The 56890-nt window shown below is 72.9% G+C and carries 51 protein-coding genes and 1 pseudogene (1 of these 52 cut by a window edge); 20 read left to right on the forward strand and 32 right to left on the reverse strand.

All coding sequences use genetic code 11. From position 1 onward, the window contains the following. Positions 1–267, reverse strand: a pseudogene (locus tag IE177_RS33410) (hypothetical protein); the annotation flags it as partial. A 658-nt stretch (positions 268–925) separates the two neighbouring features. After that, complete coding sequence (gene glnA / locus IE177_RS33415) at positions 926–2335, reverse strand: type I glutamate--ammonia ligase (RefSeq protein ID WP_190019236.1); 1410 nt, start codon at positions 2333–2335, stop codon at positions 926–928. A gap of 210 nt (positions 2336–2545) precedes the next feature. On the opposite strand from glnA, the gene IE177_RS33420 reads away from it, so the two are divergent. After that, positions 2546–3013, forward strand: a complete 468-nt coding sequence (locus tag IE177_RS33420; protein WP_190019237.1) for an RDD family protein — start codon at positions 2546–2548, stop codon at positions 3011–3013. Positions 3014–3177: 164 nt separating this feature from the next. On the opposite strand, the gene IE177_RS33425 is transcribed toward IE177_RS33420, so the two are convergent. Next, complete coding sequence (locus IE177_RS33425; protein WP_190019238.1) at positions 3178–4824, reverse strand: FAD-dependent oxidoreductase; 1647 nt, start codon at positions 4822–4824, stop codon at positions 3178–3180. A gap of 201 nt (positions 4825–5025) precedes the next feature. Here IE177_RS33425 and IE177_RS33430 point away from each other — a divergent pair, with 201 nt between their 5' ends. Genes IE177_RS33430 through IE177_RS33460 form a run of 7 tightly spaced genes read left to right on the forward strand, consistent with a single transcriptional unit; the run spans position 5026 to position 10206 of the window. After that, entirely contained in the window at positions 5026–6111 is a 1086-nt protein-coding gene (locus tag IE177_RS33430) for a SchA/CurD-like domain-containing protein (RefSeq protein ID WP_190019239.1), read from the forward strand. Positions 6112–6146: 35 nt separating this feature from the next. Further along, positions 6147–6578 (forward strand): cupin domain-containing protein, encoded by a 432-nt coding sequence (locus IE177_RS33435; RefSeq protein WP_229816380.1) that lies wholly within the window; start codon positions 6147–6149, stop codon positions 6576–6578. Then, positions 6575–7834: a beta-ketoacyl-[acyl-carrier-protein] synthase family protein gene (locus IE177_RS33440; protein WP_190019240.1), complete on the forward strand. Its 1260-nt coding sequence runs from the start codon at positions 6575–6577 to the stop codon at positions 7832–7834. The genes IE177_RS33435 and IE177_RS33440 overlap by 4 nt, the downstream gene beginning before the upstream one ends. Positions 7835–7841: 7 nt before the next feature. Next, positions 7842–9086, forward strand: a complete 1245-nt coding sequence (locus IE177_RS33445) for a ketosynthase chain-length factor (protein ID WP_190019241.1) — start codon at positions 7842–7844, stop codon at positions 9084–9086. A gap of 28 nt (positions 9087–9114) precedes the next feature. Then, positions 9115–9369: an acyl carrier protein gene (locus IE177_RS33450; RefSeq protein ID WP_190019242.1), complete on the forward strand. Its 255-nt coding sequence runs from the start codon at positions 9115–9117 to the stop codon at positions 9367–9369. A 1-nt stretch (position 9370) separates the two neighbouring features. Next, entirely contained in the window at positions 9371–9850 is a 480-nt protein-coding gene (locus IE177_RS33455) for an SRPBCC family protein (RefSeq protein WP_190019243.1), read from the forward strand. A gap of 23 nt (positions 9851–9873) precedes the next feature. Beyond that, the gene (locus IE177_RS33460; RefSeq protein ID WP_190019244.1) at positions 9874–10206 is read left to right on the forward strand and encodes a TcmI family type II polyketide cyclase; all 333 of its coding nucleotides are present in this window, start codon (positions 9874–9876) and stop codon (positions 10204–10206) included. A 74-nt stretch (positions 10207–10280) separates the two neighbouring features. On the opposite strand, the gene IE177_RS33465 is transcribed toward IE177_RS33460, so the two are convergent. The 6 genes from IE177_RS33465 to lipB form a co-directional block, all read right to left on the reverse strand. Beyond that, positions 10281–11276, reverse strand: a complete 996-nt coding sequence (locus tag IE177_RS33465) for a methyltransferase (protein ID WP_190019283.1) — start codon at positions 11274–11276, stop codon at positions 10281–10283. Positions 11277–11389: 113 nt separating this feature from the next. Next, a complete protein-coding gene (locus IE177_RS33470; protein WP_190019245.1) occupies positions 11390–12481 on the reverse strand; it encodes a right-handed parallel beta-helix repeat-containing protein in 1092 nt (363 codons plus the stop codon). 97 nt (positions 12482–12578) lie between these two features. Then, complete coding sequence (locus tag IE177_RS33475) at positions 12579–13268, reverse strand: DUF4191 domain-containing protein (protein ID WP_190019246.1); 690 nt, start codon at positions 13266–13268, stop codon at positions 12579–12581. A gap of 60 nt (positions 13269–13328) precedes the next feature. Further along, positions 13329–13550 (reverse strand): SCO2195 family GlnR-regulated protein, encoded by a 222-nt coding sequence (locus IE177_RS33480; RefSeq protein WP_190019247.1) that lies wholly within the window; start codon positions 13548–13550, stop codon positions 13329–13331. Between the two features lie 227 nt (positions 13551–13777). Further along, positions 13778–14743 carry a lipoyl synthase gene (lipA, locus tag IE177_RS33485; protein WP_190019248.1) on the reverse strand — a complete coding sequence of 322 codons (966 nt, stop codon included), beginning with the start codon at positions 14741–14743 and terminating at the stop codon, positions 13778–13780. 108 nt (positions 14744–14851) lie between these two features. Beyond that, positions 14852–15649 carry a lipoyl(octanoyl) transferase LipB gene (lipB, locus tag IE177_RS33490; protein WP_190019249.1) on the reverse strand — a complete coding sequence of 266 codons (798 nt, stop codon included), beginning with the start codon at positions 15647–15649 and terminating at the stop codon, positions 14852–14854. 238 nt (positions 15650–15887) lie between these two features. On the opposite strand from lipB, the gene IE177_RS33495 reads away from it, so the two are divergent. Continuing rightward, positions 15888–17345: an NsdA family TPR-like regulatory protein gene (locus IE177_RS33495; protein ID WP_190019250.1), complete on the forward strand. Its 1458-nt coding sequence runs from the start codon at positions 15888–15890 to the stop codon at positions 17343–17345. A 34-nt stretch (positions 17346–17379) separates the two neighbouring features. Here the strand turns inward: IE177_RS33495 and IE177_RS33500 are convergent, their stop codons facing one another. Further along, positions 17380–18744: an NAD(P)/FAD-dependent oxidoreductase gene (locus IE177_RS33500; RefSeq protein WP_190019251.1), complete on the reverse strand. Its 1365-nt coding sequence runs from the start codon at positions 18742–18744 to the stop codon at positions 17380–17382. A 182-nt stretch (positions 18745–18926) separates the two neighbouring features. After that, positions 18927–19820 carry a TIGR01777 family oxidoreductase gene (locus tag IE177_RS33505; protein WP_190019252.1) on the reverse strand — a complete coding sequence of 298 codons (894 nt, stop codon included), beginning with the start codon at positions 19818–19820 and terminating at the stop codon, positions 18927–18929. A 72-nt stretch (positions 19821–19892) separates the two neighbouring features. Between IE177_RS33505 and IE177_RS33510 the strand changes: the two genes are divergently transcribed. Then, the gene (locus tag IE177_RS33510; RefSeq protein ID WP_190019253.1) at positions 19893–20381 is read left to right on the forward strand and encodes a GNAT family N-acetyltransferase; all 489 of its coding nucleotides are present in this window, start codon (positions 19893–19895) and stop codon (positions 20379–20381) included. A gap of 57 nt (positions 20382–20438) precedes the next feature. On the opposite strand, the gene IE177_RS33515 is transcribed toward IE177_RS33510, so the two are convergent. From IE177_RS33515 to IE177_RS33560, 10 genes are all read right to left on the reverse strand, one after another. Continuing rightward, positions 20439–21623, reverse strand: a complete 1185-nt coding sequence (locus tag IE177_RS33515) for a MarP family serine protease (protein ID WP_190019254.1) — start codon at positions 21621–21623, stop codon at positions 20439–20441. Positions 21624–22072: 449 nt separating this feature from the next. Next, positions 22073–22591 carry a DUF4240 domain-containing protein gene (locus IE177_RS33520; RefSeq protein WP_190019284.1) on the reverse strand — a complete coding sequence of 173 codons (519 nt, stop codon included), beginning with the start codon at positions 22589–22591 and terminating at the stop codon, positions 22073–22075. Between the two features lie 54 nt (positions 22592–22645). Beyond that, a complete protein-coding gene (locus IE177_RS33525) occupies positions 22646–23635 on the reverse strand; it encodes a helix-turn-helix transcriptional regulator (protein ID WP_190019255.1) in 990 nt (329 codons plus the stop codon). 97 nt (positions 23636–23732) lie between these two features. Further along, on the reverse strand, positions 23733–26435 hold the full coding sequence (gene aceE, locus IE177_RS33530; protein WP_190019256.1) for a pyruvate dehydrogenase (acetyl-transferring), homodimeric type: 2703 nt from the start codon (positions 26433–26435) through the stop codon (positions 23733–23735). 271 nt (positions 26436–26706) lie between these two features. Then, positions 26707–27330 carry a GntR family transcriptional regulator gene (locus IE177_RS33535; protein ID WP_190019257.1) on the reverse strand — a complete coding sequence of 208 codons (624 nt, stop codon included), beginning with the start codon at positions 27328–27330 and terminating at the stop codon, positions 26707–26709. Between the two features lie 181 nt (positions 27331–27511). Then, positions 27512–29302, reverse strand: coding sequence for a 2-oxoglutarate dehydrogenase, E2 component, dihydrolipoamide succinyltransferase (sucB, locus tag IE177_RS33540; protein WP_190019258.1), 1791 nt, complete (start codon positions 29300–29302; stop codon positions 27512–27514). Between the two features lie 62 nt (positions 29303–29364). Continuing rightward, on the reverse strand, positions 29365–30753 hold the full coding sequence (gene lpdA / locus IE177_RS33545) for a dihydrolipoyl dehydrogenase (protein WP_190019259.1): 1389 nt from the start codon (positions 30751–30753) through the stop codon (positions 29365–29367). Positions 30754–31036: 283 nt separating this feature from the next. Continuing rightward, positions 31037–32602 (reverse strand): leucyl aminopeptidase, encoded by a 1566-nt coding sequence (locus IE177_RS33550; protein WP_190019260.1) that lies wholly within the window; start codon positions 32600–32602, stop codon positions 31037–31039. A gap of 310 nt (positions 32603–32912) precedes the next feature. Next, positions 32913–33521, reverse strand: coding sequence for an RDD family protein (locus tag IE177_RS33555; protein ID WP_229816381.1), 609 nt, complete (start codon positions 33519–33521; stop codon positions 32913–32915). A 240-nt stretch (positions 33522–33761) separates the two neighbouring features. Next, entirely contained in the window at positions 33762–34547 is a 786-nt protein-coding gene (locus IE177_RS33560) for an adenosylcobinamide-GDP ribazoletransferase (protein WP_190019262.1), read from the reverse strand. 60 nt (positions 34548–34607) lie between these two features. On the opposite strand from IE177_RS33560, the gene IE177_RS33565 reads away from it, so the two are divergent. Next, positions 34608–35372 (forward strand): hypothetical protein, encoded by a 765-nt coding sequence (locus IE177_RS33565; protein ID WP_190019263.1) that lies wholly within the window; start codon positions 34608–34610, stop codon positions 35370–35372. Positions 35373–35518: 146 nt separating this feature from the next. Here IE177_RS33565 and IE177_RS33570 read toward each other — a convergent pair whose 3' ends face one another. The 3 genes from IE177_RS33570 to cobT are packed head-to-tail and all read right to left on the reverse strand — an operon-like array spanning position 35519 to position 39301. Continuing rightward, complete coding sequence (locus IE177_RS33570; RefSeq protein WP_229816382.1) at positions 35519–36277, reverse strand: hypothetical protein; 759 nt, start codon at positions 36275–36277, stop codon at positions 35519–35521. Between the two features lie 22 nt (positions 36278–36299). Next, positions 36300–38096 carry a phosphatidylglycerol lysyltransferase domain-containing protein gene (locus IE177_RS33575; protein WP_229816383.1) on the reverse strand — a complete coding sequence of 599 codons (1797 nt, stop codon included), beginning with the start codon at positions 38094–38096 and terminating at the stop codon, positions 36300–36302. 38 nt (positions 38097–38134) lie between these two features. After that, positions 38135–39301 (reverse strand): nicotinate-nucleotide--dimethylbenzimidazole phosphoribosyltransferase, encoded by a 1167-nt coding sequence (gene cobT, locus IE177_RS33580; RefSeq protein ID WP_190019264.1) that lies wholly within the window; start codon positions 39299–39301, stop codon positions 38135–38137. Between the two features lie 132 nt (positions 39302–39433). Here cobT and IE177_RS33585 point away from each other — a divergent pair, with 132 nt between their 5' ends. Then, positions 39434–40501 (forward strand): class I SAM-dependent methyltransferase, encoded by a 1068-nt coding sequence (locus IE177_RS33585; protein WP_190019265.1) that lies wholly within the window; start codon positions 39434–39436, stop codon positions 40499–40501. A gap of 43 nt (positions 40502–40544) precedes the next feature. Here IE177_RS33585 and IE177_RS33590 read toward each other — a convergent pair whose 3' ends face one another. Further along, positions 40545–41747, reverse strand: coding sequence for a bifunctional adenosylcobinamide kinase/adenosylcobinamide-phosphate guanylyltransferase (locus tag IE177_RS33590; RefSeq protein ID WP_190019266.1), 1203 nt, complete (start codon positions 41745–41747; stop codon positions 40545–40547). Positions 41748–41828: 81 nt separating this feature from the next. On the opposite strand from IE177_RS33590, the gene IE177_RS33595 reads away from it, so the two are divergent. Further along, the gene (locus tag IE177_RS33595) at positions 41829–42038 is read left to right on the forward strand and encodes a hypothetical protein (RefSeq protein ID WP_190019267.1); all 210 of its coding nucleotides are present in this window, start codon (positions 41829–41831) and stop codon (positions 42036–42038) included. Between the two features lie 40 nt (positions 42039–42078). Here IE177_RS33595 and IE177_RS33600 read toward each other — a convergent pair whose 3' ends face one another. The 3 genes from IE177_RS33600 to IE177_RS33610 all read right to left on the reverse strand — a co-directional run bounded on the left by IE177_RS33600 (position 42079) and on the right by IE177_RS33610 (position 44680). Beyond that, positions 42079–43173, reverse strand: a complete 1095-nt coding sequence (locus IE177_RS33600) for a S1C family serine protease (RefSeq protein WP_190019268.1) — start codon at positions 43171–43173, stop codon at positions 42079–42081. A 56-nt stretch (positions 43174–43229) separates the two neighbouring features. Then, entirely contained in the window at positions 43230–43967 is a 738-nt protein-coding gene (locus IE177_RS33605) for a class I SAM-dependent methyltransferase (RefSeq protein WP_190019286.1), read from the reverse strand. Between the two features lie 83 nt (positions 43968–44050). Next, complete coding sequence (locus IE177_RS33610) at positions 44051–44680, reverse strand: DUF3043 domain-containing protein (protein WP_190019269.1); 630 nt, start codon at positions 44678–44680, stop codon at positions 44051–44053. A 272-nt stretch (positions 44681–44952) separates the two neighbouring features. On the opposite strand from IE177_RS33610, the gene IE177_RS33615 reads away from it, so the two are divergent. The 5 genes from IE177_RS33615 to IE177_RS33635 all read left to right on the forward strand — a co-directional run bounded on the left by IE177_RS33615 (position 44953) and on the right by IE177_RS33635 (position 51254). Further along, positions 44953–45738, forward strand: a complete 786-nt coding sequence (locus IE177_RS33615; RefSeq protein ID WP_229816384.1) for a PspA/IM30 family protein — start codon at positions 44953–44955, stop codon at positions 45736–45738. 34 nt (positions 45739–45772) lie between these two features. Continuing rightward, positions 45773–46051: a PspA-associated protein PspAA gene (gene pspAA, locus IE177_RS33620; protein WP_190019271.1), complete on the forward strand. Its 279-nt coding sequence runs from the start codon at positions 45773–45775 to the stop codon at positions 46049–46051. Between the two features lie 63 nt (positions 46052–46114). Further along, positions 46115–47359, forward strand: a complete 1245-nt coding sequence (locus IE177_RS33625; RefSeq protein WP_190019272.1) for a sensor histidine kinase — start codon at positions 46115–46117, stop codon at positions 47357–47359. Further along, positions 47356–48036, forward strand: coding sequence for a response regulator (locus IE177_RS33630; RefSeq protein ID WP_190019273.1), 681 nt, complete (start codon positions 47356–47358; stop codon positions 48034–48036). The genes IE177_RS33625 and IE177_RS33630 overlap by 4 nt, the downstream gene beginning before the upstream one ends. 107 nt (positions 48037–48143) lie before the next feature. Further along, positions 48144–51254 carry an efflux RND transporter permease subunit gene (locus tag IE177_RS33635; RefSeq protein ID WP_190019274.1) on the forward strand — a complete coding sequence of 1037 codons (3111 nt, stop codon included), beginning with the start codon at positions 48144–48146 and terminating at the stop codon, positions 51252–51254. Between the two features lie 75 nt (positions 51255–51329). Here IE177_RS33635 and nadA read toward each other — a convergent pair whose 3' ends face one another. Further along, the gene (gene nadA, locus IE177_RS33640; protein ID WP_190019275.1) at positions 51330–52514 is read right to left on the reverse strand and encodes a quinolinate synthase NadA; all 1185 of its coding nucleotides are present in this window, start codon (positions 52512–52514) and stop codon (positions 51330–51332) included. A gap of 263 nt (positions 52515–52777) precedes the next feature. Here nadA and IE177_RS33645 point away from each other — a divergent pair, with 263 nt between their 5' ends. Beyond that, entirely contained in the window at positions 52778–53134 is a 357-nt protein-coding gene (locus tag IE177_RS33645; protein WP_076089244.1) for an iron-sulfur cluster assembly accessory protein, read from the forward strand. Positions 53135–53227: 93 nt separating this feature from the next. On the opposite strand, the gene IE177_RS33650 is transcribed toward IE177_RS33645, so the two are convergent. Both IE177_RS33650 and IE177_RS33655 read right to left on the reverse strand, forming a co-directional pair. Beyond that, a complete protein-coding gene (locus IE177_RS33650) occupies positions 53228–54772 on the reverse strand; it encodes a hypothetical protein (RefSeq protein ID WP_190019276.1) in 1545 nt (514 codons plus the stop codon). Between the two features lie 101 nt (positions 54773–54873). Beyond that, complete coding sequence (locus IE177_RS33655) at positions 54874–55083, reverse strand: hypothetical protein (RefSeq protein WP_190019277.1); 210 nt, start codon at positions 55081–55083, stop codon at positions 54874–54876. Positions 55084–55267: 184 nt separating this feature from the next. Here IE177_RS33655 and IE177_RS33660 point away from each other — a divergent pair, with 184 nt between their 5' ends. Continuing rightward, positions 55268–56242 (forward strand): carbohydrate kinase family protein, encoded by a 975-nt coding sequence (locus tag IE177_RS33660; protein ID WP_190019278.1) that lies wholly within the window; start codon positions 55268–55270, stop codon positions 56240–56242. A gap of 15 nt (positions 56243–56257) precedes the next feature. On the opposite strand, the gene IE177_RS33665 is transcribed toward IE177_RS33660, so the two are convergent. Further along, positions 56258–56890, reverse strand: partial view of a cysteine desulfurase/sulfurtransferase TusA family protein gene (locus IE177_RS33665; protein ID WP_190019279.1) — the 3' portion only. It continues 744 nt past the right edge of the window; only the last 633 of its 1377 coding nucleotides appear in the window; its start codon lies off the right edge, out of view; it ends in the stop codon at positions 56258–56260.

The raw sequence follows: 56890 nt of genomic DNA on the forward strand, positions 1-56890 counted from the left end.
CGGCGCCCGCTCCGGCTCCGGCACCTGCGCCGCCGCCGGCACCCGCTCCGGCTCCGGCACCTGCGCCGCCGCCGGCACCCGCTCCGGCTCCGGCTCCGGCGCCCGCTCCGGCTCCGGCACCTGCGCCGCCGCCGGCTCCTGCACCGGCTCCGGCTCCGGCGCCCGCTCCTGCTCCGGCACCTGCGCCGCCGCCGGCTCCCGCTCCGGCTCCGGCTCCTGCTCCTGCTCCGGCACCTGCGCCGCCGCCGGTTCTGGCGCCTGTGCCACGGTGCTTCTTCGGCTGGTTGTGACGCTGGCCCTGGTTCTGGCCCTGGCCTTGACCCTGGGCGTGTTGCACGGCGGGGTTCGGCGGGGGCGGGGGTGCTTCTTGGGCCGCCAGCGCGGTACCTGGCATCAGGGCAGTGCCCCCTGCCAGAGCGGCTGAGGTGGCCAACATGGCCAGCCGCCTCTTCAGAGAAGAAAGGTTGGTGAAAGTCATAGGAATCCCTCGGACGGTAAGCCGTGCCGATGAGGACCCTGATGACCACACGGCACGGATCATCCCCGATATGCACAAGGGGGGCTGATTCCACTGAGATCCGGTGGATGTAACCCATGCTCCCCCAAGGGGCTGGGCTTGACAAACGGAACCAAGGTATTTGCGGCGCTCAACTGACGTTCTGTTGTGTGACTATGCCTGTCCGCTTACGAGTCGTCCGGGCGGCGTCCCCTTCCCCTCTGACGCAGGCTCAACATGTCACGTGCGATCCGTGGTTGCCCGGCCTCGCGCGACCGTCGGTTCCAACGGCCCGTACATCATGCTCGATTGCGGTGACGTGTGCGGCGGCAAGCAGAAGCCGGAGGCCGGCTCTCCCGTGCTGGGAAAGCCGGCCTCCGGCCACAGGCGGCCCGGGCGAGCGGTCACCCGCTGGCGCCCGGGGCGATATCACACGTCGAAGTACAGCTCGAACTCGTGCGGGTGCGGGCGCAGCTGGAGCGGGGCGATCTCGTTGGTGCGCTTGAAGTCGATCCACGTCTCGATCAGGTCGGACGTGAAGACGTCGCCCTGGAGGAGGAACTCGTGGTCGGCCTCGAGCGCGTCGAGCACGGCGCCGAGCGAGGTCGGGACCTGGGCGACGTTCGCGTGCTCCTCGGGAGCCAGCTCGTACAGGTCCTTGTCGATCGGCTCGGCCGGCTCGATCTTGTTCTTGATGCCGTCCAGGCCCGCCAGCAGCAGGGCGGAGAAGGCCAGGTACGGGTTGCCGGAGGAGTCCGGGGCGCGGAACTCGACGCGCTTGGCCTTCGGGTTGGAGCCGGTGATCGGGATACGCATGGCCGCGGAGCGGTTGCGCTGCGAGTACACCAGGTTGATCGGCGCCTCGAAGCCCGGCACCAGGCGGTGGTACGAGTTCACCGTCGGGTTGGTGAAGGCCAGCAGCGACGGGGCGTGCTTCAGGATGCCGCCGATGTAGTAGCGGGCGGTGTCCGACAGGCCCGCGTAACCGGCCTCGTCGTAGAACAGCGGGTCGCCGTTGCTCCACAGCGACTGGTGCACGTGCATGCCCGAGCCGTTGTCGCCGAAGATCGGCTTCGGCATGAAGGTGGCGGTCTTGCCGTTGCGCCAGGCCACGTTCTTCACGATGTACTTGAAGAGCTGCAGGTCGTCGGCGGCGGCGAGCAGGGTGTTGAACTTGTAGTTGATCTCCGCCTGGCCGGCGGTGCCCACCTCGTGGTGCTGCCGCTCGACCTTGAGGCCCTGCTTGTCCAGCTCCAGGGACATCTCGGCGCGCAGGTCGGCGAAGTGGTCGACCGGCGGGACCGGGAAGTAGCCGCCCTTGTAGCGGACCTTGTACCCGCGGTTGTTCTCCAGGGCGCCGGTGTTCCAGGCACCCGCCTCGGAGTCGATGTGGTAGAAGGACTCGTTCGCGCCGGTCGAGAAGCGGACCGAGTCGAAGACGTAGAACTCGGCCTCGGGGCCGAAGTAGGCGGTGTCGGCGATACCGGTCGACGCCAGGTACGCCTCGGCCTTCTTCGCCACGTTGCGCGGGTCACGGGAGTACTGCTCGCCGGTGATCGGGTCGTGGATGAAGAAGTTGATGTTGAGCGTCTTGTCCCGGCGGAACGGGTCGATGCGCGCGGTGGACAGGTCGGGGCGCAGGGCCATGTCCGACTCGTGGATGGCCTGGAAACCGCGGATCGACGACCCGTCGAAGGCCTGCTCGTCGTCGGGGTCGAACGCCTCCGCGGGCAACGTGAAGTGCTGCATGACGCCCGGCAGGTCGCAGAAGCGGACGTCGACGAACTTGACGTCCTCGTCCGCGATGTACTTCTTGGCCTCGTCGGCGTTCTGGAACATCCAGCTCCTCCTACTCCCGACCGTCCGCGCCGGGGTGGTAGATCGTTCGTGCGGCCAGTGCGGTGGCACACGCTGGTCTCGACCCTAGGGACGGGTGATTTCTCTGGCGTGACCCGTTTGTTTCGCAGAAGTTAACCGGCCACGTTTCCACCGTAGCCCCGACACACCCCTGCGCGTAGTGCCCGAAACCGGGCGCAGTACCGTGGTCGGGTGGACAACAGGCAGGCAATCGGATCGTGGCTCTCCGGCCCCCGCGCGGCCATGGAAGAGGCCGGTGCCGACTTCGGATACCGCGGCGAGCAGCTCGGTCTCCCCGAGGAGGGGCCGAACTCGATCGCACGGCCCGGGCGGCGGCTCGGCGCACTCGCCGTGGACTGGGCGCTGTGCGTCCTGATCGCATACAGCCTGATCACTCATGGCTACAGCCCCGCTACCAGCAACTGGGCACTCGGCGTCTTCTTCGCCCTGAGCGTCCTGACCGTCGGCACGGTCGGCTCCACCCCGGGCAAGCGCCTCTTCGGGGTACGGGTCGTCGCCCTGGAGACCGGCACGGTCAGCCCGGGGCGCGCGCTGCTGCGCACGGTCCTGCTGTGCCTCGCGATCCCGGCCCTGGTCTGGGACCGCGACGGCCGCGGCCTGCACGACCGGCTCGCGAAGACGATCGAGGTCCGCATCTGAGGAGGCGTCCGCGTCTGGCGGCGTCCGTATCCGCGGTGACCCGCCTCTGAGGTGACGTCCGCGTGACTCACCCGATGTGACGTCCGCGTCCGGCACGCTGCGGCGCAGGCCCCCGCACCGCCCGGTGCGGGGGCCTGCGCCGTCCCGTGCGAGGGGTGCGGCGCTCAGCGCGTGTGCAGCAGCGCCCCGAGGACCTCCCGCAGCTCGGCCTCCGGGTCCGGTACGGCACCGGGCGCCCGCCAGGCCACGAACCCGTCCGGCCGCACCAGCACCGCCCCGTCGGCCGTGGTGCCGTGCGCCGCCGCCCAGTCGTCGCCGTCCTGCTCACAGGTCAGCTCGGCCTCCGCCCCCGCACCGACGCGGTAGGCCTCCAGCGGTACGCCGTCCGTGCCGGCGATGCGGCGGGCGGCGGTGTGCCAGGCGGTGCCCGCGGCCGAGCCGGCGTCGCAGAGCAGCACCGGGGAACGCTCGTAGAGGTCGATCGTGGAGAGCCGTTCGCCCGCGCGGCGCAGCCACAGGTGGGGTGCCCTGGTGCCCGGCTCCCCGGTCAGGTGCACCCCGTCGGGCACGACCGGCCGTTCCGGGTCGGCGCCGAGGACGGCGCCCTCCGGGTAGCGGTAGCCGAGGACGACGTTGAGGATGCCGCCGCGCTTGCCGGCGCCGACGCCGGGTGCGGGGGCGAAGCCGGGGTGGCTGTGCTCCACCGAGCGGGCCGAGGCGCGGGCGCTGGTGGCCAGGGCGACGGGCCGGCGCTCGGTGTCGTAGGTGCCGAGCAGGCCGGGTCCGGCCCAGCCGCCGAGGACGGCGGCCAGCTTCCAGGCCAGGTTGTGGGCGTCCTGGATGCCGGTGTTCGAGCCGAAGGCGCCGGTCGGGGACATCTCGTGCGCCGAGTCGCCGGCGAGGAAGACCCGGTCGGCCGCGTACCGCTCGGCGACGCGTTCGGCGGCGCGCCAGGACGCCTTTCCGGTGATCTCCACGTCCAGGTCGGGGACGCCGACGGCGTGCCGGATGTGCCGCCGCAGCCGTTCCTCGGTGAACTCCTCCAGGGTCTCGCCGTGCTCCGGGTGCCAGGGGGCGTGGAAGACCCAGTTCTCCCGGTTGTCGACGGGCAGCAGGGCGCCGTCGGCCCCGGGGTCGGTGAGGTAGCAGCAGATGAAGCGCCGGTCGCCGACGACGTCGGCGAGCAGCTTGGAGCGGAAGGTGACGCTCACGTTGGCGAAGAGGTCGCCGGGGCCGCTCTGCCCGATGCCGAGCCGGCCGCGGACGGGGCTGCGCGGGCCGTCGGCCGCGACCAGGTAGTCGGCGCGGACCGTGTAGAGCCGGTCGCTGTCGCGGTCGCGGACGTACGCCGTCACTCCTTCGGGGTCCTGTGCGAAGGACTCCAGCTCGTGGAAGTACCGCAGGTCGCCGCCGAGTGCCCGGGCCCCCTTCAGCAGCACCGGTTCCAGGTCGTTCTGGCTGCACAGGCACCACGCGGTGGGGCTGAACCGGGCGAGCCCGCCGCCGGGGTCGATCTCCTTGAACAGCCACTCCCCGGCGTCCCCGGCCAGGGTCGGGGTCTGCAGGATGCCGTGGTTGTCCGCGAGGAGCGAGGCCGCCGTCTTGATGTCGGGCTCGACGCCGGCCACCCGGAACAGCTCCATCGTCCGCACGTTGTTGCCGCGGCCGCGCGGGTGGATCGAGGTCCCGGAGTGCCGCTCTACGAGCATGTGGCGCACGCCGAGACGGCCCAGGAAGAGGGAGAGGGACAGGCCCACCAGAGAGCCGCCCACGACGAGGACGGGGACCTGGTGATCGGCTTTCTGCTGCATCAAGGACTCCTGAGGCAGGGCTGGGGATGAGGGGGTGCTGGAAAGTGCATGCCCTCTGGGAGGGGTTCCGCGTGCTCAATCACCCGCGTGGTTCACGCGAGTCGCGCGCGTCCGGGGACCGGCACAGGATCAAGAAGCGCTGACGTCGCGTCATCGGCGGCCGGCGTCCGCCTCTGCCCCCGTGAAGGAGATGTGCGCAGCATGACCACCACGACCGAAAAGGTTTCCCAGCAGCCGGCGCGGCAGGTGTCGACGAAGGTCTCCCAGTCCGTGTTCGACGGATCCCGCCTGCGGGTCGTCCTCCTGGTGGACGTACACGACGGCGCCCAGCAGCAGTTCCTGGAGGCCTACGAGCAACTGTGCAACCAGGTCGCCTCGGTGCCCGGACACGTCAGCGACCAGTTGTGCCAGTCCATCGAGAACCCCTCCCAGTGGCTCATCACCAGCGAGTGGGAGAGCGCGCCGCCGTTCCTCGCCTGGGTGAACAGCGAGGAGCACGTGCGGATGGTGGAGCCGCTGCACAGCTGCGTGCGGGACACCCGCTCGCTGCGGTTCCACGTCGTCCGCGAGACCGGCGGCGATGCCGCCGCGGCCACCGCGGCACAGCGCCGGCTCCAGGCGTCCCCGAGGATCGGCGACGGCGTCATCCGGCACGCGCTCACCTTCACGGTGAAGCCGGGCAGCGAGCCGCAGGTCGCGAAGATCCTCGCGGACTACGCCTCGCCCGAGGCCCGCGTCGACGACAGCACCCGGCTGATGCGCACCTCCCTGTTCATGCACGGCAACCGGGTCGTACGGGCCATCGAGGTGCGCGGCGACCTGCTCGCGGCGCTGCGCCACGTCGCCCGGCAGCCGGAGGTGCGGGCCGTCGAGGAGGCCCTCAACCCGTACCTGGAGCAGGAGCGGGACCTGAACGACCAGGAGTCCGCACGCGTGTTCTTCACCCGGGCGGCGCTCCCGGCCGTCCACCACGTCAGCGCGGCGGAGCGGCCCGAGGGCGAGCGGCACGCGCTGTACTACCCGGCCCGGCCGGGCCTGGGGATGCAGCTGGCGGAGCTGCTCGCCCGGCAGGACGAGGAGGCGGCCGAGAAGCCGGGCAGCCCGGTCCTGCGCAGCACGATCTTCCAGCGCGACGACGTCGTCGTACGGCTGGTCGACGTGCGCCCCGGCCCGGACGCCGACGCGGCCCTGCCGAAGTCGGGGCTCGCGGCCCCGGTGCGGGCCCTGCTGGACGGCGGCGCCGTCCGCATGGAGCTCATCACCGACCGCCGGTCACCGGCCGCCTGACCCGACCGGACGCAGCACACCCACGGAGGAACGTCGTGATCAAACCCCTTCCGAAGATCGTGGACCTCAGCGAGGTCGAGCCCAACACCCGGCGCGGCGGTGATCTGCGCGCCATGCTCACCCCGGCCACGGTGGGCTCCACCAGCGGCTTCATGGGCGTGGCCATCGTGCGGCCGGGTGACCGCATCGCCGAGCACTACCACCCGTACTCCGAGGAGTTCGTCTACGTCGTGTGCGGGCAGCTGGAGGTGGACCTGGACGGCGAGCCGCACCCGCTGCGGCCCGAGCAGGGGCTGATGATTCCCATCAACATGCGGCACCGCTTCCGCAACGTGGGGAACGTGGAGGCGCGGATCGTCTTCCACCTGGGCCCGCTGGCCCCGCGCCCCAACCTCGGCCACGTCGACACGGAGGAGACGGTCGCCGTCGCCGCCGAGCCGGCCCGGCGGGACCAGGTCCCGTCATGACCCGGCGCGTGGCGGTCACCGGCATAGGCGTGGTGGCCCCGGGCGGCATCGGCGTGCCGGCGTTCTGGGATCTGCTCGCCGAGGGCCGTACCGCGACGCGGGGCATCACGTTCTTCGACCCGTCCGGGCTGCGGTCCCGGATCGCCGCCGAGTGCGACTTCGACCCCGCCGCGCACGGCCTGGACGCCGAGGAGATCGAGCGGGCGGACCGGTACATACAGTTCGCGCTGGTCGCCGGCGCGGAGGCGGTACGGGACTCGGGTCTCGACCTCGGCCGGGAGGATCCCTGGCGGGTCGGGGTCTCCCTGGGCACCGCCGTCGGCGGCACCACCCGGCTGGAGCACGACTACGTGCTCGTCAGCCACCGCGGGCAGCGCTGGGACGTCGACCACGGCGAGGCCGAGCCGCAGCTGCACCGGGCGTTCTCGCCGAGCACCGTGGCCTCCGCGGTGGCGGAACGGTTCGGCGCCCAGGGTCCCGTCCAGACCGTCTCCACCGGCTGCACCTCCGGCCTGGACGCCGTCGGGTACGCCTTCCACACCGTCCAGGAGGGCCGGGCCGACATCTGCATCGCGGGGGCGTCGGACTCCCCGATCTCCCCGATCACCATGGCCTGCTTCGACGCGATCAAGGCCACGTCGCCGAACAACGACGACCCCGCGCACGCCTCCCGGCCCTTCGACAACAACCGTGACGGCTTCGTCATGGGCGAGGGCGGCGCGGTGCTCGTGCTGGAGGAACTGGAGCACGCCCGGGCCCGCGGCGCCCACGTGTACTGCGAGTTCGGCGGCTACGCCACCTTCGGCAACGCCTACCACATGACGGGCCTGACCAAGGAGGGCCTGGAGATGGCCCGCGCCATATCGACGGCCCTGGACCAGTCCCGGCTCGACCCGACGGCGATCGACTACGTCAACGCGCACGGCTCCGGCACCCGGCAGAACGACCGCCACGAGACGGCCGCCGTGAAGCGGGCTCTGGGCCACCACGCCTACGACACCCCGATGAGCTCCATCAAGTCCATGGTGGGGCACTCCCTCGGGGCGATCGGCGCCATCGAACTGGTCGCCTGCGTGCTGGCCCTGACCAGGCAGGTCGTACCGCCGACCGCGAACTACGAGATCCCCGACCCCGAATGCGACCTGGACTACGTCCCGCGTGTCGCCCGCGAACGGAAGCTGGACAGCGTGCTCTCCGTGGGCAGCGGATTCGGCGGATTCCAGTCCGCGGTGATCCTGACCCGGCCGAGGGAGTGAGGACACGATGAGCGAACCGAAGGACCGGCGCGCGGCCGTCACCGGCATCGGGGTGGTCGCGCCCAACGGCACCAGCACCGACACCTTCTGGAAGGCCACCCAGGAGGGCGTCAGCGTCCTCGACCGGGTCACCCGCGAGGGCTGCGAGCACCTTCCGCTGAAGGTGGCCGGTGAGGTCCGCGCCTTCGACCCGGCCGCGACGATCGAGGAGCGCTTCCTCGTCCAGACCGACCGGTTCACGCACTACGCCATGGCCGCGGCCGACCTGGCGCTGGACGACGCCCGGCTCCGGCAGGCCGACACCCCCGACGCGCCGTACTCCATCGGCGTGGTCACCGCCGCCGGCTCCGGCGGCGGCGAGTTCGGCCAGCGCGAACTGCAGCGACTGTGGGGCAAGGGCAGCCGGTTCGTCGGGCCGTACCAGTCCATCGCCTGGTTCTACGCAGCGAGCACGGGCCAGGTGTCCATCCGCCGCGGCTTCAAGGGCCCCTGCTCGGTCGTCGCCTCCGACGAGGCCGGCGGCCTGGACGCCCTCGCGCACGCGGCACGGGCGGTCAGGCGCGGCACCGACGTGATCGTGGCGGGCTCCACCGAGGCGCCGCTCGCGCCGTACTCGGTGGTCTGCCAGCTCGGTTACGAGGAGCTGAGCCGGGAGGCGGATCCGTCCCGGGCGTACCGCCCGTTCACGGACGCGGCCTGCGGGTTCGTGCCGGCCGAGGGCGGCGCGATGCTCGTGGTGGAGGCGGCGGGCACCGCCCGGGAACGCGGCGCCGAGGTACGGGCCGTCGTCGCCGGGCACGGGGCCACCTTCACCGGGGCCTCCCGCTGGGAGCGGTCCCGGGAGGGCCTGGCCCAGGCCATCCGGCGGGCCCTGCGGGAGGCCGACTGCGCGCCCGAGGAGGTCGACGTCGTCTTCGCCGACGCCCTCGGGGTGCCGGAGGCGGACCGGGCCGAGGCGCTGGCGCTCGCCGACGCCCTCGGCCGGCACGGCACCCGGGTCCCGGTCACGGCACCGAAGACCGGGACCGGCCGGGGGTACTGCGCGGCCCCCGTGCTGGACACCGCGGCGGCCGTGCTCGCGATGGAGCACGGCCTGATCCCGCCGACGCCGAACGTCTTCGACGTCTGCCACGACCTCGACCTCGTCACCGGCCGCGCCCGGGTCGCCGAAGTGCGGACGGCACTGGTGCTCAGCCGCGGGCTCATGGGGTCGAACTCGGCGCTGGTGCTGCGGCACGGCGCCGCGCAGTGAGCAGTGAGCACAGCAAAGGAGGAAGCACATGCCCCAGATCACCGTGGAAGAACTCGCCGCGCTGATGAAGAAGGCCGCCGGGGTCACCGTCAGCCCGCAGCAGCTCCAGGACAAGCCGGACACCGGCTTCGACGTCCTCGGCGTCGACTCGCTGGGCCTGCTCGGGATCGTCGGCGAGCTGGAGAACGCGCACGGCACCCCGATGCCGGTCGACGCGGAGCGCTGCAAGACGCCCCAGCAGTTCCTCAACCTCGTCAACACCACCCTGATGGCAGGAGCCTGAGATGGCAGGACACACCCGCAACGAGATCACCATCGCCGCCCCGCTGGATCTGGTCTGGGACATGACCAACGACCTGGAACGCTGGCCCCAGCTGTTCAGCGAGTACGCGTCGGTGGAGGTGCTCAAGAAGGAGGGCGCCAGGACGACGTTCCGGCTGACCATGCACCCGGACGACAACGGCACCGTCTGGAGCTGGGTCTCCGAGCGCGAGCCGGACCGCGAGAGCCTGACCGTCAGGGCGCGCCGGGTCGAGACCGGGCCGTTCGCCCACATGGACATCCACTGGAGCTACGAGGAGGTCCCCGCCGGCACCCGGATGGTCTGGACGCAGGACTTCGCGATGAAGCCGGACGCCCCGGTCGACGACGACTGGATGACCGACAACATCAACAGGAACTCCAAGGTCCAGATGGCCCTGATCCGGGACAAGATCGAGAAGGCGGCCGCCGGTCACCGGCCCGCCCCGGCGCTGGCCGACTGAGCCGGACGACAGGAGAAGAGACCGTGCACCAGGCCCTGATCGTCGCCCGCATGGCCCCGGGTTCCGCCCCCGACATCGCGAAGGTGTTCGCGGAGTCCGACCGGGGAGAGCTGCCGCACCTCGTGGGCGTCGTGCGGCGCAGCCTCTTCCAGTTCGGCGATGTGTACATGCACCTCATCGAGTCCGAGCGCGAGCCGGGACCGGCCATCGCCAAGATCACCTCGCACCCCGAGTTCAGGGGGGTCAGCGAGCGCCTCTCGGCGTACGTCAGCGCGTACGACCCGGAGACCTGGCGGTCCCCGAAGGACGCGATGGCGCAGCGCTTCTACGTCTGGGAGCGCGACGCCCACGCCTGATCCGCCGTCCGGCCACCGGTGCCGGGTCCGCGTCCGACGCGGGCCCGGCACCGGTGTTCTCCGGGGGTGTCCTCTCACACGGGGACGATGCAGTCGAACGCGTGCAGGTAGGGGTTGACGGGCCGGATGTCGCCGACGGCCAGCCCGGCGGCCTTCAGCCGTCCGGTCATGCTGTCGGTGGTGTGCTTGGCCCCGCCGACGTTCAGGAGCAGCAGCAGGTCCATGGCGGTGCTGAACCGCATCGACGGGGTGTCGTCCACGAGGTTCTCGATGACCACGACCCGGGCGCCGGGGCCGCCCGCCTCGACGACGTTGCGCAGCAGTCGGGCCGTGGACTCGTCGTCCCACTCCAGGATGTTCTTGATGACGTAGACGTCGGCCTCGACCGGCACGGACTCGCGGACGTCGCCGGGCACGATGCGGACCCGCCCGGCGAGGTCGCCGCCCGTGCGCAGCCGCGGCACGGCGTTCTCCACGACCCGCGGCAGATCGAGCAGGAAGCCGCGCATCGCCGGGTACTTGTCGAGCAGGCTCGCGACCACGTGCCCCTGGCCGCCGCCGATGTCCGCGACGGACGAGGCACCGGACAGGTCCAGCAGGGCGGCGACGTCGCGGGCCGACTGCTCGCTGGAGGTCGTCATCGCCCGGTTGAAGACGTCCGCCGACTCGGGGGCGTCCTCGTTCAGGTAGACGAAGAACTCCTTGCCGTAGAGGTCCTCGACGACGTTGCGGCCGGTGCGCACCGCCTCGTCCAGCTTCGGCCAGGCGTCCCAGGTCCACGGCTCGGTGCACCACAGGGAGATGTAGCGCAGGCTGTTCGGGTCGTCCTCGCGCAGCAGCCGGGACATCTCCGTGTGGACGAACGTCCCGTCGGCCCGCTCGGCGAAGACGCCGTAGCAGGACAGGGCGCGCAGCAGCCGGCGCAGCGGCCCCGGCTCGGTCTTCACCGCGGCCGCTAGGTCCCGCGCGCTCATGGGGGTGTCGCCGAGCGCGTCGGCGACACCCAGCCGGGCGGCCGCGCGGACGGCGGCGGCGCAGGCCGCGCCGAACACGAGCTCCCGCAGCCGCATGGACGGCGGAGGGGAGGGGGGTGCGTCCTGCGCGAGCGGAGCGGAGATCCCGGTGGATGGTGCGGTCATGTGCCGCCTTCCTTCCTTGCGTGGGTCGGGTTACGGCCGTCCGGTCAGCACAGGCCCGAGGGCTTGGAGGCCCGGCAGGAGTTGCCGCCGAAGGCGTTGCCGCTCTTGGCGGCCTCCTGGTCCACCAGGTCCGCCGGGGAGTTGTCCCGCAGGTGGTTGCCGGTGATCCGGTTCCGCTCGCTGGTGACGCCCACGAAGCTCTTGAACAGGACGATGCCGCCGGACAGCGGGGACCTGCCGGAGTGGCCGGTCACCACGTTCCCCGTCACCAAAGCCTTCTCGGTGCCGGTCAGGACGATGCCGGAGCCCTGCAGATAGGGCAGCCGGGCGGTCTTCGGGCAGTACTTGTTGTTCCGCTCGACGTCGTTGCGGCTGACGGTCAGGGCGCCCGCCTTCGGCTTGTTCTCGTCGCCCACGACGAACACGCCGGCGCAGTTGCCGGTGACGAGGTTGCGGGTCACGGTGAGGTTGCGCAGCCGGCGTACGGTGATGCCGATCCGGTTGCCCTCCAGGCGGTTGCGCACCACCAGCGTGCCCTTGGTGTCCCGGGCGCCTTCCTCGGCCTTCACGTTGTTGGCGAGGAACAGGCCTGCGTCGCCGTTGCGCCGGGCGATGTTGTCCCGGAAGAGGCCGCGGGTGGAGTGCTCCTGGGCGATGCCCCACTGCCCGTTGTCGTCGGCCGTCACCCGCTGCACGGTCAGCCGGTCGGTCCCCATGGACCACACGCCCATCCTGGAGAAGCCGGTCACCTTCAGGTCGGCGACGGTGACGCGCTCCAGGGCGGTGTTCTTGGCGCCGATCACGCAGACGCCGTTGCCGCCCTCCTCACAGCTGACGGTGGCCTTGGCGGCGGGCGGCGCGGACTTGGTCTTCTTCTTCTTGACCGGTTTGATCACCGTGCGGTCGCCCTCGCCGCGCAGGGTCAGTCCGGGCGTCTTCACCGTGACGCTCTCGCGGTAGGTGCCGGCCAGCACGAACACCGTGTCGCCGGGCCGGGCGGCGTTCACGGCCTTCTGGATCGACTCACCGGGATGCACGACGTGGATCCGGTGGGCGGCCGACGCCGGAGCGGTGCCGGCGAGCGCGCCGACGAGGACCGTCGTGCATGCGAGGTACGTAATATGGCGTTTTGTCACATTCCGAAGGCTAAGAGCCCATGAGCCGACAACCGGCCGGATGCTCCGTTCGGCGGCGTGTCATCCGGGCCGGCCCTCGTACCCCGGGAAGTGCGGCTCAGCGGCCCTTCGGCATCCGCATGCCCTTGGGCATGGGGCCCTTCGGCACCGGCATGTTGCTCATCAGGTCGCCCAGAGCGCGCAGCCGGTCGTTGGTGGCGGTCACCTGGGGGCCGGTCAGCACGCGCGGGAACTTGAGCATGGTCGTGCGCAGCTTCTTCAGCTCGACCTGGCCCTCGCCGGTGCCGACGATGAGGTCGTGGACCGGGACGTCCGCGACGATGCGGTTCATCTTCTTCTTCTCGGCGGCCAGCAGGCTCTTCACCCGGTTCGGGTTGCCCTCGGCGACCAGCACGATGCCGGCCTTGCCGACCGCCCGGTGCACGACGTCCTGGCTGCGGTTCATCGCCACCGCCGGAGTCGTCGTCCAGCCCCGGCCGATGTTGTCCAGCACGGCCGCCGCGGCGCCCGGCTGTCCCTCCATCTGGCCGAAGGCGGCCCGCTCGGCCCGGCGGCCGAACACGATCGCCGTCGCCAGCAGGGCGATCAGCAGGCCGAAGACGCCCAGGTAGATCGGGTGGTCGATCAAGAAGCCGATCGCGAGGAAGACACCGAGGGTGCCGATGCCGACGGCCGCGAGTACAAGACCGATCTTCTTGTCGGCCTTGCGGGTCATCTTGTACGTGAGGGCGATCTGCTTCAGTCGCCCTGCGTTCGCGGCGTCCGCCGCGGTTTCCTGCCTCGCCATGCCACGAAGTCTACGTGCCTCCGGAGGCGAGGACGACGCCAGTGCCGGGTGTGCGGGGCCTCAGGGGCGGGTGGCGGCCTGGTCCAGGACGCGCTGCGCCTCGACCCGGTCCTTGGCCCGGCGGCGGTCCTCCAGTACGGAGGTCCAGGCGTTGCGGCGGGCGGTGCGCTGACCGCCGCTCATGAGCAGGGATTCGACGGCGCGCAACGCGCCGGTGATGGACGGGATGGCGGTGGCGCGGGTGCCGTTCGGCATTACTTCGTTGACGGGCGCGGCCTGCATGGTCGAGGTCCCCCCTCGGTCCGGGTGTACAGGGCGTGATACCAGAGTCACTGATTGGTGTTACCAGGGCGTGACCGGCCGGTCAAACGCCCGTGAAGCCGTGCTGTGGAGTGCGGGAACGCCGACGCGGCCCCGAGGGGCGCCCTCATCAGGGAGGACGGTCGGGACCGCGTCGTCTCGGCCATTACTGGCCGGTAGTTTCTTGTGCGCGAATTCACACGCTCGGCTCACACCGCCTGGGTGGCGATGAAGTCCCCCCGCTTCTCGACGGCCATCCGGTACAGCCGCCCGGCGCGGTACGAGGAGCGGACCAGCGGGCCGGACATGACCCCGGAGAAGCCGATCCGCTCGGCCTCCTCCTTCAGCTCCACGAACTCCTGCGGCTTCACCCAGCGCTCCACCGGGTGGTGCCGGACGGAGGGGCGCAGGTACTGGGTGATGGTGATCAGCTCGCAGCCCGCGTCGTGCAGCTGCCGGAGCGCGTCGACGACCTCCTCGCGGGTCTCGCCCATGCCGAGGATCAGGTTGGACTTGGTGACCAGGCCGAAGTCGCGGGCCTCGGTGATGACCTTCAGGGAGCGCTCGTAGCGGAAGCCGGGACGGATGCGCTTGAAGATGCGCGGGACCGTCTCCACGTTGTGCGCGAAGACCTCCGGGCGGGAGGAGAAGACCTCGGCGAGCTGCTCGGGGACCGCGTTGAAGTCGGGGGCCAGCAGTTCGACCTTGGTGCGGCCGCCCTCGCGGTCCGCCGTCTGCGCGTGGATCTGGCGCACGGTCTCCGCGTACAGCCAGGCGCCGCCGTCCTCCAGGTCGTCGCGGGCGACGCCGGTGATGGTGGCGTAGTTCAGGTCCATGGTGACCACGGACTCGCCCACGCGGCGCGGCTCGTCCCGGTCCAGGGCCTGAGGCCTGCCGGTGTCGATCTGGCAGAAGTCGCAGCGCCGGGTGCACTGGTCGCCGCCGATGAGGAAGGTCGCCTCGCGGTCCTCCCAGCACTCGTAGATGTTCGGGCAGCCCGCTTCCTGGCAGACCGTGTGCAGGCCCTCGCTCTTCACGAGGTTCTGCATCTTCGTGTACTCGGGACCCATTTTCGCCCGGGTCTTGATCCACTCGGGCTTGCGCTCGATGGGGGTCTGGCTGTTGCGGACCTCCAGGCGCAGCATCTTGCGTCCGTCGGGTGAGACTGCGGACACGACCGGCTCCCTGTAGCTTCGATTCCTCGGCGTACACCAGAGTACGCCCGTATTACCTGAGCCCTACCGGTGAGGCCGACCTCACGGCCGCAGGGCGCATTCCCCCGATCAGGCGGACGCCGTCTCGACGGCGCGCGGCCTGAGGTCCGCGTTCTCCAGGATCTCCCGCAGGTGCTTCTCCACCACCGGCAGGACCTCCTCCACCGTGACGTCCCGGCCCAGCTCGCCCGCCAGCGAGGCGACCCCGGCGTCCCGGATGCCGCACGGGATGATCCGGTCGAACCACTTGTTGTCGGGGTTCACGTTCAGCGAGAACCCGTGCATCGTGACGCCCTTGGCGACCCGGATGCCGATGGCGGCGAGCTTGCGGTCCTCGCGGCGCTGGCCGGCGTTGGAGGGGGCGTACTCCGGGCCGTTCAGCCGGGGGTCGAACTCCTCGTCGTGCAGGCGCGGGTCGAGGTCGAGCGAGAGCCCGCCGAGGGCCGGCCGCCGCTCGACCGGATCGCCGAGCACCCACACCCCGCTGCGTCCCTCGACCCGGGTGGTCTCCACGCCGAACTCGGCGCAGGTGCGGATCAGGGCCTCTTCCAGGCGCCGTACGTGGGCGACCACGTCCACCGGACGCGGGAGCTTCTGGATCGGGTAGCCCACCAGCTGGCCGGGGCCGTGCCAGGTGATCTTGCCGCCGCGGTCCACGTCGATGACCGGGGTGCCGTCCAGCGGGCGCTCGCTCTCCTCGGTGCGCCGGCCGGCCGTGTACACCGGGGGGTGCTCCAGGAGCAGGACGGTGTCCGGGACCTCGTCGGCGAACCGGGCGGCGTGCACCCGGCGCTGTTCGTCCCAGGCCTCCTGGTACTCGACGGCATCCGCACCGAACCCCATGCGGACGAACCGCAGTCCACTCACGGCAAGCGCCTCCCTCAGCGACCGGTGTCAGGCACGTAACGCGCCCACGCCACTGTACGTCCGATCGGCGTACGTCAGCCCTGCGGGCAATCCTCACACGATCGGATGAATGTACGGGCAAAGCCGCGTTCGCCTGCTCACTCTCCGCTACATTCGCGCCGTTCGTAAGGCCAAAAGGGCTGCTCGCACGCAATCCCGGCACTTCAGAAGGCCCGGTAGGCAGGAGACCGCACCGCAGATGACGGACCGACCCGCGCAGCGCACCCCCAACCGCCGGCTCGCCGCGCTCATCGCGGAGGCCGGGTTCTCCAACGCGGGTCTGGCCCGTCGCGTCGACCAGCTCGGCCTGGAACACGGGCTGGACCTCAGATACGACAAGACCTCCGTCACCCGCTGGCTGCGCGGGCAGCAGCCCCGGGGGACGACCCCCGCCCTGATCGCGGAGGTGTTCACCCGCCGGCTCGGGCGGCGGCTCACGGCCCAGGACCTCGGCCTGGACGCCTGTGCGCCGGTCTACGCGGGCCTGGAGTTCGCGGCGACCCCCGCGGAGGCCGTCGACATCGTCAGCGGGCTGTGGCGCAAGGACTCCGGCAGCCACGCCGAGCTACGCAAGATCGCCTTCACCCCGGCCGGGCTCGTCGTGCCCAGCCGGGACTGGCTGATCGGCAAGGCCGACGACAAGGTGGCCCGGGACGCGGTGCCCCGGGTGCCCGCGCAGGGCCGGCCCGGCGCGGCCAGGCCCCAGCCCCTCGCCCCGCCCCGGACCCGGGGACACACCGAGCGCCCCGCCGGCCAGCGGGTCACCGGCGGCGACATCAACGCGCTGCGCTCGGTCGGCGAGCTGTTCCGCACCCTCGACGACCGGTTCGGCGGCGGCCACGCCCGGCAGGCGCTGGTGCGCTACCTGGAGCACGAGTGCGAGCCGATGCTCCGCGGCAGCTACGACGAGCAGACCGGGCGCCGGCTGTTCGCCGCCGCCGCCGACCTGACCCGGCTCGCCGGCTGGACGTCGTACGACATCGCCGCGCACGGACTCGCCCAGCGCTACTTCGTCCAGGCCCTGCGGCTCGCCCAGGCGGCCGGCGACCGCGCCTACGGCTCGTACGTGCTGGTCACCATGAGCCGCCAGGCCGTCTACCTGGGCCACGGCAGGGAGGCGGTGCAGCTCGCCCGGGTCGCCCAGCAGGGGGCCGGCACCGGCGCCTCGCCGGTCGTCCAGGCGCTGCTGCACGCCTGTGAGGCGCGGGCGCAGGGCGTCCTGGGCGAGGTGCGGGCGTGCACCGCCGCGCTGGCCCGGGCCGAGCGCGCCCTGGAGGCGGCCCGGCCCGGTGACGAGGTGCCGTACTGGGCCCGGTTCTTCGACGAGGCGCAGCTCGCCGACGAGCTGGGGCACTGCCACCGTGACCTGCAGCAGTTCCGGGCCGCCGCGCAGCACGCCGAGCGCTCCCTCCAGCTGCGGGCGCCGTCCTACGCCCGCAGCAGGCTGTTCTGCCGGGTGGTCCTCGCCACCGCCCGGCTCGGCCTCGGCGAACTCGACCAGGCCTGCGCACTGGCCGCCGAGGCGGCGGGCCAGGCCGCGGAGATGCGCAGCGCCCGCGCGGTCGAGTACGTGAAGGACTTCGAGCGGCGCCTGGAGCCCTACCGGGACGCGGCACCGGTGAGGGGGTACCGGGAGAAGGTGGCGGCCCTGGGGTGAACACGCCGCCGCCGTCGCCCGGCAGGTCCGCCGGCTACGCCGCCCTCGGTACCGCCGGCGCCGGCTCGGCGCGGTTCAGGGAACCGGCCGCGCCCAGGTCCGCGAGGATCGCCGCCGCCGCCCGGTGGGCCGAGTGCAGGGCGCCCTGCACCGTGCTGGTGTCCCGGTGGTCCCCGCACACGTACAGGCCGGCCAGCAGCCGTACCGGCCGGCGCAGGTCGTGCGGCGGGCGCATCGCCGGCACGGCCTCGGGGGCGTGGTGCACGGCCAGCGTCTCCCAGCGGCGCGTCGAGGTGCCGTAGAGCCGGGAGAGCTGGATGCGGACGGCGGTGTCGACCCCCTCGGGCGGGGTGCCGAGCACGGTCGAGGAGATCAGCGCCCGGCCGCCCGGCGCCCGGCTCGGGTCCACGTTGCTGACCACCGCCGTGTGCGCCACCGGACCGCCGCGGTCGGCGTCCAGCAGCAGCGAGGTGCCGGTCCGCAGCACCGCCGCCGGATCGTCGGTGGTGTGGTGGAGCACGGTGACCGGGTGGAAGTCCGGCACCCTGAGTCCCGGCAGCAGCTCGGCCGCCGCCCGCGCGTCGGTCGCCAGCAGCACCGCGCGGCAGCGGATCTCCCCGTGCTCGGCGGTGGCCACCGAGGTCGTGGACACCGAGGTGACCCGCACCCCGGTGTGCACGGTGCCCGGCGGCAGGGTCCGGGCCAGCAGTTCCGGCAGCATCTCCGCCCCGCCCTCCGGCACGCACAGCCGTCCGCTCGCGAACGTGCGCAGGGCCAGATCGGCACACCGGCTGGAGGTGGTCAGCTCCGGGTCGGACAGCAGCGTGGCGAGCAGCGGCCGCAGGAAGCCCTCGACGGTGCGGACCGGCACCCCGCGCTGGGCCAGGGCCTGGGCGGCGGGCATCTCCGGGCGGGCCAGGATGCGCTCGACGGGGGTCGAGGCGATCCGGCCCAGCGCGGCGCCGAGGCGGGCCTGGTCGACCGCGCCGCCCACCGGCGTGCCGGACCGGCCGGGCGCGGCCGCCGCACCGCGGGGGGCGCTCGCCAGGGCGCGCACCACGTGTAGTGCGCCCCTTGTGCCCCCTCCGGCCGCCGGTGCGCCCGCGCGCTGGGTGCGCCCGTCACGGTGCAGCAGCACGCCGGGTGCGAACGGACGCAGGGTCAGGGTGTCCAGGCCGGGTGTCAGGCGCAGTTCGGAAAAGGCCGTGGACAGCAGCTGTGCCGTGCGGTCGAGCCGGAAGCCGTCGACCTTCTCGGTGGACATGCGGCCGCCCACGCAGTGGGCGGCCTCCAGGACGGCGGTCGCGATTCCTGCGCTGGTCAGCCGATGGGCCGCCGAGAGTCCGGCGATCCCGGCTCCCACGATGACGACGTCCACCTGGTACGCGGGCTCAAGCACGAGGCCCCTCCTGTGGTTGCGCGGCCGGTGGAGACGTGATGCCCCCGACCGGCCCCGGGGATACCCGAGTTCGGGTCGAGGTTAGGGCCGTGATCGGTCAGGAACAGTCGCGCATCAACAGGGCACGGTCGCATGGAGGTCGCATTCGGTCACAACAGGTCGCAGGAGGTTGCCGGTGTCCGTCACGCCGCGCGGATCGCCTCGTCGATGCCGGCGAACGCGAACCGGAACCCCGACTCCGACAGCCGCCTGGGCACCACCCGCTGGCTGCCCAGCACATCCCCGGCCAGCTCTCCCAGCGCCGCCCGCAGCACCGGCGCGGGCACCGGGAGCAGCGCGGGCCGGTGCAGCACCCGCGCCATCGCCTCGGTGATCTCACGGTTGGTCAGCGGCTGGGGCGCCGTCAGGTTGACGGGCCCGGACAGCGCTTCGTCGTCGATGAGGTGCCGGATCGCCGCGACCTCGTCGTGCAGCGCGATGTACGACCAGTACTGCCGGCCGTCGCCCAGGCGTCCCCCGAGCCCCGCCCGGAACAGCGGGAACAGCCGCCCCCAGGCCCCGCCGCCCCGCGCCACCACCAGCCCGGTGCGCGGGAACACCGTCCGCACGCCCGCCTCCCGCGCGGGTGCCGCCGCATCCTCCCACTCCACGCACAGCCGGGGCAGGAAGCCGTCGCCCGGCGGGGCGCTCTCGTCCACCACCCGGTCGCCGGTGTCGCCGTAGAAGCCGATCGCGCTGCCGTTCACGAACACCCGCGGCGGCCGCGGCAGCGCGGCCACCGCCTCCGCCAGCGTGGCCGTGCCCAGCACCCGGCTGTCCCGGATCAGCCGCTTGTACTCCGGTGTCCAGCGCCGGTCGCCGATCCCGGCCCCGGCCAGGTTGACCACCGCGTCACAGCCGACCAGCCCGGCCGCGTCCACGGAGCCCCGCTCGGGGTCCCAGCGGACCTCGTCCCGCCCCCGGGGTGCCCGGCGCACCAGCCGGACCACCTCGTGCCCGTCCGCGGTCAGGGACCGCACCAGGGCGCTGCCGATGAGACCGGACGCGCCGGCCACCACGATGCGTGAACGTTCCATGCCCCCAGCATGACCGCACAGCCCCCGATAAACCGGTGGGACGCCCGCGACGCCGGCCGTAGGGTGACCGACATGCCGGATCCGCAGATACGCAGCGCCCGCCCCGACGACGACGGCGAGCTGTCCGCCCTCGACCGGGCCACCTGGTCCCCCGTGCACGCGGTGACTCCCGAGCCGGAGCCGCCGTACCCGCCCTTCTTCGACGAGAGGCACAGTCCCGACGGCTACCTGGTGGCGGAGTCCGACGAGGGCCTCCTCGGCTACGTCAACATCGCCCACCCGACCCCGCTCGCCTCCAACGCGCACGTCCTGGCGATCCAGGGCCTCGCCGTCTCGGAGCAGGCACGCGGGCGCGGCGTCGGGCGCGCGCTGATCCGGGCCGCTGTGGAGGAGGCCCGCAGGCGGGGCGCGCGGCGTCTCACCCTGCGCGTGCTCGGGCACAACAAGCCGGCCCGCGCGCTCTACGAGTCCGAGGGCTTCACCGTCGAGGGCGTGCTGCCCGGGGAGTTCCACGTGGGCGGCGAGTACGTCGACGACGTCTTCATGGGCAGGAGCCTCTGAGGATCCCGCACCCGGGCGCGGTGCGTGGAGGCCGGTAACCGGTCCAGGTCAGAGGCCCTAGGAGTCGACCAGCTCGCCCGTGTCCACCGGGGCCGTCGCCGCGGCCGCGCGCCGGGCGTCGCCCGCGACCTCGGACGCCGTCAGCACGTAACCCGTCTCGGTGTCCGAGGTGGAGCGGGCGAACACCATCCCGAACACCCTGCCGTCCGTGGTCAGCAGCGGGCCGCCGGAGTTGCCCGGCCGGACCGTGGACCGGACCGAGTAGATCTCGCGGGTGACCGCGCGGGTGTTGTAGATGTTCTGGCCGGTCGCCCGTATCCGGTTCGCGACCGTCGCCGCCTGCAGGTTCAGGCTCCCGTCCTGCGGGTAGCCCGCCACCACCGCCGGGTTCCCGCGCACGGCGCTCGTGTCGAAGCGCAGCACCGGGGCGCGCAGCCCCGGCACGTACAGCACCGCCACGTCCCGGTCGGGGTCGAAGAGCACCACCCGGGCCGCGTACGACTGTCCGACCCCGCCGACGCGCACGCTCGGCCGGTCGATGCCCGCGACCACGTGGGCGTTGGTCATGACGTGCCGGGCGGCGTAGACGAAGCCGCTGCCCTCGCGGCCCTCGACCCCCGAGGCGCCCTCGATCTTCACGGTGCTGGCCTTGGCGGCGCTCGCCGCGGCCGGGGTGACGCTGTCGCCGGTCGGCCGGGCCACCCGCGCCGTGGACTCGTTCTCGAACGGGTTGAAGACCTGCGGGAACCCCGCCTCGGTCAGCGCGGACGTGGCCCGGGAGAACCACGCGGGTGTGGTCTGCGGCATCGCCTGCTGCACCGCGCCCAGCAGCGCCGAGTTCCGTATCGCCGACGTCAGCGGCTGCGACGGCGCCGCACCCAGCACGCTCGCCGCCACCCAGGCCACGATCAGCACCGCGACCGAGTTGGCCGCCGCGCCCCCTATCCCGTCGGCCACCCGCAGCGGCCCCCGGTCCAGCTCCCCGCGCAGCCGCAGCGCCAGCCGGCTCGCCAGCTCGTGCCCCGCCACCGCCGGCACCAGCACCGTGAGCACCGCCAGCACCGTCGCCTGCGCCGACCCGCGCTCCACCAGGTCCGTCACCCACGGCAGCACCCACACGCCGACGACCGCGCCGCCCACGAACCCGGCCAGCGAGACGCATCCGGCCACCAGCCCGCGCCGGTAACCGGACACCGCGTAGAGAAGGACCACCAGCACAAGCACCAGGTCGAGCAGGTCCACGGAGCCGCCTTTCTCTCGGACCCCTCAGTACGGACGGGGCGGGCCCGCTGATCACCCGGGCGTCACCCGGCCGGCCACCCGACGGCACATCGGCCACGTATGCGTATACCCCCAGCAACGTCCTGGACCGGGACGATGGTTCCACCGGGTGGCGATGCGCCCATCCCGGACGCCCACAGGAGAGCCACAGCCGGTCCGCAGCCCGCTGCGAGCCCCGCCTCCTACGGTCGGGCACGACACGGGGCACGGGCCGACCGGGAGGCGGGGACCATGAGCGGCAGCCGTACGACGTCCAGGGGCGGGGCACGCGGGAGCACAGGGGCCGGGGACACGGCCTTCGGCCCCTGGGCGGTGGTCCGCGCGGTCGCGACCGTCGTCCTCGGCCCGCCCGCGGCCGGCGCGTCCGCCCTCCACCAGGCCAATGCCGCACCGCCGCACCGGCGCCGGCGTCATTCCCTGAACCGCTCCCACAGCCGGGGATAGCGGCCCGCGAGCGCGGCCTCGTTCTCCAGGTCCAGGGGCGTGCCCTCCGGTTCGGCGGGCGCCGGGGAGATGCCCAGGTCGGGTGCGACGGTGCCGGTGAGCTGCTCGTACGCCTCGTCCGCCGCGTAGCCCAGCTCCTCGCCGTCGCCGTCGACCTCCTCGTCGAAGTCGCCGAGCAGCCCGGCCAGCGAGTCCGGGTCGTGCAGGGCGCCCTCGAACACCTCCCGGCCCTGGCCGATCAGCCAGCACCGGAAGAAGTCGAACGCGTCGTCGCTGCACCCGTCCAGCAGCACCCAGGCGGCACCCCACAGATCCCAGCGGTAGGCGCGGTTGTAGCGGGCCTCGAAGTGACGGGCGAAGTCCAGGACCAGCTCCGGGTCCAGCCGGAGCAGCCGCTCCACGAGCGCGTCGGCCTGCTCCTCCGGGTCACCCCCGGCGACCGCGCGGCTGGCGTCGATCAGCTCCCAGAACTCCGTCTCGTCCATCACGCCACCAGCATCGGGCCTCGGCCGGTGGGCCGCACGCGGAGTACCCGCGGATCATCCCCCGTCACCCGCGCGCCGGTACAGCGCCGCCGTCCGGGCCGCGTCCGCGGCGAACCGTTCCCGCAGAGCCGCCGGCGCCAGCACCTCCGCCTGAGGCCCGAGCGCCGTGAGCTGACCGTGCGCGACCTCCTCCGACTCCACCGGCAGCGTCACCGTCACCCACCCCTCGGCGTCCGGTTCGCCCGCACCGTCCAGCGCCTCCCGCGCGGCGAGCGGGTCGACGGCGTACGGCAGTGCGCGCACACCGTCCGGGGACAGCCGTACGAGCACCTCGGCGCGCAGGATCGACCGCGCGAACCGCTCGGCCTGGTCCGCCCAGTGGCCGGGCAGGTCGAAGTCCGGGTCGCGGTCGAAGCGCTCGTCCAGGGCGTCCAGGCCGGTGAACCGGTCGATCCGGTAGGTCCGGAAGGAACCACCGCCGGCGACCCGCGCGCACAGGTACCAGACACCCGCCTTCAGCACGAGCCCGTACGGCTCCAGCGTGCGCCGCACCTCGTCCTGCCCGCGCCGGTAGCGGGCGGTGACGCGCCTGTCCTCCCACACCGCCCCGGCGACCGCGGGAAGCAGCGCGGGCGTCTCCGGCTCCCGGAACCAGGCGGGCGCGTCCAGATGGAACCGCCGGGCGGCGCTGTCCGGGGCGTCGCGCAGGGAGGGCAGCAGCGCGGCCGACACCTTCAGCCGCGCCGCCGAGGCGGCGTCCTCCAGCCCCATCTCCCGCAGCGCCCCCGGCACCCCGCTCAGGAACAGCGCCTCGGCCTCCCCGCGGGCCAGTCCCGTCAGGCGCGTCCGGTACCCGCCGACCAGCCGGTACCCCCCGGCCCGCCCCCGGTCGGCGTACACCGGCACGCCCGCCTCCGACAGCGCCTGCGCGTCCCGCGTCACCGTCCGCTCGGACACCTCCAGCTCCCGCGCGAGCTCGGCGGCGGTCATGGCGGGCCGGGACTGCAGGAGGAGCACCATCTTGATGAGGCGGGCGGCACGCATGGGTTCATCATGCCGGGGGCCACCGACGGCGAACGACGGGGAAGGACAAGGAGGGGTACGGCGCGGTCGCCGTACCCCTCCCCGGGCAACCGGTGCCTTACAGCCCGTACCTCTCCCGGGCCTCCTTCACCGCCGTCGCCTGGACCTCGCCGCGCCTGGCGAGCTGGGCCAGGGCGGCGACGACGATCGACGGGGCGTCGACGCCGAAGTGGCGGCGGGCGGCCTCGCGGGTGTCGGAGAGGCCGAAGCCGTCCGCGCCCAGCGACGACCAGTCCTGCTCGACCCACTGCGCGATCTGGTCCGGCACCTGGCGCATGTAGTCGGAGACGGCCAGCACCGGACCCTCGGCGCCCTGCAGGGCCTGGCGGACGTACGGCACGCGCTCCTCGCCGCGCAGCAGCGCCGCGTCGGCCTCCAGGGCGTCCCGGCGCAGCTCGCCCCAGGAGGTCGCGGACCACACGTCGGCGGCCACGCCCCACTCCTCCGCCAGCAGCTTCTGTGCCTCGAGGGCCCAGTGGATCGCCGTGCCGGAGCCCAGCAGCTGGATGCGCGGGGCGTCGGCCGGGGCGCTCACGCCCGCCGACTCCGCCGTGTTGAACCGGTACAGGCCCTTGACGATGCCCTCGTCGACGCCCGCGGCCCGGGGCTTCGCCGGCTGCGGCAGCGGCTCGTTGTAGACGGTGAGGTAGTAGAAGACGTCCTGGTCCTCGCCCGGCCTGGCCTCGCCGTACATCCGGCGCAGACCCTCGCGGACGATCACCGCGACCTCGTAGGCGAAGGCGGGGTCGTAGGTCAGGGCGGCCGGGTTGGTGGCCGCGATCACGGGGGAGTGCCCGTCGGCGTGCTGCAGGCCCTCGCCCGTCAGCGTCGTACGCCCCGCGGTCGCGCCGACGAGGAAGCCGCGGCCGAGCTGGTCGCCGAGCTGCCACATCTGGTCGGCCGTGCGCTGCCAGCCGAACATCGAGTAGAAGATGTAGAACGGGATCATCGCCTCGCCGTGCGTCGCGTACGCGGTGGACGCGGCGATGAAGTCGGCCATCGAACCGGCCTCGGTGATCCCCTCGTTGAGGATCTGGCCGTTCTTGGCCTCCTTGTAGTACATCAGCTGGTCGCGGTCGACCGGCTCGTACGTCTGGCCCTTGGGGGAGTAGATGCCCAGGGACGGGAACAGCGACTCCATGCCGAAGGTGCGCGCCTCGTCCGGGACGATCGGCACCCAGCGCCTGCCGGTCTCCTTGTCGCGGACCAGGTCCTTGACCAGGCGGACGAAGGCCATGGTGGTGGCCACGTTCTGCGAGCCCGAACCCTTGTCGAAGGCGGCGAACGCCTTCTCGGCGGGGGCGGGCAGCGGCGCGACCGGGTGCACGCGGCGGGCCGGGGCCGGGCCGCCGAGGGCCGCGCGGCGCTCCTGGAGGTAGCGGACCTCGGGGGAGTCCGCGCCCGGGTGGCCGTACGGCACCACGCCGTCGGTGAAGTCGCTGTCCTTGATCGGCAGGTCGAGCAGGTCGCGCATCGCCTTGAACTCGTCCACCGACAGCTTCTTCATCTGGTGGTTGGCGTTCTTCGACGCGAAGCCGCTGCCGAGGGTGTGGCCCTTGACCGTCTGGGCCAGGATCACGGTCGGCGCGCCCTTGTGCTCGACGGCCGCCTTGTACGCGGCGTAGACCTTGCGGGCCTCGTGGCCGCCGCGCGAGAGGTGGAAGCACTCGAGGATCTTGTCGTCGCCGATCAGCTTGGCCATCTCGGCCAGCGCCGGGTCGGCGCCGAAGAAGTCCTGGCGGATGTAGGCGGCGTCGCGGGTCTGGTACGTCTGGACCTGCGCGTCCGGCACCTGGCGCAGCCGGCGGACCAGGGCGCCCGTGGTGTCCAGGGCGAACAGCTCGTCCCAGGCCGAGCCCCACAGGGTCTTGACGACGTTCCAGCCGGCGCCGCGGAACTGGGCCTCCAGCTCCTGCACGATCTTGAAGTTGGCGCGGACCGGGCCGTCGAGGCGCTGCAGGTTGCAGTTGATGACGAAGGTGAGGTTGTCCAGCTCCTCACGGGCGGCGAGCGCGAGGGCCGCGGTCGACTCCGGCTCGTCCATCTCGCCGTCGCCCAGGAAGGCCCAGACGTGGGAGGCGGAGACGTCCTTGACGCCGCGGTTGGTGAGGTAGCGGTTGAAGCGGGCCTGGTAGATGGCCGACAGCGGGCCGAGGCCCATCGACACCGTCGGGAACTCCCACAGCCAGGGCAGCCGGCGCGGGTGCGGGTAGGAGGGCAGGCCGTTGCCGGCGGCCTCCTGGCGGAAGTTGTCGAGGTGCGACTCGTTCAGCCGGCCGTCGAGGAAGGCGCGGGCGTAGATGCCGGGGGAGGCGTGGCCCTGGATGTAGAGCTGGTCGCCGGAGCCGTCCTGCTCCTTGCCGCGGAAGAAGTGGTTGAAGCCGGTCTCGTAGAGCCAGGCGGCGGAGGCGAAGGTGGCGATGTGCCCGCCGACGCCGTACTTCGAACCGCGGGTCACCATCGCGGCCGCGTTCCAGCGGTTCCACGCGGTGATCCGGGCCTCCATCGCCTCGTCGCCGGGGACGCCCGGCTCGGCGGCGGTGGGGATGGTGTTGACGTAGTCCGTCTCGAGGAGCTTCGGCAGCGCGACGCCGCCCGCCTCGGCACGCTCCAGCGTGCGCCGCATCAGGTACGCGGCGCGGTGCGGCCCGGCCTCCCTGGCCACGGCGTCCAGGGAGGCCTGCCATTCGGCGGTCTCCTCCGGGTCGCGGTCCGGGAGCTGGTCGAGCGCGCTCGGCTGGATGGCGTTGGGGTCGGTCATGTCGCCGCCTTCCTCAGTCGAAGGGGGTTCCCTCATCGTGAAGGGTTCGGGGGTGCCCTTGGTCTTTGGCAGGACAGGGCAGCGGACCTCGGTGGAGGTCCGCCCGAGACTCTAACTCCGTGATCGATGATCGATCAAAGGGTGGAAGGGGAAAACTTCTCGATATCGAGAAAGTCGGCACGCGGTGCCTTTGAGGGGGGCACCGAGTGTCGTGATCTGCGGGAGTTCTCGCAGGTGGGACGGCGCATGAGCGGGGGTGCGCTCGACTGCGTCAGGGGCGCGGGGCGCAGCCCAGGACGTGCGCCTTCACCAGCTCGGCGATCCGCGGATCGCGGCGCTTGAACGCCTGCACGAGTTCCTCGTGCTCCTCCGCGTACGACTGCTGCACCGTGCCCAGCCAGCGGATGGACAGCGCCGTGAACACCTCGATGCCCAGGCCCTCCCAGGTGTGCAGCAGCACCGAGTTGTCCGCCGCCCGGACCAGTTCGCGGTGGAAGCCGACCGTGTGGCGTACCTGGGCGGTGCCGTCGGCCGCGCGGTCCGCCTCGTACAGGGCGAGGACGTGCGGTTCCAGTGCCGAGCAGTCACCGGCGAGGCGGTCGGCCGCCAGCTCCGCCGCGATGGCCTCCAGACCGGCGCGTACGGGGTAGCTCTCCTCCAGGTCGGCCGCGGTCAGATTCCGCACCCGCACGCCCTTGTTGGGGGCCGACTCGATCAGGCGCAGGGACTCCAGCTCGCGCAGGGCCTCGCGGACCGGCGTCTGGCTGACCTCCAGCTCGGTGGCGATCCGGCGCTCCACGATCCGCTCGCCCGGCTGCCAGCGCCCGCTGACGATCCCCTCCACGATGTGCTCGCGGATCTGCTCGCGCAGCGAGTGGACGACGGGCGCGGTCATGGGGGCTCCTCCCAGGGGCTGACGTTTAGACAATACGGCGGGTTCGCTCCGCGGGTAGGGCGCGTGGGGGTGCTTCTGCGCAGGTGAGACGAGCCTTACACGGCGGGCGCCCCGACAAACGCGAACACCCCGCCCGGAAAGCTCCGGACGGGGTGCCCTGCGGCCGTGGGGCTCGCGTGGCCTACAGGCCCAGCTCGACCTCGAACTCGCCGGCCTCCAGGATGGCCTTGACCGCCGTCAGGTAACGGGCCGCGTCGGCGCCGTCCACCAGGCGGTGGTCGTAGGAGAGGGTCAGGTAGGTCATGTCGCGGACGCCGATGACCGTGCCCTCCTCGGTCTCGATGACGGCCGGACGCTTGACCGTGGCACCGATGCCGAGGATCGCGACCTGGCCCGGCGGCACGATGATCGTGTCGAACAGCGCGCCGCGCGAACCGGTGTTGGAGATGGTGAAGGTCGCGCCGGACAGCTCGTCCGGGGTGATCTTGTTGGCGCGGACCTTGCCGGCCAGCTCCGCCGTGGCCTTGGCGATGCCCGCGATGTTGAGGTCGCCGGCGTGCTTGATGACCGGGGTCATCAGGCCCTTCTCGGAGTCCACCGCGATTCCGACGTTCTCGGAGTCGAAGTAGGTGATCGTGCCCTCGGCCTCGTTGATCCTGGCGTTGATGACCGGGTGGGCCTTCAGCGCCTGGGCCGCCGCCTTGACGAAGAACGGCATCGGAGAGAGCTTGACGCCCTCGCGCGCGGCGAACGAGTCCTTCGCCTGGGCGCGCAGCCGCATCAGGCGGGTGACGTCGACCTCGACGACCGACGACAGCTGGGCCTGCTCGTGCAGCGCCTTGACCATGTTGTCGCCGATGACCTTGCGGATGCGCGGCATCTTGACGGTCTGGCCGCGCAGCGGGGAGGCCTCCAGCGCCGGGGCCTTCTTGGCGGCGGCCGGGGCGGCGGCGGGGGCCGGGGCAGCGGCCTTCGCGGCCTCGGCGGCGGCGAGGACGTCCTGCTTGCGGATGCGGCCGCCGACGCCGGTGCCCTTGACGGTGGCCAGGTCGACGCCGTTCTCGGCGGCGAGCTTGCGCACCAGCGGGGTGACGTACGCGCCCTCGTCCGTCGCCTGGGTGGCGGTCGGGGAGGTCGGGGCGGTGGCCGGGGTGACCGGGGCCGGGGCGGGCGCCGGAGCGGCCGGCACCGGCTCGGGGGCCGGCGTCGTCACCTGCTGCGGAGCCGGGGCCGTCGGCGCCTGCGGGGCGGCCGGAGCGGGCGCGGCCGGAGCGGCCGGGGCCGCGGGAGCCGGGGCGGCCGGAGCCGGGGCGGCGGCGGGGGCCGGGGCGGCCGGAGCCGGAGCGGCGGCCGGGGCGGCACCCGGGGCGCCGATGACGGCGAGCTTCGCGCCGACCTCGGCGGTCTCGTCCTCGTTCACCACGATCTCCAGCAGCACGCCGGAGGCGGGCGCCGGGATCTCGGTGTCGACCTTGTCCGTGGAGACCTCGAGCAGCGGCTCGTCGGCCTCGACGGAGTCGCCCACCGACTTCAGCCAGCGGGTGACGGTGCCCTCGGTGACGGACTCGCCGAGCGCGGGCAGGACCACGTCGGTGCCCTCGGCACCGCCGGCCGGGGCGGCGGGGGCCTCGGGAGCCGGGGCCTCGGCCACCGGGGCCGCGGGAGCCTCGGCGGGAGCCGGGGCGGCGGGAGCCTCGGCGGCGGCCGGGGCCGGGGCGGCGGCGGGCGCGCCCGTGCCGTCGTCGATGACGGCCAGCTCGGCGCCGACCTCGACGGTCTCGTCCTCGGCGACCTTGATGGAGGACAGGACGCCGGCGGCGGGCGAGGGGATCTCGGTGTCGACCTTGTCGGTCGACACCTCGAGCAGCGGCTCGTCGGCCTCGACGCGTTCACCCTCGGCCTTCAGCCAGCGGGTGACGGTGCCCTCGGTGACGCTCTCACCGAGCGCCGGAAGGGTTACGGAAACCGGCATGGTTTCGGTTGCTCCTAACGAATTGCGGAAAGTCTGTGTCGTCGCGCCCGTTGACCGGAGGCTCAGTCGTGGGAGTGCAGCGGCTTGCCGGCGAGTGCCAGGTGCGCCTCGCCCATCGCCTCGTTCTGCGTCGGGTGGGCGTGGATGAGCTGGGCGACCTCGGCCGGCAGCGCCTCCCAGTTGTAGATCAGCTGAGCCTCGCCGACCTGCTCACCCATACGGTCGCCGACCATGTGGACGCCGACCACGGCACCGTCCTTCACCTGGACGAGCTTGATCTCGCCCGCGGTGTTGAGGATCTTGCTCTTTCCGTTGCCCGCCAGGTTGTACTTCAGGGCGACGACCTTGTCCGCGCCGTAGATCTCCTTGGCCTTGGCCTCGGTGATGCCGACGGAGGCGACCTCCGGGTGGCAGTACGTCACCCGCGGGACACCGTCGTAGTCGATCGGGACGGTCTTCAGACCGGCCAGACGCTCCGCCACCAGGATGCCCTCGGCGAAGCCGACGTGCGCGAGCTGGAGCGTCGGGACGAGGTCACCGACGGCGGAGATGGTCGGGACGTTGGTCCGCATGTACTCGTCGACCAGGACGTAGCCACGGTCCATGGCGACACCCTGCTCCTCGTAGCCCAGGCCCTGGGAGACCGGGCCGCGGCCGACGGCGACGAGGAGGACCTCGGCCTCGAACTCCTTGCCGTCGGCGAGGGTGACCTTGACGCCGTCCTGGGTGTACTCGGCCTTCTGGAAGAAGGTCCCGAGGTTGAACTTGATGCCGCGCTTGCGGAACGCGCGCTCGAGCAGCTTCGAGCTGTTCTCGTCCTCGACGGGGACGAGGTGCTTCAGGCCCTCGATGACGGTGACGTCCGAGCCGAAGGACTTCCACGCCGAGGCGAACTCGACGCCGATGACACCGCCGCCCAGGATGATCGCGGACTTCGGCACGCGGTCCAGGACGAGGGCGTGGTCGGAGGAGATGATGCGGTTGCCGTCGATCTCCAGGCCCGGCAGCGACTTCGGCACGGAGCCGGTCGCCAGCAGCACGTGGCGGCCCTGGATGCGCCGGCCGTCGACGTCGACGGAGGTCGGGGAGGACAGACGGCCCTCACCCTCGATGTAGGTCACCTTGCGGGACGCGATCAGGCCCTGCAGACCCTTGTACAGGCCGGCGATGACGCCGTCCTTGTACTTGTGGACGGCCGGGACGTCGATGCCCTCGAAGGTGGCCTTGACGCCGAACTGCTCGCTCTCGCGGGCCTGGTCGGCGATCTCGCCCGCGTGGAGCAGGGCCTTGGTGGGGATGCAGCCCCGGTGCAGGCAGGTGCCGCCGACCTTGTCCTTCTCGATCAGGGCGACGTCCAGGCCCAGCTGCGCTCCGCGCAGGGCCGCGGCGTAACCACCGCTACCACCGCCGAGGATCACTAGGTCGAAAACGGTGCTGGCGTCGTTCGCCACGTCACGTCCTCCATGCATGTGCGCCTTGCGCCGGTCTCCGATGACCGACGGGCGGCTGGTGTCCGGCCGCTTGATGCTTCGGCCCTTCGGTGGGGGCCCTGTCCTGCCGGGCTCCATCTTTGCACTTGTTCGAGGCGGACGAGACGCCGGGCCTGAGTGTGAGACACCCCACGTACCCCCGAAAACGAAGGCTCCCATGAGCAAGGGGGCGTGGGGAGCTGCGCGAACAGCTCCCCACGCCCCCGAAGCGCCGTACGCCGGACGGACCGGGTGCTCCGGCGACTCAGCCCAGGTCGCCCTCGGCGGTCAGCTCGGCCAGCCGTACCAGCGTGCGCACGGCCGTACCGGTACCACCCTTGGGCGTGTATCCGAACGGGCCGCCCTCGTTGAACGCCGGGCCCGCGATGTCCAGGTGCGCCCAGGTGATGCCCTCGCCCACGAACTCGCGGAGGAAGAGGCCGGCGACCAGCCCGCCGCCCATCCGCTCGCCCATGTTCGCCATGTCGGCGACCTGGGACTCCATGCCCTTGAGCAGGTGCTCCGGCAGCGGCATCGGCCACGCCGGCTCACCGACCTCCTCCGCGGCCTCGTGCAGCGCGGAACGGAACGCGTCGTCGTTGGCCATGACGCCGAACGTCCGGCTGCCCAGCGCCAGCATCATCGCGCCGGTCAGCGTGGCCACGTCCACGATCGCGTCGGGGCCCTCCAGCGAGGCCGCCCACAGCGCGTCGGCGAGGACCAGCCGGCCCTCGGCGTCGGTGTTGAGCACCTCGACGGTCTTGCCGCTGTACATGCGCAGCACGTCACCCGGGCGCACGGCGGAACCGGAGGGCATGTTCTCGGCCAGCGCCAGCCAGCCGGTGACGTCGACCTCCAGGCCGAGCCGGGCGGCGGCGACGACGGCCGCGAAGACGGCGGCGGCACCGGCCATGTCGCACTTCATCGTCTCGTTGTGACCGGCCGGCTTCAGCGAGATGCCGCCCGAGTCGTACGTGATGCCCTTGCCCACGTACGCCAGGTGCTTCTCCGCCTTGGGGTGCTTGTACGACAGCTTCACCAGCCGCGGGGCCGCGGCGGAGCCGCCGCCCACGCCGAGGATGCCGCCGTAGCCGCCCTTGGTCAGGGCCCGCTCGTCGAGCACCTGCACCTTGATGCCGTGCTCCTTGGCCGCGGCCTGCACGATGGCCGCGAACGCCTGGGGGGTGAGGTCGTTCGGCGGGGTGTTGACCAGGTCGCGGGCGCGGTTGAGCTCCTCGGAGACCGCGACGGCGCGGGCGACGGCGCCCTTGTGGGCGGCGTCACGCGGCTTGGCGCCGAGCAGCGCGGCCTCGCCCAGCGGCGCCTTGCCGTTCTTGCCCCGGGCGGACGCCTGGGCCGGACGGCCGTTCTCCTTGTAGGAGTCGAAGGAGTAGGCGCCGAGCAGCACGCCCTCGCCGATCGCCTCGATGGCGCCGGGACCGTCGACGGGCAGCGCGAACGCGGCCTTCTTCGAGCCGGCGAGCGCCCGGGCGGCCACGCCGGCGGCCTTGCGCAGCGCCTCGGCGTCGTAGCCGGCGTCGGCGTCCTCGGCGTCCTCGGTGTTATCGGCGCCGGGCTCCGCGCCCAGGCCCACCGCCACCACAAGCGGGGCCTTGAAGCCGGCCGGTGCGGGCAGCTTCGTCAGCTCGCCCTCGGCACCCGAGGCGCCGAGGGTCTCCAGGACGCCGGCCAGCCTGCCGTCGTACGCCTTGTCCACGGCTTCGGCGCCCGGGGCCACGACGGGGCCCTTGGTGCCCTTGGCGACGCCGATCACGATCGCGTCGGCCCGCAGGCCGTGCGCCGCGGCGGTGCTGAGAGTCAGAGCAGTCACGGTGGTGAAATCTCGCTTCCGATGTGAAGTTGCTGTGGCCGAATGGGGGTGGGTCGACCGGGCCCGAGAGCCGACCCTAGGTCCAGGCCTTGGGACAGACGGCACCGGGGCCTTCACCCTGTCGGCGAACACCCGGGACGAGACTACGCGCGTACGCCCGTTCGCTCATTCCTGCGGGTGTTCACCCGTGCGTGGTCTCGCGGCCACTTCTGGCCCCTGGGCGCGGGTGACCGGGACACGTCCGCCGGGTTCCGGTGGGTCATCCGCCCACCGGTCCGCACCGTCGCGCGATCACGGCCGGCTCAGGGCCTCAGCCACGGGGCACGCCGCCCCAGGGCGCGGGCTCGGCCCGCCGGAAGGCTCCCTCCACCGAGGTGCCGGCCAGCCGGTCGGCGAGGGAACGGCGGCGGGGGGAGAGCACGGGCAGCGCGTTGACCAGGAACAGGGCCACCGCCCCCGCCCACACCAGCACCGACAGCAGGACGTGCCCCTCGATCAGCAGCACGCAGGCCAGGGCGTACACGGCGACGTCGGCGGCGGTGGTGACGGCGGCCCGGCGCACCGCGTGCCGGGACAGCCGCGGGGTGACGCGCAGACCGAGCAGGCCCTTGCCGAGGGTGCGGCCGAGCAGTGCGAGACAGGCCCACTGGTAGAGGAAGGTGAGGAGGACCAGCGACCCGAAGGCCTCCTCCACGTCCAGCACCACCTTGTCCCACAGGGACAGCCCGAGGGTCTCGGAGGCGCCGACGACGTCACCGCGCGAGGTCACCAGGTCCAGGCCGCCGCGCGTGGCCAGCTCCGGCACGTCGGTGACGAGCGCGCTGATCCGGTGGAAGGTGAGGACCGCGAGCAGCGAGGCCGCGGCCACCACGAGAGCGAAGTCGACCAGCCAGGCCGTGACACGGCGCACTGTCAGCACGAAAGTCCCCCGATCCCTCGTTCGCGTTACGCGCGAGGAGTCTAGCCAGGCCGTGTCCGGCCCAGGCGGTGTCCGCGAAGTCGCGCCTGCGCCGCGACGCCCGGCACGCACTCTCGCCGCACCGGCCGCATGCCCGAGTACGCCCCGGTACGAGGGCATCCGGCCGACACGCGGAGAGCGCCACCGGACGTCGCGACGCCCGCCCTGCGGGCGGACGACGCGACTTTGCGGACAGCACGTCTAGCGCCCCAGGCACAGCACCACGAGGGCCGCGGTGGCCGCCGTCTCCGCCAGGGCGCCGAACACGTCCCCGGTGACCCCGCCGAAGCGGCGCGTGCAGCGGCGCAGCAGCAGGTCCGCCACGCCCACGGCGGCCACCACCGCGAGGGCGGTGCGCGCGGCGTCGTACCCGCCCCGGCACGCGCCCGCCGCTGCCGCCGCCACGGTCACGACGAGCGTCACGCCGAGCGCCGCTGCCCGCGGCACCACCCCGGCCACCGCCGCCCCCAGCCCCTCCGGGCGGGCGGCGGGAACGCCGGTGCGCGCGGCCAGGGTGAGCGCGAGGCGGGCCGCGGCCGCCGAGACCACGGCCGCCAGCGCGCCCCGTGCCCAGGAGTCGTCGTAGAGCCGCGCCAGCGCGGCGACCTGGGCCAGCAGCACCAGGACCAGGGTGAGCACCCCGAACGGCCCGATGTCCGACTGCTTCATGATCCGCAGCGCATCCTCGGCCGGCTTGCCGCTGCCGAGCCCGTCGGCGGTGTCGGCGAGACCGTCGAGGTGCAGTCCGCGGGTCAGCGCGGCGGGCACGGCCACGGAGGCCACGGCGGCGAGCGGCGCACCGGCGCCCAGGAGGAGGAGCAGCAGCCCGAGCCCGGCCGCGCAGCCGCCGACGACCAGACCGGCGAGCGGGGCGGCCAGCATCCCGCCGCGCGCGGCCCCGCGGTCCCACCGGTGGACCCGGACGGGCAGCACGGTGAGCGTGCCGAAGGCGAAGCGGAGACCGTCGAGAGCGGAGGACGTGAGCACCGGCGCAGGTTACCCGGCGGTCGCGAGGCCCCCTCCCGGGCCTGGGGATATGGTGCGCATATGGGGCACTGGTGGGTGCGGAACATCGTCGAGCCGGGCAAGCTCCCCCTGCTGCTCGCCCTCACCGCGTTCGTGCTGACCTTCGTGGCGACCCGCGTGATCACCCGCCTGATCCGGGCGGACAGGGGCCCGTTCGGCAACGTCGAGGCGGGCGGGCTGCACATCCACCACGCGGTCCCCGGAGTGGTCCTCACCGTCGTCGGCGGCTTCGGCGCGGTCGCCAGCGACCGGCACGGCGCCGGCGGGATCCTCGCCGCCGTCGTCTTCGGTGTGGGCGCCGGGCTCGTCCTGGACGAGTTCGCGCTGATCCTGCACCTGGACGACGTCTACTGGAGCGCGGAGGGCCGCAAGAGCGTCGAGGTCGTCGTGGTCACCGCCGCGCTGGTGGGCCTGCTGCTGGCCGGCTTCGCGCCCTTCGGCGTCAACGACCTCAGCCAGCAGGAGCTGCAGGACCGCGGGAGCGTCCTCGGCACCGTCGCCATGAACTTCCTCTTCTCGCTCGTCGCCCTGAGCAAGGGCAAGGCCCGCATCGCCGTCTTCGGGGTGATCGTGCCGGTGGTCGCCCTCGTCGGCGCGCTCCGGCTCGCCCGCCCCGGCTCCCTGTGGGCCCGCCGCTTCTACGGCGGCCGCCCCCGCGCCCGCGCCAGGGCCGCGCTGCGCGCCTACCACCACGACCGGCGGTGGGCCGGCCCGAGCCGCGCCCTGCAGGACTGGATCGGCGGCAAACCGGACCCCGGCCCGGCCCGCCTCCCGGACCACCACTGACCACCCCTGTGGTGGCGCGGGTCCTCGCCCGGTGCGGCGGACCGGTCGCCGTGAGCTCCGGGCGGGGCTCCGTGCCCATGACGCCGGGCCCGCCCGGGGCCGCGCCGTGAACCGCCCGTCGCCGCCGTGCGGCCGGGCCGCGCCGTTCAGGGCCGCAGCGTCCGGGACACCCGCTCCCCGCGTGCCCCGTCCGGGTCCGGGCCGGGGTCCGGGCCCTCTCGTCGGGTCCTTTGCCGCCGCGGGCTCGGCGGCAGGCCGGTCCGGTGCCGCCGGGCCGCCGCCAGGCACAGCGCGCCCACCGCCATCAGGGCGGCCAGGTGCTCCTTGCCGGCCAGGTTCTCCTTGACCAGCACCTCCACGACCATCGCCGCCGTCACCGCGCCCGCCGTGAGATAGGCGCCGTACCGCCAGGCCACGTACACGGCGAGCCCCACCACGGCCGCCGACGGGCCGGTGTCCACCACGTGCGCGTCGGTCCACGGCAGGCCGAACGGGGCGTGCGGTCCGAGCGCGATGCCCACGCGCGCGAACAGCGTCCCGGCGAGCGTCGCGACGTACGCGATCAGCAGGGTCCGCCACCAGCCCAGGCACACCTCGGCGATCCCGAACACGCACAGGATCTGCGCCAGCGCCCCCCACACCGGCAGGTCCAGCGCGGGCACGAACAGCGACAGGGGCGTACGCAGCAGGGCCAGCCACAGCGGGTCCTCGGCCCGTACGGCGCCCAGGTCCTGCACGAGCCGGTAGCCCCACGCCTGGTTCTGCACGTACTGCAGGAACGCCGTCAGGCACACCGCCCCGAGCGTCATCGGCAGCGCCCGCAGGCGCCCCTTCCGCAGGGGCTCGCGCACGGTGGCGTACAGCAGCCCCCACTCGGCTCGGGCCCAGCGGGCGAGCATTCCCATCGAGCGTCCCTCGTCCGTGCGGCTATCGATGCGTGTCCAGATGCCTGCGGTGCAGCCACTTGGGCAGTCCCGGAGCTTCCAGAAAGCCCTCCGCGCGCGCCGACGCGAGGCCGATGCGCAGCAGGTCCGCGCTCTTCTCGAAGAGCAGGAACCGCGGCTCCCAGATGGGCCGGTACTTGGCGTTGGCGCGGTACAGCGACTCGATCTGCCACCACCGGGAGCAGAAGCTGAGCAGCGACCGCCACAGCCTCAGCACCGGACCGGCGCCGAGGCGCGCGCCACGTTCGAAGACCGACCTGAACATCGCGAAGTTCAGTGAGACCTGCGTGATCCCGATCTCGCCGGCCCGGCGCAGCAGTTCGATGACCATGAACTCCATCAGCCCGTTGTCGGAGTCCCGGTCGCGCCGCATCAGGTCCAGCGACAGCCCGCCGGGTCCCCACGGCACGAAGGAGAGCAGCGCCCGCAGCCCGCCCTCGGCGTCCGTGCACTCCAGCATCACGCAGCGTCCGTCCTCGGGGTCCCCGAGCCGGCCGAGGGCCATGCTGAACCCGCGCTCGGTCGCCCCGTCCCGCCAGTCGTCGGCGCGCTCGACCAGGTACGCCATCTCGTCCGCCGTGATGTCCTCGTGCCGCCTGACCCGCACCCGGTACCCGGCCCGCCGCACCCGGTTGTACGCCTGCCGGACGGTCCGCATCGCCCGCCCCTCCAGCGTGAACTCGGCGACGTCCACGATGGCCTCGTCACCCAGCTCCAGCGCGTCCAGACCGTGCCGGGCGTAGACGGTCCCGGCCTCCTCGCCCGCCCCCATCACCGCCGGGATCCACCCGTGCGCCCGGGCCTCGGCGAGCCACGGCACGATCGCCCCCGGCCAGGCCTCGGGGTCCCCGATCGGATCGCCGGACGCCAGGCTCACCCCGCTGACCACGCGGTAGGCGACGGCCGCCTTCCCGGTCGGCGACCACACCACGCTCTTCTCCCGGCGCAGCGCGAAGTAGCCGAGTGAGTCCCGCTCGCCGTGCCGGTCCAGCAGGGCCCGCAGCCGCTTCTCGTCGTCCTCGGTGAGCGGGTCCACGGCCCGCCGGGAGCGGAACGCCGCGTAGAGCACGGCGAGGACCAGGGCGGTGCTGAGCACGTTGATCGCCACGTTGGCCCAGTTGGGCGGGTCGATGCCGGGGAAGCGCGACTCCTCGGCGGCCACCGACACCAGCCGCAGGGTGCCGTAGTGCCAGCGCTCCAGGAAGGTCGAACGGGCCGCGTCCGGCGCCTGGTCGGTGACCGTCACCAGCAACCCGGCCAGCACCGAGGCGAGCAGCCCGCCGCCGACGGCGACCGTGGCCGCGAGCCGCGGGTTGGACCGGTCGCCCTTGGCGTAGAACTCCCGGCGGCCGGCGAGCAGTGCGCCGACGAACGCCGCCGTGAGCGCGAGGGAGATCCAGTTCTGCGGGTACCGCCGGATCTCCGGGAACGCCATGGCGAACGCGAACAGCGCGAGGAAGGCGCCGCTGAGCACGAGGTTGAGGATCCACGCGGCCCGCTTCCGGCGCCGCATGGTGATCGCCAGGAACGCGGTGAACACGCCGGAGGCGAAGCCGGCCGTCAGCAGGTACGGCGTGAAGAAGTCGTCCTGGTTGTGCCGGCGCACGTCCTGCCCGAGCGAGACCCAGACCGCGCTGAGGAAGTTGATGAAGGCGACGGTCCGCAGGTACCAGACGGCGAAGGCGGCGGCGTGCCGGGAAGCCCCGGCAGGCGGCCGCCCCTCCCGGCCCGGGCGCCCCGGCCCGGCTTGCGGTTGCGCGGCAATTCGGGCATCTCCCATGGAGAAGGATCATATGGGCGTCGCCCAGGCGAACCGCATTATTCAGACTGCTGCGCCTGTTCCCCCTCCGGCTCCTTCCCGGCGGGCTCCCGCTCCCCGTCGGGCGCCATCTCCTCCTTCTCCTCAGGCTCCTCAGGCTCCTCCGGCTTCTGTGGCTCCTCCGGCTCCTGCGGCAGCTCCGCCGCCAGCGCGGCGGCGGCCCGGACCAGCGGCAGCGCCAGCAGCGCGCCGGCGCCCTCGCCGACCTTCACGCCCTGCCGCAGCACCGGCTCCAGGGCCATCCGGTCCAGAGCCTTGGCCTGCCCCGGCTCCCCGCTGTCGTGGCCGGCCAGCCACCAGTCCGGCGCCCGGAACGCCACCCGCTGTGCGACCAGCGCGCAGGCGGCGGCCACGACCCCGTCCAGGATCACCGGCACCTTCCGCACCGCGCACTGCAGCAGGAACCCGGTCATCGCCGCGAGGTCGGCCCCGCCCACGGTCGCCAGCAGCTGCAACTGGTCGCCGAGCACCGGCCGGGCCCGCCGCAGCGCGTCCCGGATCGCCGCGCACTTGCGCATCCACGCCAGATCGTCGATGGCGAGGCCGCCCCGCCCCGTCACCACGGACGCGTCGGTGCCGCACAGCGCCGCCACGAGCACCGCGGCCGCCGTGGTGCCGCCCACGCTCACGTCGCCCAGCACCACCAGGTCCGTACCCGAGTCGGCCTCCTCGTCGGCCACCGCGACACCCGCCCGCAGGGCCGCGTCCGCCTCGTCGGGCGTAAGCGCGTCCTCGATGTCGATACGGCCGCTGCCGCGCCGCACCCGGTGCCGTACGACGTCCTGCGGGAGGTCGGCCGGGTCGCAGTCCACGGCCATGTCCACGACCCGCACGGGCACGTCGAAGCGCCGGGCGAGCACCGCGACCGGGCTCGCTCCCTCCAGCACCGCCCGCACCAGCTGCCGCGCACCGCCGGCCGGCCGCGCCGAGACGCCCAGCCCGGCGACGCCGTGGTCACCGGCGAAGAGGACCACCCGCGGCCGTTCGACCGGCCGCACCGGCACGGCGCCCTGGGCGGCGGCCAGCCACTCGCCCAGTTCGTCGAGGCGCCCCAGGGCCCCGGGCGGCACGATCTGGCGCTCCCGCCGGGCCTCGGCGTCACGGCGCACGCCCCCGTCCGGGCGCTCGATCAGATCGGTGAAGTCGTCCAGATCAATCCTGCTCATTCGCCGAACAGTACCGCCAGCGAACGAACGCTCCAGCGCCATACGGCCACCACGCCGTCGCGACGTCGTTGCACCCAAGATCGGCATCCCATACGTTCCGCTTTGCAGCGGAATGTCGCACAGGAGCCGCCCATGCCGACCACGCCCCCCACGCCGTACGTCACGCCCGACCCCACGGGCACGGCCGACACGTTCCTGGAGCCGCGCCGGGAGAACTGTCCCTGGTGCGGCTCCGCCCGGTTGCGGACCCGGCTGCGCGCCACCGACCCGCTGCGGCACCGGCCCGGCACGTTCGCCGTCGACGCGTGCCGCGACTGCGCCCACACCTTCCAGAACCCCCGGCTCACCCCCGAGGGCCACGCCTTCTTCCACCGGGACTTCTACGAACGGCAGCTGGAGGAGTTCACCGCCCGCGTCGTCTCCCCGCGCACCGCCCGCCGCCGGCTGCGCGCCACCGCCCGGCGCCTGTCGGCCCTGCCCGAACCGGAGAGCTGGCTGGACGTCGGCACGGGCCACGCCGACTTCCCCCAGGCGGCCAAGGAGTTCTTCCCGTACACGAGTTTCGACGGGCTGGACCCGACGGCCCGGGTGGAGCAGGCCCTCGTCGAGGGCCGCGTGGAGGAAGCGCACCGCGGCTATCTCTCCAGCCCCGGGACGGCGGCCCGACTGCGCGCCCGCTACGACGTGGTCACCATGTTCCACCACCTCCAGCACGCCCCCGACCCGCGCGCCGAACTCCGCGGGGCACTCACCGTGCTGCGTCCCGGCGGTCATCTGGTCGTCGAGGTGCCGGACCCGCGCTGCCTGTTCGCCGCCCTGCTCGGCAAGCGGTGGCTGCCGTACGGCCAGCCCCGCCACCTGCACCTGGTTCCCCTAGCCAACCTGCGCACGGAACTGCGGGCCCTGGGCTGCACGGTCCTCGTGGTGGACCGCGTGGATCCGCACCTGCCCCACGACCTGGCGGCGGCCGTCACCCTCGCCCTGGCCCACGTCCACCCGCTGCTGCGGGCGCCGGTGGCGCCGCTGCTCGACGTGGCCGCGATCCTGGACCACACGCTGGCACCCCTGGCGCGCCGCACGCCGTTCTCCAACGCGTACCGGATCGTGGCCCGCAAGGACCCGGGAGAGCACCGGGCCGCGGGCGGTCGTGCCGCCACCGCGGGACAGGTGGGCGTGGCGGCACCGCGCACGCACGGGTGAACGCATCCGCCCACGCCCGGGCCCGCGGGCGCCGGGCGGCCGATCAGCCCCGCAGCACCAGCGCCTGCCCCGCCACCACCAGCAGGACCTGCTCGCACTCACCGGCGAACGCCGCGTTCAGCCGCCCCAGTTCGTCCCGGTAGCGCCGCCCGGACGGCGTCGCCGGCACGATCCCCGACCCCACCTCGTTGGACACCGCCACCACGGTCCGCCGGGTGCGGCGCACCGCCGCCGTCAACTCCCGCACCCGCTCGCGCAGCGCCTTCTCGCCCCCGCCCGCCCACTCCGCGTCGTCCCACGCCCCCACCGCGTCCATGGCGTCCGTCAGCCACAGCGACAGACAGTCGATCAGCAGCGGCGGCCCCTCCTGCGCGAGCAGCGGCACCAGATCCGTCGTCTCCGCCGTACGCCACGACCCCGGCCGCCGCTCCCGGTGCACGGTCACCCGGGTCTCCCACTCGGCGTCCCCGGCCCGTGTCCCGCCGGTCGCCGCGTACAGCACCTCCGGGAAGGACTCCAGCCGCCGCTCGGCCTCCACCGACTTCCCCGAGCGCGCCCCGCCCAGCACCAGCGTCCGGCGCGGCACGTCCGGCACGTCCTCGTACGCCCCGACCGTCAGCGTGGTGCCGTCCGGCACCGCCCGTGCCCCGGCCGCCGTCAGCCGCCGGCGCAGCTCCGGGCCCGGCGGCACGTCGTGGTCCAGGTGGACGGCGATGACGTCCGTGGCGGGGCCGGCGGAGCCGACGGCCCGCAGCCGGGCCAGCGCGTCCGGGCGGCCCGTCACGTCCGCGAGGACCATCTGGTACGACTGGGCCGTCGCCTCCTCCAGGCCGGCCGGGGCCCCGCCCGGCGGCAGGTACAGCAGCCGCTGCCCGTCCGGGCCGGTCACCGCGTACCCGGTTCCGCCCGCGTCCATCGCCACGGCCCGCACCCGATGCCCCGTCAGCAGTGTCAACTCCCGTCCGTCCGGCACGCGTCCGGGCTGCGGAAGGCCGGCCGGCACCTCCACCGCGGGACCGTCGTGCGGGTGCGACAGCAGCACCTGCCGTACCCCGCCCAGTGAATGCCCCGCCCGCGCCGCCGCGAACGCCGCGCCCGGCGTCAGGTCGAGCAGCAGTGTGCCGTCCACGAGCAGCGCGGTCGCCGCCCGCGCGTCCGGCCCGAGCGCGGTCGCGCACGCGGCGCAGGGACAGTCGGGGCGAGGCAGTCCCGCGGGGGCACCGGTACCGAGCAGAGTGATTTCCACGGACCGATTTTCGCCTGTCCCGGCAGGTCTTGCGCTTCCGGCTAGGCTGCCAGCAGGAGTTGGATCTACAAGGAGGCCGACATGACGGCATGGACGTGGCGGTTCGAGAAGGCCGACGGGACGGAGGTCCAGCCCGCGGTCCAGCCCGAGGAGTTCACCACGCAGGGGGATGCCGAGTCCTGGATCGGCGAGCACTGGAAGGCGCTGCAGGACGGTGGAGCCGACCAGGTGCGGCTGTTCGAGGAGACCACCGAGATCTACGGCCCGATGAGCCTGCACGCCGACGCGTGACCCGTCCCCGCCGGCGGTGAGGAGGACGCCCGCGCCCTCCTCACTGCTCGCCCAGCGTCACCTCCACCGTCTTCCGCTCGCCGTCCCGCTGGTAGGCGACCGTCGTGCGCTGACCCGGTCTCAGCTCCGCCAGGGCCTCGGACAGCGAGGTGATGGTGGTGACGGGCCGGCCGCCCAGCCCGGTGATGACGTCGAGGGGTCGCAGCCCGGCCCGGTCGGCCGCCCCGCCCTCGCGGACGCTGACCACCGCGACCCCGACGGGCTGGTAGGCGTCGTCGACGACCGTCCGCCCGGTGATGTCGAGTGCCGCCCGCCCGGAGTCGACGACCTTGCCCTCCCTGACGATCTGTCCGGCGACCGTCCGCACCAGCGACGCGGGGATGGCGAATCCGATGCCGGGCGCCGCGCTGCCGAGTCTGGGATCCGCCGCCGCGAGCGTCGGGATGCCGATGACCTGCCCGTCGAGGCTCACCAGGGCGCCGCCGCTGTTGCCCGGGTTGATGGCGGCCGACGTCTGCACCATGTTCGCGATGGTGGCGCCCGTGCCGCCGCCCTCACGGCCCTCGCTGACGGTCCGTCCGGTCGCCGAGACGATGCCCTCGGTGACGCTGGACGACAGCCCGAGCGGTGAGCCCATGGCCAGCACGATCTGACCGACCTCCACCTTGCCGGAGTCGCCGAGCACCGCCGGCTTCAGCCCGTCCGGCACCCGGTCCAGCTTGATCACGGCGAGGTCCTGCTCCGGGTAGGAGTAGACCAGGGTCGCCGGCAGCGGTTCCCCGCTGCTGGCCGTGGTCACCTTGAAGGTCTTCTCCGACCCGACCACGTGCGCGTTGGTGACGATGCGCCCCGTGTCGTCGTACACCACCCCGGAGCCCAGGTCGCCGGAGGCCTGGATCTGCACGACCGACGGCAGGACGTCCTTGATGACCTTCCGGTACAGGTTCTGCAGTTCCCCCGCGGCTCCCGGCGCGACCGCCCGGGCGGCCGCGGTGTCCTGCCCGGCCGGAGCGGCGGGTCCGGTGCAGCCGGCGGCGAGGGCAGCGCAGCACGTCAGCAGGGCGGCGCAGACGGTTCTGGCGAGGGCCCGGGCGCAGGCGGCCTTCCCGAGGCCCCGGATAGGGGAAGCGTCCATGCACCGAGTGTCACCGCGCGATGATCACCCGGCCCGCGCTGTTGCCCCGAACGGCCTCAGCCGCGTACCCCGCACAGGTGCAGCAGCGCCGCCACCCCGCGGTAGGGGTCGGTGCGCCCCGCACGCTCCTCGACCGCGAGCAGCGTCTCCAGGTCGTCCGGCGTCCCCGCGTCGTCCGCCGCCGTGTCCGTGAAGACGCGGACGCCGTACCAGGCGTGCAGCGGGGCCGCGATGCCCGCGAGGGTCGCGGTGAGTTTCGACAGCCGGTCGGCACGGACGTCCAGGCCCAGACGGATGGGGGTCCCCCCGTTCGAGTCTGTTCGAGGATGGGGGAGGTAGGCGGTGGTGTCGAACGCGGCCAGCGCGCCCGCCCAGTCCCCGGACAGGCCGGGCCGCATGGCGAGCGCGTCGCCGTTGCGCACCAGCAGCGACAGCAGCCCGCCGGGCGCCAGCATCCGGGCGAGGCCGGCCACCAGCGGGTCGGGTTCCTCGACGTACATCAGCACGCCGTGGCACAGCACCACGTCGAAGCCGCCCGGCAGGAAGTGCACCCCGGTGTCGTGCCCGTCGCCCTCCACCAGCCGTACCCGCGCGCGGATGCCCTCCGGCTCACCGGCCAGGGCCCGACGGGCGGCGGCGATCATCGTCGCGTCCCGTTCGACCCCGGTCACCTGGTGGCCGAGCCGGGCCAGCCGCAGCGCCTGCGTACCCTGGCCCATCCCCACGTCGAGCACCCGCAGCCGCCGCCCGACCGGGAACCGGCCGGCTATCTGCTCGTCCAGCTGCCGGGCCACCAGTTCCTGGCGCACGACGTCGCGGAGCCCGCCCAGCCCGGTCAGCCAGGCATCCGCGGCACCCCCGGTGAAAGCCTCTGCGCTCAGGGCCGCTCTCCGCGCTTGACCTGCGGCTTCGGCAGCCGGAGCCGGCGCATCTGCAGCGACCGCATCAGGGCGTAGGCGACGGCGCCACGCGTGTTCTGGTCCGGGAAGCGCTCCGCGAGCCGCTTGCGCAGACGGAAGCCGCTGACCGCCGCGTCCAGCACGATGAGGACGATCACCACCAGCCACATCAGCAGCGCGATGGTCTGGATCGACGGCACCCGCACCACGCTCAGCACGAGGATCACCACGGCGAGCGGCAGGAAGAACTCCGCCACGTTGAACCGGGAGTCCACCCAGTTACGGGCGAACTTGCGCACCGGGCCCTTGTCCCGGGCGGGAAGGTAACGCTCGTCGCCACTGGCCAGGGCCTGGCGCTGGCGCGCCAGCGCCTGACGCCGCTCCTCGCGCTGCCTGCGCGCGGCGTCCTTGCGGGACGCCGGGGTGCTGGCGGCGCTGCGGCGCTGGGACTGGGCCTCACTGCGCTTGGGCGTGGGCCGGCCCTTGGGGGCCTGCGGGTCACGGGGCTGCTTGGAGAGGGTCACCTGCGCCTTGTCGGCGGTCGGGGCCTTCTCTTCCTTGGCACGGCTACGGAACACAAAACCCAAGGGTACGGGGTGCACCCGCATGGACCCCAGCCCGGCGGGGAACGATCCGGCAACACCGGACGTCTGTAGGGGGACGGAGAGGACGTTCCGGCGAAGGTGCGAAAAGGGGGACGGGTAGGGGATCACCTACTCCCTGGGCCGGACCGGGAGCGTCCGCAGTCGTCCTCGGGGAGGAGCGCATCGCTCCCCGAACAGTGCGGTAATGGAGGCAGGGCCCGTACTGTGGGTCTTGTCGCAGGATCTGTGAGCCGGAGTCCGTCAGAAGGGGGCGCGCGAAGCCCATGAGCGGTGTCATGAAGCGTATGGGGATGATCTTCCGCGCGAAGGCGAACAAGGCCCTTGACCGGGCCGAGGACCCGCGCGAGACCCTCGATTACTCCTACCAGAAGCAGCTCGAGCTGCTGCAGAAGGTGCGCCGCGGCGTCGCCGACGTGGCGACCAGCCGCAAGCGCCTGGAACTCCAGCTCAACCAGCTGCAGCAGCAGTCCGCCAAGCTGGAGGACCAGGGCCGCAAGGCGCTCGCGCTCGGCCGCGAGGACCTGGCCCGCGAGGCGCTGTCCCGGCGCGCCGCCCTCCAGCAGCAGGTGACGGACCTGGAGACGCAGCACACCACCCTCCAGGGCGAGGAGGAGAAACTCACCCTGGCGGCCCAGCGCCTGCAGGCCAAGGTGGACGCCTTCCGCACGAAGAAGGAGACCATCAAGGCCACCTACACCGCCGCCCAGGCCCAGACCCGGATCGGCGAGGCGTTCTCCGGCATCTCCGAGGAGATGGGCGACGTCGGCCTGGCCATCCAGCGCGCCGAGGACAAGACCGCCCAGCTCCAGGCCCGCGCCGGCGCCATCGACGAACTGCTCGCCTCCGGCGCCCTCGACGACCCCTCCGGCATGGCCAAGGACGACATCCAGGCCGAGCTGGACCGGCTCTCCGGTGGTACGGATGTAGAGCTGGAACTGCAGCGCATGAAGGCCGAGCTGGCCGGCGGACCGTCCGCGGACCGTCAGGCGATCGAAGGCGGCACCGGCCAGGCGCAGTCCCAGCAGCAGCCGCAGGACACCCCGCGCTTCGACAAGCAGTAGCCCGGCGCCGGGACCCCGAGCCGAGGAGGCCGACGTGATCGTACGGATCATGGGGGAGGGGCAGGTGAAGCTGGACGACTCCCACTTCACCGAGCTGAACGAGCTGGACGACGAGCTGCTGGCCGAGATGGAGAGCGGCGACGGCGAGGGCTTCGGCCGCACGCTCACCGCTCTCCTGGACGCCGTCCGCCGGCTCGGCACCCCCCTGCCCGACGACGCGCTGGAACCCTCCGAACTGATCCTCCCCTCCCCGGACGCCACGCTCCAGGAGGTCCGGGAACTGCTCAGCGACGACGGCCTGATCCCCGGGTAGCGCCCCGCCCGGGGCCGCCGGACAGGTCTGGGAGCACCGGCCCCGGGACATACTGTCGGCATCGTGGACACACTGGAACGCGCCCGCTGCGGCCTCAGGGCCCACCCGCTCGCACTGGACGCGGCCATCGCGGCCGGCGTCCTGCTGTGCATGGCCGCCGGCTCGTTCGCCGTGCCCCGCGACGGACACGGCGTCACCTGGGGCCTGCGCGTCCCCGCACCCCTGAGCCTGGCCCTCATGGTGCTCGCCGCGGCGGCGCTCGTCTTCCGCCGTCGCGCCCCCCGGACGGTCCTCGCGGTCACCGGCACCCTCACGGTGATCGAGAGCGTCACCGGCGACCCGCGCGCCCCGGTCGCGATGTCCGCCGTCATCGCGCTCTACACCGTCGCCGCGACCACCGACCGCACCACCACCTTCCGGGTCGGCCTGCTCACCATGACCGTGCTGACCGCGGCGGCCATGCTCGGCGGCCCGCTGCCCTGGTACGCCCAGGAGAACCTCGGCGTCCTCGCCTGGACCGGGATCGGCGCCACCGCCGGGGACGCCGTGCGCAGCCGCCGCGCGGTCGTCCAGGCCATGCGGGAACGCGCCGAACGCGCCGAGCGCACCCGCGAGGAGGAGGCACGCCGCCGGGTCGCCGAGGAGCGGCTGCGCATCGCCCGGGACCTGCACGACGTCGTCGCCCACCACATCGCCCTGGTCAACGTGCAGGCCGGCGTCGCCGCGCACGTCATGGACCGGCGGCCCGACCAGGCCAAGGAGGCCCTCGGCCACGTCCGCGAGGCCAGCCGCTCCGCGCTCAACGAGCTGCGGGCCACCGTCGGCCTGCTGCGCCAGTCCGGCGACCCCGAGGCGCCCACCGAGCCCGCCCCCGGCCTCAGCCGCCTGGAGGACCTCGCCGGCACCTTCCGCGCAGCGGGACTGCCGGTGGAGGTGGCCCGCGCCGACCAGGACACCGAACTGCCCGCCGCCGTCGACCTGGCCGCCTACCGGATCGTCCAGGAGGCCCTGACGAACGTGCGCAAGCACGCGGGCCCCGAGGCCAGGGCCGAGGTGAGCGTCGTACGCGTGGGACCGGACGTGGAGGTCACGGTGCTCGACGACGGCGCGGGCGAGACGGCGGCGCCCGAGGACGGCGGCGGACACGGGCTGCTCGGCATGCGCGAACGGGTCACGGCCCTCGGCGGCACCCTGACCACAGGGCCCCGCTACGGGGGAGGCTTCCGCGTCCATGCGATCCTGCCCGTCGAGACCCGCAGCGATTCCCGTCCCGACACCCTGACGACGGCACCGGGGGAGCCCGTATGACGATCCGTGTCCTGCTCGCCGACGACCAGACACTGCTGCGCAGCGCGTTCCGCGTGCTGGTCGACTCCGAGCCCGACATGGAGGTGGTGGGCGAGGCCTCCGACGGCGCCGAAGCGGTCCGGCTGGCCAGGGAGCACGGCGCCGACGTCGTCCTCATGGACATCCGCATGCCCGGCACCGACGGCCTCGCCGCCACCCGGCAGATCAGCGCCGACCCCTCCCTCGCACAGGTCCGGGTGGTCATCCTGACCACCTTCGAGGTCGACGACTACGTCGTCCAGGCCCTGCGCGCCGGCGCCTCCGGCTTCCTCGGCAAAGGCAGCGAACCCGAGGAACTGCTGAACGCCATCCGCCTCGCCGCGGGCGGCGACGCGCTGCTCTCCCCGGCCGCCACCAAGGGCCTGATCGCCCGCTTCCTCGCCCAGGGCGACGCCGACGACGGCCGCGACCCGGCCCGCTCCGAGCGCCTCGGCGCGCTCACCGGCCGCGAGCGCGAGGTGCTCGTCCAGGTCGCCGGCGGCCACTCCAACGACGAGATAGCCGAGCGCCTCGAGGTCAGCCCGCTGACCGTGAAGACGCACGTCAACCGGGCCATGGCCAAACTCGGCGCCCGGGACCGGGCCCAGCTCGTCGTGATCGCGTACGAGTCGGGGCTGGTACGGCCGAGGACGGAGTGACCTCCACCCGCGCGTACCGCGCGCGGAGCAGGGGACGGGCGGGGAAACGGACCTGGGGCCCACGCACGCAAGCACCTCTGCCGCTCACTGAAGGAAGACCCTGATCCATGTCCTGGCTGGCCGGATTCAGCCTCGCGCAACGGGCCCTGATCGGCCTGGTGTCGCTCATCGCGCTCGCCTTCGGGCTGATCGCGATCCCCCAGATCAAGCAGCAGCTGCTGCCCACCATCCAACTGCCCGTGGTGTCGGTCGTCGCGCCGTACCAGGGCGCCTCGCCCGACGTCGTGGAGAAGCAGGTCGTCGAGCCCATCGAGGACAACCTGCAGGGCGTCGACGGCGTCACCTCGGTCACCTCCACCGCGAGCGAGGGCAACGCCGTGATCATGGCGTCCTTCGACTACGGCAACGACACCGACCGGCTGGTCTCCGACGTCCAGCAGGCCGTCAACCGGGCCCGCAACCAGCTCCCGGACGGCGTCGACCCGCAGGTCGTCGCCGGGTCCACCGACGACATGCCGACCGTGGTCCTCGCCGTCACCTCGGACAAGGACCAGCAGGCCCTCGCCGACCAGCTCGACACCACCGTCGTGCCCGCGCTGAAGGACATCGACGGCGTCGGCCGCGTCCAGGTCACCGGCGTCCGTGACCTCCAGGTCGCCGTCACCCCCGACGACGGCAGGCTGGCGGACGCGGGACTCACCCCCGCCGCCCTGGGCCGGGCCCTGCAGGGGGGCGGCGCGACCGTCCCGGCGGGCTCCTTCGACGAGGACGGCGCCAACCGCACCGTCCAGGTCGGCGGCGGCTTCACCTCGCTGCGGCAGATCCGGGACCTGATGGTCACCGGCGAGGGCGGCGACGAGCCCGTGCGCCTCGGTGACGTGGCCACCGTCAGCCAGCGGCCGGCGACGGCCGACTCCCTCACCCGTACCGACGGCAGGCCCAGCCTCGCCGTCACCATCACCATGGACCACGACGGCAGCGCGGTCTCCATCTCCGACGCGGTCGAGGACAAGCTGCCCCGCCTGCGTGAGAACCTCGGCTCCGGCGCGCGGCTCACCGTCGTGAGCGACCAGGGCCCGGCCGTGGCGAAGTCCATCAAGGGCCTGACCACGGAGGGCGCGCTCGGCCTGCTCTTCGCGGTGCTGGTCATCCTGGTCTTCCTCGCCTCGGTCCGCTCGACGCTGGTGACGGCGGTGTCCATCCCGCTGTCCGTCGTCCTCGCGCTGATCGTGCTGTGGACGCGCGGCCTGTCGTTGAACATGCTCACGCTCGGCGCGCTGACCATCGCCATCGGCCGGGTCGTCGACGACTCGATCGTCGTCCTGGAGAACATCAAGCGGCATCTCGGCTACGGCGAGGAGCGCCGGGCGGCGATCCTGGGCGCGGTCCGCGAGGTGGCCGGCGCGGTCACCTCCTCCACCCTCACCACGGTCGCCGTGTTCCTGCCGATCGGCCTGGTCGGAGGCATGGTCGGCGCTCTGTTCGGCTCCTTCAGCATCACGGTGACGGCGGCCCTGGTGGCCTCCCTGCTCGTCTCGCTGACGGTCGTGCCGGTGCTGTCCTACTGGTTCCTGCGTGCCCCCGAGGGCACGCCGGGGGACGCCGCCCAGACGCGCCGCGAGGCCGAGGAGAAGGAGGCGAACAGCCGCCTGCAGCGTGCCTACGTCCCCGTCCTGCGCTTCGCGACGCGCCGCCGTCTCACCAGCGTGCTGATCGCGGTCGCGGTCCTCCTGGTCACGTTCGGCATGTCCGGGCTGCTGAAGACGAACTTCTTCGACCAGGGCGACCAGGAAGTCCTCACCGTCACACAGGAGCTGAAGCCGGGCACCAGCCTCGCGGCCACCGACGCGCAGGCCAGGCGGGTCGAGAAGCTGCTCGCCTCCACCAAGGGCATCAAGGACTACCAGGTCACCGTCGGCTCCTCCGGCTTCATGGCGGCCTTCGGCGGCGGCACGGACAGCAACCAGGCGTCGTACCAGGTGATGCTGGAGGACTCCGCGTCCTCCGGCGACGTGCGGCGCGGCCTCGAGGACGGCCTGGCGAAGCTCGAGGGCGCCAGCACGACCACCGTCTCGGCCGGCGGCGGCTTCGGCAACCAGGACCTGAGCGTCGTCGTGAAGGCCGCCGACCCCGGCACGCTGCGCAAGGCCGCGGAGCAGGTGCGCTCCGCGGTCGCCGGCCTCGACCACGTCACCGACGTCACCAGCGACCTGGCGACGAGCGTGCCGCGGATCTCGGTGAAGGCCGGCCCCGGGGCGGCCGAGGCCGGGTTCGACGACCAGAGACTGGGCGCCGCGGTCGCGCAGGCCGTGCGCGGCACGACGGCGGCCAAGGCGGTTTTGGACGGCACCGAGCGCGACGTCGTGGTGCGGTCGGCGAAGCCCGCGACGACGCCGGCCCAGCTGTGGAGGCTGCGCCTCGGCACGGCGCGGCTCGGCGACATCGCCACGGTGAAGCTGGTGGACGGCCCGGTGTCGCTGACCCGGATCGACGGCAGGCGCGCCGCCACGATCGAGGCCCGGCCGACCGGCGACAACACGGGCGCGATCAGCGCCGACCTGCGCTCGACGATCAGGTCGCTGAAGCTCCCCGCGGGCGCCGAGGCGGAGATCGGCGGTGTCTCCTCCGACCAGGACGACGCGTTCGGCAACCTGGGCCTGGCCATGCTGGCGGCCATCGCGATCGTCTTCGTGCTCCTGGTCGCGACGTTCCGCTCGCTCGTCCAGCCGCTGATCCTGCTGGTGTCGATCCCGTTCGCGGCGACGGGCGCGGTCGGCCTGCTGGTCGTCACCGGCACCCCGATGGGCGTCCCGGCGATGATCGGCATGCTGATGCTGATCGGCATCGTGGTGACGAACGCGATCGTGCTGATCGACCTGATCAACCAGTACCGCGCGCAGGGTCACGGCGTCGTGGAAGCCGTGGTCGAGGGCGGCCGCCACCGCCTGCGCCCCATCCTCATGACGGCCCTGGCGACGATCTTCGCCCTGCTGCCGATGGCCCTGGGCATCACCGGCGAGGGCGGCTTCATCGCCCAGCCGCTGGCGGTGGTCGTCATCGGCGGCCTGATCACGTCCACCCTGCTGACGCTGCTGCTGGTGCCGACGCTCTACGCGATGGTGGAGCTGGGCAAGGAGCGGCGGGCGGCCAAGCGGGCGGCGAGGGGGGAGCCGGCGGAGCCGAAGGTTCCCGGGCAGTCCCAGCCGGCGCGGGTCTAGAGGACCCGGCCACATGCGGAAGGGGGCCGCACCCCGCGGGGTGCGGCCCCCTTCCGCGTCTCTCGGCCGCCGGGACTACGGCAGCGCCAGCATCCGCTCCAGCGCGAGCTTGGCGAACGCCTCCGTCTCCTTGTCGACCTCGATGCGGTTGACCAGGTTGCCCTCGGCCAGGGACTCCAGGGTCCAGACCAGGTGGGGCAGGTCGATGCGGTTCATCGTCGAGCAGAAGCAGACCGTCCTGTCGAGGAAGACGATCTCCTTGCCCTCGGGCGCGAAACGGTTCGCCAGGCGGCGGACCAGGTTCAGCTCGGTGCCGATGGCCCACTTGGAACCGGCCGGGGCGGCCTCCAGGGCCTTGATGATGTACTCGGTCGAACCGACGTAGTCCGCCGCGGCCACGACCTCGTGCTTGCACTCCGGGTGGACCAGGACGTTCACGCCGGGGATGCGCTCGCGCACGTCGTTCACCGAGTCGAGGCTGAAGCGGCCGTGCACCGAGCAGTGGCCGCGCCACAGGATCATCTTCGCGGCGCGCAGCTCCTGGGCGGTCAGTCCGCCGTTCGGCTTGTGCGGGTTGTAGACCACGCAGTCGTCCAGGGACATGCCCATGTCGCGGACGGCGGTGTTGCGGCCCAGGTGCTGGTCCGGCAGGAAGAGGACCTTCTCCCCCTGCTCGAACGCCCAGTCGAGGGCGCGCTTGGCGTTCGACGAGGTGCAGATCAGGCCGCCGTGCTTGCCGGTGAAGGCCTTGATGTCGGCGGAGGAGTTCATGTACGAGACCGGCACGACCTGCTCGGCGACGCCCGCCTCGGTCAGCACGTCCCAGCACTCGGCGACCTGCTCGGCCGTCGCCATGTCGGCCATGGAACAGCCGGCCGCGAGGTCGGGCAGGACCACCTTCTGGTCGTCGGACGTCAGGATGTCCGCCGACTCGGCCATGAAGTGCACACCGCAGAAGACGATGTACTCGGCCTCCGGACGCGCGGCGGCGTCGCGGGCCAGCTTGAAGGAGTCGCCCGTGACGTCGGCGAACTGGATGACCTCGTCGCGCTGGTAGTGGTGGCCGAGCACGAAGACCTTGTCGCCGAGCTTCTCCTTGGCCGCGCGGGCGCGCTCGACCAGGTCGGGGTCGGACGGCGAAGGCAGGTCACCGGGGCACTCGACGCCCCGCTCGCTCTTCGGGTCGGCCTCGCGGCCGAGCAGCAGCAGGGCGAGCGGAGTCGGCTGTACGTCGAGCTCCGGGGTCTGGGCGGTGGTCACGACACGCACCCTTTCTACTTTTCGTCTAACTGACGCTATCTATCATAACCGCTTCACGTCACTTTGACGATGGCCATAGCGTCCATGTGACATGAATCCCGCCCGGCCGCCCCTCCGGGCCGCTGTCGATGCCGCCGGGCGTGTGCGAGCATGGCAAGAAGGAAAAACGCGAACCACGCGAATGCCCGGCCCGGAATGAATCCGCGAGAGCGCCGGTTGCACTCGTCGGCAAGCAGTCTCCGTACAACCCGGGAGAGATGTAGATGTCCGTATCGGACGAGACCAGCACCGTCACCGACGGCATCATCCTGACCGACGCCGCCGCGGCCAAGGTCAAGGCCCTGCTCGACCAGGAAGGCCGTGACGACCTCGCCCTGCGCGTCGCCGTCCAGCCCGGCGGCTGCTCCGGCCTGCGCTACCAGCTCTTCTTCGACGAGCGCTCGCTCGACGGCGACGTGGAGAAGGACTTCGGCGGCGTCAAGGTCGTCACGGACCGCATGAGCGCCCCGTACCTGGGCGGCGCGACCGTCGACTTCGTGGACACCATCGAGAAGCAGGGCTTCACGATCGACAACCCGAACGCGACCGGCTCCTGCGCCTGCGGCGACTCCTTCAGCTGAGCCGGCGGCTCGTTCCCGGGGAACGAGCCCCACGGCCGGACACGAAGGCGGCGGCCCCCCACGGGGGGCCGCCGCCTTCTTCGTCGCGCCGGGTCAGCGGGCCTGCGGCCGAGTCGCTCCCGGCCCGGCCTTCGCGATCCGCTCACCGTCCGCGCCGACCACCGTGCGCCCGTCCAGTGGCGCGTCCAGCCGTACGGTCTTCACGTACTCCTTGGCGATCAGCACGCACACCTTGCCCGGCCAGGGCTTCTCGGTGACCGTCACCCTCACCCGGTCCTCGCCCTCCCGCGCCGACACGGTGTAGTCGGCGCACACCCCGCCGAAGAAGTGCACGGCCAGCTTCCGGCCGTCAGCCGTGTAGCCGGTCACCTCCACCTTCTTCGTGCGGGGGGCGGTGGGCAGGGACTTCGACGGCGCCGACTTCCGCGACACCAGGTACTCCGGGTCGACCGCGGGATACGTCACCGTGTCCCTTCCCGCCGGCTCCCGCACCTCGAACAGCCACGACGGCACCAGCGCCTGCCGCCCGCCGACCGAGTGCGCGGCCAGCCCGAACACCGCCTTCTCCACCGTGATGACCGTGCCGGCCGTCCGCTTCGGCACCGGCGCGGGAGCCCCCGTGGCCGTGCCGCACGGCTGCTCCAGCCGGTCCTTCGCCGGCACCGGGGTGGCACAGCCGCCGATCCCCATCCGGTGGTCGCTCCTCGGCGCCTTGTTCATCAGCCCGAGGGCCTTCTCCGCACCCACCACGGGGTACGTGTCACCCTTCGCCGTCGCGCCCAGCAGACCGTGCCCGCCGACGATCTCACCCTTCTTGCCGACGGTCAGCCCGGTCGTCCAGCCGTGCGTCGGCAGCCCGCCGACCACCGGGTCGGCGTCGACCACCCGCTGCGCCCCCAGGACCTGGCTCGCGTCGGTCTTCGCGTCGTCCAGCCCGGCCGCCTTCAGCACCGGCGCGGCCGCCGCCCTCGCCTCAGGCACACTCACCGGGCCGCCCGTGGGACCCATCGGGTCGTGCGCGCACAGGGGCCCCTTCCTGCAGTTGTCGGTGCCCGGCGCGTACCGGCTGAACGTCCAGCCGCCCGGCGCGTCCCGGTTCACCGTCAGCCGCGGACCCGAGCCGTCCTTGCCGCCGACCCGCCAGATCCGCCCCTCCGCCACCGGGGCCCCGTCCATCCCGAGCGCCTCGGCCAGCCGGGCCACGGCGTCCTTGCCGACCTCGCCCTTCGCCACGTACACCGGCGCGGAGCCGGGCCCGTCCGGCAGGTCGCCCCCGGCCACGTACCGCACGCCGTACGGGTCGGGCTCCCCGGGCGCGATGCCGTTCGTACCCGGCTGGTCGTCCAGGGTCAGCGGCGGGGGAGTGCCGCGCCCGCCGGACGCGCCCGGGCCGCTACGACCGTCCGGGCCGCCGCTCGCGGCGAGGTACGCGCCGCCGCCGCCGATCAGCATCACCGCCGCCGCGACGGAGGCGACGACCACCGGGGAGCGGCGCCGGGCGGGCCGCTCGTCCGCGCTCGCGTCGCCGGCCCGCGGCTGTTCGGCCACGGTCTCCCCGGAGGTCTCGGGCAGCTCCGGCTCACCGGAGTTCTCAGGCCGCTCCGGCTCACCGGAGTCGTCGGGCCGCTCGGTGTTCACCGCATCGCTCCTCGCTGCGTCGTGTCCCGCATCCCCTGCGCGGGGGACGCCGATGGGACGCGGGAGAGGAGCGCTCGGTTCCCGGCAGGCGTCCGCGCGGGTCAGTCGCCGTAGTCGGACATCGCGTCCAGCAGCCGCGCGGACCGCGCCGGCACGCTCACCCCGTGGATGAGGGAGGGCGGCACCGGCCGTGCGGCGGAGCGCTCGGGAACCGCCCAGTGCGGAGCCATCCGGGCGCAGTCGCCGCGCAGCGTGGCGAGGCCGCCCTCGAGGTCGGCCGGGGCGGAGGAGTTGACCTTGGGGTTCGTCATGACCGCACCGTAGACACGACCCGGCCTGTGAAGAAAGAGCTACTATCGGGTAGTTTCGCCAGCTTCAGTGGTGCCGCCTTTGCGGGTAGCGTGAACTGTCAATCCAGCCCTCCCGTCTCCCACCACCACCCCTCCAGCGAGCGCCATCGCGCGCTCCTTCTTGTTTCCGCAGGAGAATGCCCTCGTGCGCATCGCAGTCACCGGCTCCATCGCCACCGACCACCTCATGACCTTCCCCGGCCGCTTCGCCGACCAGTTCGTCGCGGACCAGCTGCACACGGTCTCCCTCTCCTTCCTGGTCGACAACCTGGACGTGCGCCGGGGCGGCGTCGGCGCGAACATCGCCTTCGGCATGGGCCAGCTCGGCACCGGGCCGATCCTGGTCGGCGCGGCCGGCTTCGACTTCGACGAGTACCGGGCCTGGCTCGGCCGGCACGGCGTGGACACCGACTCCGTCCGCATCTCCGAGACCCTGCACACCGCCCGCTTCGTGTGCACCACCGACGCCGACCACAACCAGATCGGCTCCTTCTACACCGGCGCGATGAGCGAGGCCCGCCTCATCGAGCTGAAGACGGTGGCCGACCGCGTCGGCGGCCTCGACCTGGTCCTCATCGGCGCCGACGACCCCGAGGCGATGCTCCGCCACACGGAGGAGTGCCGCTCCCGCGCGATCCCCTTCGCCGCCGACTTCTCCCAGCAGATCGCCCGGATGGAGGGCGAGGAGATCCGGATACTGCTGGACGGCGCGACGTACCTGTTCTCCAACGAGTACGAGAAGGGCCTCATCGAGTCCAAGACCGGCTGGAACGACGCCGAGATCCTCGCCAAGGTCGGCCACCGCGTCACCACGCTCGGCTCGCGGGGCGTGCGGATCGAGCGGGTCGGCGAGGACCCGATCGAGGTCGGCTGCCCGGACGAGGAGCGCAAGGCCGACCCCACGGGCGTCGGCGACGCCTTCCGCGCCGGTTTCCTGTCCGGCCTGGCCTGGGGTGTCTCCCTGGAGCGCGCGGCGCAGGTCGGCTGCATGCTGGCGACCCTCGTCATCGAGACGGTGGGCACCCAGGAGTACCAGCTGCGCCGGGGCCACTTCATGGAGCGCTTCGTCAAGGCGTACGGGGACGAGGCCGGCCAGGAGGTGCGGGCCCACCTGGGCTGAGAACCGTACGGGCGCTCAGCCGGTCCGGCGGACCAGGTACGCGGTTCCCTGCTCCGCCGGCTCCTCGCCCACGTACTCCTGCCCGCGCATCTGGCACCAGGCCGGGATGTCGAGGCGGGCGGCCTCGTCGTCCGACAGGACCCGCACCGTGCCCCCCACCGGCACCTCCCCGATGACCTTGGCCAGCTCGATGACCGGAATCGGGCAGCGCTTGCCCAGGGAGTCCACGACGAGCTCCTCGCTCCGCGCCCGAACGGCCGGAGCGGGTGCCCCCAGCTTCTCCCGCACGCCCGCGACGGCCGCCGGAAGCACGTCCAGGAAGCGTTCGACGTCCTCCTCGGCGGCCCCCGGCGGCAGGGACACCCGCACATTGCCCTCGCTCAGCACCCCCATCGCCTTCAGTACGTGGCTGGGCGTCAGCGTGCTGCTCGTGCATGACGAACCGGACGACACGGAGAAGCCCGCCCGGTCCAGCTCGTGCAGCAGCGCCTCTCCGTCGGCATAGAGACAGGAGAAGGTGACGATCCCCGGCAGCCGCCGCTCCGGATCGCCGACCACCTCCACGTCCGGCACCAGCCGCGGCACCCGGGCCCGGATCCGCTCCGTCAGTTCCCGCAGCCGTGCCGCCTCCTGGGCCGCCTCGGCCCG

The sequence above is a fragment of the Streptomyces lucensis JCM 4490 genome (genome assembly GCF_014650035.1).
Classification (GTDB): Bacteria; Actinomycetota; Actinomycetes; order Streptomycetales; family Streptomycetaceae; genus Streptomyces; species Streptomyces lucensis.

What these genes read in the sequence shown, in the direction of transcription:
- IE177_RS33425 (WP_190019238.1), bottom strand. Translation starts at nt 4,824, where the DNA reads ATGCAGCAGAAAGCCGATCACCAGGTCCCCGTCCTCGTCGTGGGCGGC.
- glnA (WP_190019236.1), bottom strand. Translation starts at nt 2,335, where the DNA reads ATGTTCCAGAACGCCGACGAGGCCAAGAAGTACATCGCGGACGAGGAC.
- IE177_RS33615 (WP_229816384.1), top strand. Translation starts at nt 44,953, where the DNA reads ATGAAGCGTATGGGGATGATCTTCCGCGCGAAGGCGAACAAGGCCCTT.
- IE177_RS33655 (WP_190019277.1), bottom strand. Translation starts at nt 55,083, where the DNA reads ATGACGAACCCCAAGGTCAACTCCTCCGCCCCGGCCGACCTCGAGGGC.
- IE177_RS33445 (WP_190019241.1), top strand. Translation starts at nt 7,842, where the DNA reads ATGAGCGAACCGAAGGACCGGCGCGCGGCCGTCACCGGCATCGGGGTG.
- IE177_RS33480 (WP_190019247.1), bottom strand. Translation starts at nt 13,550, where the DNA reads ATGCAGGCCGCGCCCGTCAACGAAGTAATGCCGAACGGCACCCGCGCC.
- IE177_RS33430 (WP_190019239.1), top strand. Translation starts at nt 5,026, where the DNA reads ATGACCACCACGACCGAAAAGGTTTCCCAGCAGCCGGCGCGGCAGGTG.
- aceE (WP_190019256.1), bottom strand. Translation starts at nt 26,435, where the DNA reads ATGACCGACCCCAACGCCATCCAGCCGAGCGCGCTCGACCAGCTCCCG.
- IE177_RS33465 (WP_190019283.1), bottom strand. Translation starts at nt 11,276, where the DNA reads ATGCGGCTGCGGGAGCTCGTGTTCGGCGCGGCCTGCGCCGCCGCCGTC.
- IE177_RS33630 (WP_190019273.1), top strand. Translation starts at nt 47,356, where the DNA reads ATGACGATCCGTGTCCTGCTCGCCGACGACCAGACACTGCTGCGCAGC.
- sucB (WP_190019258.1), bottom strand. Translation starts at nt 29,302, where the DNA reads ATGCCGGTTTCCGTAACCCTTCCGGCGCTCGGTGAGAGCGTCACCGAG.
- IE177_RS33535 (WP_190019257.1), bottom strand. Translation starts at nt 27,330, where the DNA reads ATGACCGCGCCCGTCGTCCACTCGCTGCGCGAGCAGATCCGCGAGCAC.
- IE177_RS33645 (WP_076089244.1), top strand. Translation starts at nt 52,778, where the DNA reads ATGTCCGTATCGGACGAGACCAGCACCGTCACCGACGGCATCATCCTG.
- IE177_RS33505 (WP_190019252.1), bottom strand. Translation starts at nt 19,820, where the DNA reads ATGGAACGTTCACGCATCGTGGTGGCCGGCGCGTCCGGTCTCATCGGC.
- IE177_RS33450 (WP_190019242.1), top strand. Translation starts at nt 9,115, where the DNA reads ATGCCCCAGATCACCGTGGAAGAACTCGCCGCGCTGATGAAGAAGGCC.
- IE177_RS33610 (WP_190019269.1), bottom strand. Translation starts at nt 44,680, where the DNA reads ATGCGGGTGCACCCCGTACCCTTGGGTTTTGTGTTCCGTAGCCGTGCC.
- IE177_RS33525 (WP_190019255.1), bottom strand. Translation starts at nt 23,635, where the DNA reads ATGCGTGCCGCCCGCCTCATCAAGATGGTGCTCCTCCTGCAGTCCCGG.
- IE177_RS33440 (WP_190019240.1), top strand. Translation starts at nt 6,575, where the DNA reads ATGACCCGGCGCGTGGCGGTCACCGGCATAGGCGTGGTGGCCCCGGGC.
- IE177_RS33595 (WP_190019267.1), top strand. Translation starts at nt 41,829, where the DNA reads ATGACGGCATGGACGTGGCGGTTCGAGAAGGCCGACGGGACGGAGGTC.
- IE177_RS33475 (WP_190019246.1), bottom strand. Translation starts at nt 13,268, where the DNA reads ATGGCGAGGCAGGAAACCGCGGCGGACGCCGCGAACGCAGGGCGACTG.
- IE177_RS33495 (WP_190019250.1), top strand. Translation starts at nt 15,888, where the DNA reads ATGACGGACCGACCCGCGCAGCGCACCCCCAACCGCCGGCTCGCCGCG.
- IE177_RS33585 (WP_190019265.1), top strand. Translation starts at nt 39,434, where the DNA reads ATGCCGACCACGCCCCCCACGCCGTACGTCACGCCCGACCCCACGGGC.
- IE177_RS33455 (WP_190019243.1), top strand. Translation starts at nt 9,371, where the DNA reads ATGGCAGGACACACCCGCAACGAGATCACCATCGCCGCCCCGCTGGAT.
- cobT (WP_190019264.1), bottom strand. Translation starts at nt 39,301, where the DNA reads ATGAGCAGGATTGATCTGGACGACTTCACCGATCTGATCGAGCGCCCG.
- IE177_RS33510 (WP_190019253.1), top strand. Translation starts at nt 19,893, where the DNA reads ATGCCGGATCCGCAGATACGCAGCGCCCGCCCCGACGACGACGGCGAG.
- IE177_RS33600 (WP_190019268.1), bottom strand. Translation starts at nt 43,173, where the DNA reads ATGGACGCTTCCCCTATCCGGGGCCTCGGGAAGGCCGCCTGCGCCCGG.
- IE177_RS33575 (WP_229816383.1), bottom strand. Translation starts at nt 38,096, where the DNA reads ATGGGAGATGCCCGAATTGCCGCGCAACCGCAAGCCGGGCCGGGGCGC.
- IE177_RS33520 (WP_190019284.1), bottom strand. Translation starts at nt 22,591, where the DNA reads ATGGACGAGACGGAGTTCTGGGAGCTGATCGACGCCAGCCGCGCGGTC.
- IE177_RS33565 (WP_190019263.1), top strand. Translation starts at nt 34,608, where the DNA reads ATGGGGCACTGGTGGGTGCGGAACATCGTCGAGCCGGGCAAGCTCCCC.
- IE177_RS33570 (WP_229816382.1), bottom strand. Translation starts at nt 36,277, where the DNA reads ATGGGAATGCTCGCCCGCTGGGCCCGAGCCGAGTGGGGGCTGCTGTAC.
- IE177_RS33635 (WP_190019274.1), top strand. Translation starts at nt 48,144, where the DNA reads ATGTCCTGGCTGGCCGGATTCAGCCTCGCGCAACGGGCCCTGATCGGC.